This window comes from Lysobacter sp. yr284, from assembly GCF_900107375.1.
In the GTDB taxonomy this organism is placed as follows: Bacteria; Pseudomonadota; Gammaproteobacteria; order Xanthomonadales; family Xanthomonadaceae; genus Lysobacter.
Map to the genome: position 1 here is coordinate 164,180 of NZ_FNPT01000007.1, position 41,764 is coordinate 205,943.

Annotated in this window: 30 protein-coding genes and 1 pseudogene; 18 read left to right on the plus strand and 13 right to left on the minus strand. The window is 71.9% G+C overall.

The genetic code is table 11. The features are described 5' to 3' along the window. Nucleotides 1–153: 153 nt before the first annotated feature. From mnmG to BLV01_RS26295, 3 genes are all read right to left on the minus strand, one after another. A complete protein-coding gene (mnmG, locus tag BLV01_RS13760; RefSeq protein WP_091800437.1) occupies nucleotides 154–2,043 on the minus strand; it encodes a tRNA uridine-5-carboxymethylaminomethyl(34) synthesis enzyme MnmG in 1,890 nt (629 codons plus the stop codon). Nucleotides 2,044–2,765: 722 nt separating this feature from the next. Continuing rightward, the gene (locus tag BLV01_RS13765; RefSeq protein WP_254782643.1) at nucleotides 2,766–3,305 is read right to left on the minus strand and encodes a hypothetical protein; all 540 of its coding nucleotides are present in this window, start codon (nucleotides 3,303–3,305) and stop codon (nucleotides 2,766–2,768) included. An 82-nt stretch (nucleotides 3,306–3,387) separates the two neighbouring features. Further along, the gene (locus BLV01_RS26295; RefSeq protein ID WP_175485940.1) at nucleotides 3,388–3,543 is read right to left on the minus strand and encodes a hypothetical protein; all 156 of its coding nucleotides are present in this window, start codon (nucleotides 3,541–3,543) and stop codon (nucleotides 3,388–3,390) included. A 471-nt stretch (nucleotides 3,544–4,014) separates the two neighbouring features. Here BLV01_RS26295 and BLV01_RS13770 point away from each other — a divergent pair, with 471 nt between their 5' ends. From BLV01_RS13770 to BLV01_RS13805, 9 genes are all read left to right on the plus strand, one after another. Beyond that, on the plus strand, nucleotides 4,015–4,650 hold the full coding sequence (locus BLV01_RS13770; RefSeq protein WP_254782644.1) for an ABC transporter ATP-binding protein: 636 nt from the start codon (nucleotides 4,015–4,017) through the stop codon (nucleotides 4,648–4,650). Continuing rightward, nucleotides 4,634–5,632 (plus strand): HlyD family secretion protein, encoded by a 999-nt coding sequence (locus BLV01_RS13775; RefSeq protein WP_175485942.1) that lies wholly within the window; start codon nucleotides 4,634–4,636, stop codon nucleotides 5,630–5,632. Before BLV01_RS13770 ends, BLV01_RS13775 begins: the two co-directional genes overlap by 17 nt. Next, on the plus strand, nucleotides 5,629–6,615 hold the full coding sequence (locus BLV01_RS13780) for an HlyD family secretion protein (protein WP_091800447.1): 987 nt from the start codon (nucleotides 5,629–5,631) through the stop codon (nucleotides 6,613–6,615). The genes BLV01_RS13775 and BLV01_RS13780 overlap by 4 nt, the downstream gene beginning before the upstream one ends. After that, nucleotides 6,612–7,919 carry an efflux RND transporter periplasmic adaptor subunit gene (locus BLV01_RS26845; RefSeq protein ID WP_254782645.1) on the plus strand — a complete coding sequence of 436 codons (1,308 nt, stop codon included), beginning with the start codon at nucleotides 6,612–6,614 and terminating at the stop codon, nucleotides 7,917–7,919. Before BLV01_RS13780 ends, BLV01_RS26845 begins: the two co-directional genes overlap by 4 nt. Next, nucleotides 7,916–9,172 (plus strand): ABC transporter permease, encoded by a 1,257-nt coding sequence (locus BLV01_RS26850; protein WP_254782646.1) that lies wholly within the window; start codon nucleotides 7,916–7,918, stop codon nucleotides 9,170–9,172. Before BLV01_RS26845 ends, BLV01_RS26850 begins: the two co-directional genes overlap by 4 nt. Nucleotides 9,173–9,336: 164 nt before the next feature. Then, nucleotides 9,337–10,329 carry a pyridoxal-phosphate dependent enzyme gene (locus BLV01_RS13790; RefSeq protein ID WP_091800450.1) on the plus strand — a complete coding sequence of 331 codons (993 nt, stop codon included), beginning with the start codon at nucleotides 9,337–9,339 and terminating at the stop codon, nucleotides 10,327–10,329. 220 nt (nucleotides 10,330–10,549) lie between these two features. After that, the gene (locus BLV01_RS13795; protein ID WP_091800453.1) at nucleotides 10,550–11,368 is read left to right on the plus strand and encodes a V4R domain-containing protein; all 819 of its coding nucleotides are present in this window, start codon (nucleotides 10,550–10,552) and stop codon (nucleotides 11,366–11,368) included. A gap of 155 nt (nucleotides 11,369–11,523) precedes the next feature. Further along, nucleotides 11,524–12,267 carry an MHYT domain-containing protein gene (locus BLV01_RS13800; RefSeq protein WP_091800456.1) on the plus strand — a complete coding sequence of 248 codons (744 nt, stop codon included), beginning with the start codon at nucleotides 11,524–11,526 and terminating at the stop codon, nucleotides 12,265–12,267. A gap of 213 nt (nucleotides 12,268–12,480) precedes the next feature. Next, nucleotides 12,481–12,906, plus strand: coding sequence for a ketosteroid isomerase-related protein (locus BLV01_RS13805; RefSeq protein WP_091800459.1), 426 nt, complete (start codon nucleotides 12,481–12,483; stop codon nucleotides 12,904–12,906). A 681-nt stretch (nucleotides 12,907–13,587) separates the two neighbouring features. Here BLV01_RS13805 and BLV01_RS13810 read toward each other — a convergent pair. From BLV01_RS13810 to BLV01_RS13830, 5 genes are all read right to left on the minus strand, one after another. Further along, nucleotides 13,588–15,039: an efflux transporter outer membrane subunit gene (locus tag BLV01_RS13810; RefSeq protein WP_091800462.1), complete on the minus strand. Its 1,452-nt coding sequence runs from the start codon at nucleotides 15,037–15,039 to the stop codon at nucleotides 13,588–13,590. Further along, nucleotides 15,032–18,205 carry an efflux RND transporter permease subunit gene (locus BLV01_RS13815; RefSeq protein WP_091800465.1) on the minus strand — a complete coding sequence of 1,058 codons (3,174 nt, stop codon included), beginning with the start codon at nucleotides 18,203–18,205 and terminating at the stop codon, nucleotides 15,032–15,034. The genes BLV01_RS13810 and BLV01_RS13815 overlap by 8 nt, the downstream gene beginning before the upstream one ends. A 226-nt stretch (nucleotides 18,206–18,431) precedes the next feature. Next, nucleotides 18,432–19,652 (minus strand): efflux RND transporter periplasmic adaptor subunit, encoded by a 1,221-nt coding sequence (locus BLV01_RS13820; RefSeq protein ID WP_091800468.1) that lies wholly within the window; start codon nucleotides 19,650–19,652, stop codon nucleotides 18,432–18,434. Then, entirely contained in the window at nucleotides 19,649–20,623 is a 975-nt protein-coding gene (locus BLV01_RS13825; protein WP_091800471.1) for an SDR family NAD(P)-dependent oxidoreductase, read from the minus strand. The genes BLV01_RS13820 and BLV01_RS13825 overlap by 4 nt, the downstream gene beginning before the upstream one ends. Beyond that, nucleotides 20,620–20,901, minus strand: a complete 282-nt coding sequence (locus tag BLV01_RS13830) for a DUF2798 domain-containing protein (RefSeq protein ID WP_091800474.1) — start codon at nucleotides 20,899–20,901, stop codon at nucleotides 20,620–20,622. Before BLV01_RS13830 ends, BLV01_RS13825 begins: the two co-directional genes overlap by 4 nt. 500 nt (nucleotides 20,902–21,401) lie before the next feature. On the opposite strand from BLV01_RS13830, the pseudogene BLV01_RS13835 reads away from it, so the two are divergent. Then, nucleotides 21,402–22,310, plus strand: a pseudogene (locus tag BLV01_RS13835) (LysR substrate-binding domain-containing protein); the annotation flags it as partial. A gap of 524 nt (nucleotides 22,311–22,834) precedes the next feature. Here BLV01_RS13835 and recD read toward each other — a convergent pair. Genes recD through recC form a run of 3 tightly spaced genes read right to left on the minus strand, consistent with a single transcriptional unit; the run spans nucleotide 22,835 to nucleotide 31,679 of the window. After that, nucleotides 22,835–24,712, minus strand: a complete 1,878-nt coding sequence (recD, locus tag BLV01_RS13840; protein WP_091800480.1) for an exodeoxyribonuclease V subunit alpha — start codon at nucleotides 24,710–24,712, stop codon at nucleotides 22,835–22,837. After that, nucleotides 24,709–28,314, minus strand: a complete 3,606-nt coding sequence (gene recB, locus BLV01_RS13845; RefSeq protein WP_091800483.1) for an exodeoxyribonuclease V subunit beta — start codon at nucleotides 28,312–28,314, stop codon at nucleotides 24,709–24,711. The genes recD and recB overlap by 4 nt, the downstream gene beginning before the upstream one ends. Then, nucleotides 28,311–31,679: an exodeoxyribonuclease V subunit gamma gene (gene recC, locus BLV01_RS13850; RefSeq protein WP_091800486.1), complete on the minus strand. Its 3,369-nt coding sequence runs from the start codon at nucleotides 31,677–31,679 to the stop codon at nucleotides 28,311–28,313. The genes recB and recC overlap by 4 nt, the downstream gene beginning before the upstream one ends. A 441-nt stretch (nucleotides 31,680–32,120) precedes the next feature. On the opposite strand from recC, the gene BLV01_RS13855 reads away from it, so the two are divergent. The 6 genes from BLV01_RS13855 to BLV01_RS13880 all read left to right on the plus strand — a co-directional run bounded on the left by BLV01_RS13855 (nucleotide 32,121) and on the right by BLV01_RS13880 (nucleotide 36,714). Continuing rightward, a complete protein-coding gene (locus tag BLV01_RS13855; protein WP_091800490.1) occupies nucleotides 32,121–32,912 on the plus strand; it encodes an ABC transporter ATP-binding protein in 792 nt (263 codons plus the stop codon). Then, the gene (locus BLV01_RS13860; protein WP_091800493.1) at nucleotides 32,912–33,661 is read left to right on the plus strand and encodes an MlaE family lipid ABC transporter permease subunit; all 750 of its coding nucleotides are present in this window, start codon (nucleotides 32,912–32,914) and stop codon (nucleotides 33,659–33,661) included. The genes BLV01_RS13855 and BLV01_RS13860 overlap by 1 nt, the downstream gene beginning before the upstream one ends. Nucleotides 33,662–33,877: 216 nt before the next feature. Continuing rightward, on the plus strand, nucleotides 33,878–34,450 hold the full coding sequence (gene mlaD / locus BLV01_RS13865) for an outer membrane lipid asymmetry maintenance protein MlaD (RefSeq protein ID WP_091800495.1): 573 nt from the start codon (nucleotides 33,878–33,880) through the stop codon (nucleotides 34,448–34,450). Beyond that, entirely contained in the window at nucleotides 34,447–35,109 is a 663-nt protein-coding gene (locus BLV01_RS13870; protein ID WP_091800498.1) for an MlaC/ttg2D family ABC transporter substrate-binding protein, read from the plus strand. Before mlaD ends, BLV01_RS13870 begins: the two co-directional genes overlap by 4 nt. Continuing rightward, nucleotides 35,106–35,393 (plus strand): STAS domain-containing protein, encoded by a 288-nt coding sequence (locus BLV01_RS13875; protein ID WP_091800501.1) that lies wholly within the window; start codon nucleotides 35,106–35,108, stop codon nucleotides 35,391–35,393. Before BLV01_RS13870 ends, BLV01_RS13875 begins: the two co-directional genes overlap by 4 nt. Before the next feature lie 109 nt (nucleotides 35,394–35,502). Continuing rightward, a complete protein-coding gene (locus BLV01_RS13880) occupies nucleotides 35,503–36,714 on the plus strand; it encodes an MlaA family lipoprotein (protein WP_091800504.1) in 1,212 nt (403 codons plus the stop codon). 205 nt (nucleotides 36,715–36,919) lie between these two features. On the opposite strand, the gene rmuC is transcribed toward BLV01_RS13880, so the two are convergent. Further along, on the minus strand, nucleotides 36,920–38,479 hold the full coding sequence (gene rmuC / locus BLV01_RS13885; protein ID WP_091800507.1) for a DNA recombination protein RmuC: 1,560 nt from the start codon (nucleotides 38,477–38,479) through the stop codon (nucleotides 36,920–36,922). A gap of 312 nt (nucleotides 38,480–38,791) precedes the next feature. Here rmuC and BLV01_RS13890 point away from each other — a divergent pair, with 312 nt between their 5' ends. After that, on the plus strand, nucleotides 38,792–39,115 hold the full coding sequence (locus BLV01_RS13890) for a hypothetical protein (RefSeq protein WP_091800510.1): 324 nt from the start codon (nucleotides 38,792–38,794) through the stop codon (nucleotides 39,113–39,115). A gap of 45 nt (nucleotides 39,116–39,160) precedes the next feature. Here BLV01_RS13890 and BLV01_RS13895 read toward each other — a convergent pair whose 3' ends face one another. Beyond that, entirely contained in the window at nucleotides 39,161–40,330 is a 1,170-nt protein-coding gene (locus BLV01_RS13895; protein WP_091800513.1) for a class I SAM-dependent rRNA methyltransferase, read from the minus strand. Nucleotides 40,331–40,456: 126 nt separating this feature from the next. Here BLV01_RS13895 and BLV01_RS13900 point away from each other — a divergent pair, with 126 nt between their 5' ends. Then, complete coding sequence (locus tag BLV01_RS13900; protein WP_091800517.1) at nucleotides 40,457–41,245, plus strand: rhomboid family intramembrane serine protease; 789 nt, start codon at nucleotides 40,457–40,459, stop codon at nucleotides 41,243–41,245. Nucleotides 41,246–41,764: the final 519 nt, after the last annotated feature.

Sequence of the window (41,764 nt, forward strand, 5' to 3'; positions counted from 1 at the left end):
GTAGGAGCGGCGCAAGCCGCGACCGCGGCAACCCAACTACGACGAAACCCTCGGCGCAGCTGCATTGCCGCAGTCGCGACTCGCGTCGCTCCTACACTCGCAATCGCCGCATCGATGCGTCCGGCGAGAACGCCGGCCGCCGCCCTGCCCCGCTTACGCCACCCGCGAACGCCGCGCGCGGGTCAGGTGCACCAGCAACAGCGAGATCGCCGCCGGCGTCATCCCGGGAATGCGCTGCGCCTGCCCCACCGTCTGCGGCCGCACCCGTTCGAGCTTCTGTTGCGCCTCGGCCGACAGGCCGCGCACCGCGGCGTAGTCGAAGCCTTCAGGAATCGGCGTGTGCTCGTTGCGCTGATGGCGCTCGATCTCGTCGCGCTGGCGATCCAGGTAACCGGCGTACTTCACTCCGATCTCGACCTGCTCGGCCACCTCCGGCTCGCTCACGCCCGGCCCCAGCGACGCCACCCGCATCAACCGGGCGTAGTCCAGTTCCGGCCGCTTGAGCAGGTCGCGCGCGCTGCTCTCGCGGCTGACCTCGATGCCCAGGGTCTGCGCGATCTCGCGCCCCAGCGCGTTGTTCGGCGCCGCCCACACCGCGGCCAGCCGCGCGGTCTCGCGCTCCACCGCCTCGCGCTTGCGCGCGAACGCCTCCCAGCGCGCCGCGTCGACCAGACCCAGCTCGCGTCCGACCGGGGTCAGGCGCAGGTCGGCGTTGTCCTCGCGCAGCTGCAGCCGGTACTCGGCGCGCGAGGTGAACATGCGGTACGGCTCGCTGGTGCCGTGGGTGATCAGGTCGTCGACCAGCACGCCGATGTAGGCCTCATCGCGGCGCGGGCTCCAGCCGTCCGCGCCGCGCACGAAGCGCGCGGCGTTGACGCCGGCCAGCAGGCCCTGCGCGGCGGCTTCCTCGTAGCCGGTGGTGCCGTTGATCTGGCCGGCGAAGAACAGCCCGGCCACGGCCTTGGTTTCCAGCGTGGTCTTGAGCCCGCGCGGATCGAAGAAGTCGTACTCGATCGCGTAGCCGGGCCGGGTGATGTGGGCCTGCTCGAAGCCGCGGATCGAACGCACCAGCTCCAGCTGCACGTCGAACGGCAGCGAGGTCGAGATGCCGTTGGGATAGATCTCGGCCACCTCCAGCCCCTCGGGCTCGACGAAGATCTGGTGGCTGGTCTTCTCGGCGAAGCGCACCACTTTGTCCTCGATCGAGGGGCAGTAGCGCGGGCCGATGCCCTCGATCTGGCCGGTGTACAGCGGCGAGCGGTCGAGCGCGCCGCGGATGATCTCGTGGGTGCGCTCGCTGGTGTGGGTGATCCAGCACGAGACCTGACGCGGATGGTCGGCCGGCGTGCCCAGGAACGACATGACCGGACGCGGGTCGTCGCCCGGCTGCTCCTCCATGACCGAGTAGTCCAGGCTGCGCCCGTCGATGCGCGGCGGCGTGCCGGTCTTGAGCCGGTCGACCACGAACGGCCCCTCGCGCAGGCGCGCGGCCAGCGCGGTCGCCGGCGGATCGCCGGCGCGGCCGGCGGCGTAGGTGGTCTGGCCGACATGGACCTTGCCGGCGAGGAAGGTGCCGGCGGTCAGCACCACCGCCGGCGCGCCGAAGCGCAGGCCGGTCTGGGTCAGCACGCCGGCGACGCGGCCGGCGTCGAACTCGATGTCGTCGACCGCGGCCTGGAACAGGGTCAGGCCCGGCTGCGCCTCGACCGCGCGACGGATGAAGGCGCGATACAGCGAACGGTCGGCCTGGCAACGCGTCGCGCGCACCGCCGGACCCTTGCTGGCGTTGAGCCGGCGCCACTGGATGCCGGCGGCGTCGGCGGCGCGCGCCATGACCCCGCCGAGCGCGTCGATCTCCTTGACCAGGTGCCCCTTGCCGATGCCGCCGATCGCCGGGTTGCAGCTCATCGCTCCGACCGTCTCCACCGAGTGGGTCAGCAGCAGCGTGCGCGCGCCTGCGCGCGCGGCCGCGAGCGCAGCCTCGGTCCCGGCGTGGCCGCCGCCGACCACGATGACGTCGTATTGATAGAAGGAGTTGGACACGGGCGTGGGGTTCGGGATGCGAAGAGCCGGGCCGCCGGCGAGGGCGAGGGCGAGGGCGAGGGCGCCATTTTCGCACGCTCGGGCCGGGCGGGCTTTCGGTTCGGCGTCGCTAGCGCGGCGACGAATCCCGGGTCCCGGATCCCACTACGAACTTGGCACAGTTCATGCTTGAGATATCCATGCACCTTGCGGGGCAGGCGCTAGACGCCGGCTGGAATTGGAACAGGGGCTGGCCAAGCGCTCGCGGGGGAAGCCGGGGGCCGAATGTCGGGGGACATTCGGCCCCTTTTTATTGCCTGTCGTTCAGGCCCGGCTTGCCTGGGCCGGCCCATGCGGGGCCATGCGGGGCCATCGCCCCGGCCGCATCGCCCCTGCGGGGCCTTCGATGCAACCCATTGATCCAAAAAGAAAAGCGCGCGTAGATACGCGCGCTTTCCGGTCGCGCCCGCGATGCGGGGCGGAATGGGCGCCGACGCCTGACGGGGACGGAACAGGGGGGATCCGTGATTCCTCGCCAGGCGCCGACATAGAAACCTGTCCTTACCGAAAACGTCCAAATACGACGTAAGCGGTCAGTAGCGGTAGATTGCTGTCACTTCGTCAGGAACGCAAGTGCGCGCGGTTCCAGTTCCAAGCAAACAGGGGCCCGAAGGCCCCTGTTGGTGTCATGAACGGTCGTAATCGGCCGATAGTCGGTGTCCGCCCTGTTCAGCGGAGCCGGATCAGCGCTCCACGTCGCGCCAGGCGCGGCCGCCGTCGCGGCGTACCGACGGCGTGGACGGCGCGCGCGGGGCCATCTGCGGCCGAGCCATCTGCGGGCGGACCTGCGGCGTGGCGCCCGGATTGTTGTTGCGCGGGCCCCAGGCGCCGCCGCCGACCGGGCGGGTGTCGCGCCACGGCAGGCCGCCGTCGCCGCGGTTGGGCGGGTTGTTGCTCGTCGGCGGGTTCGGCCGGTTGGGCCGGTGCGGGCGGTTGGGGTAGTAGTGGCGCGGATAGCCGTAGTAGTACGGATTGCCGTAATAGCCGTAGTACGGGCTGCCGTAGTAGCCGCCGTTGCGGAAACGGTAGGACTCGCCGTACGGGTAATAGCCGTAGCCCGGCCCGTAATAGCCGCCGCCGTAGCCGCCGTAGTAGTTGTAGTCCACGCTCGGCCGGCCGTAGTAATACGTGCCCGGACCGCCGCCGCCGCGGACGGCGTAGTCGGAGACGCAGCCGGCCAGCAGGCCGGCTGCAAGAAGCGGAATCATCAGTTTGCGGATCATGGCAGACCCCCCGGTTAGGGTTTCAGATTCTGCCTGAAGCATTGAACTCGGGCTTAACTCGCCCGACCCGCAAATGTCAGGTTCAGGCCGCCACGGCCGGCGCCGCGGGCTGGTCCAGCTCGACATGGGGCGCCGGCTGCGGGTGGTCGGCGGTGGGATTCATGACCGGCGGGGGATAGCAGCCGGTGAGCAAGGTCAGGACCAGGCTTGCAGCCAGGCAGAGCGAGAGTTTGCGCATGGAACATCCCCTGTAGTGGGCGCCGACGCGGGGCGTCGCGGGTCGTGGTGGTCCGGATGCGCGGGCGCGTCCGGGGTGGCGAGGAGCCAACATGGCCTATCGACCCGCGAATGACCAGCCGGCGCGACCCATCGGCGCTCGCCGCCCGGCACGCGTCCGATGCGCCATCGCCCATTGCGCGACCGGCACTCCTGCGGGTCTTCCTTAAACTATCGGCGAAGAACGGCGCGATTGCGGTACGGGTTCACAAATCGTTGCCTGCTGCGACAGCCGGACATGCACCGCGCCTGACTTTGGGGGATTGCGCCGGACCGCACCGTCGCGGGAACCTTCCCGGATGCGTCCGGTCGCACCAGTACCGGCCGCGACCGTCCGTGCTGCGGCCGCGACGGCGTCTCTCTACTTCCCGGCCGGTACTCGATGATCGAATTGGATGCGGTCCATCGTCGTTACGAAATGAATGGACAAGCGGTGAATGCGTTGGCCGGGGTGGACCTGAAGATCGGCGCGGGCGAGTTCGTCGCCGTCACCGGCGCGTCCGGCTCGGGCAAGTCGAGCCTGCTCAACATCCTGGGCTGCCTGGACCGGCCCACCCGCGGCCGCTACCTGATCGAAGGGCGCGACGTCGCCGAGTTCGACGACGAGGACGCCAGCGACATCCGCAATCGCCGCATCGGCTTCGTGTTCCAGAGCTTCCACCTGCTGCCGCGGCTGACCTTGCTGGAAAACGTGCTGCTGCCGCTGCGCTTCCACCGCCAGCCGCCGGCCGACGCGCCGCAGCGCGCGCACGAACTGCTGGCGCGGGTCGGCCTGGGCGAGCGCAGCGGGCACCGGCCCAGCGAGCTGTCCGGCGGCCAGCAGCAACGCGCCGCGATCGCCCGCGCGCTGTTGCTGCAGCCGGCGCTGCTGCTGGCCGACGAACCCACCGGCAACCTGGATTCCAAGAGCGCGGCCGACGTGCTCGACCTGATCGGCGAAGTCCACGCCGGCGGCCAGACCGTGGTGCTGGTGACCCACGACCGCGACCTGGCCGCGCGCGCGCCGCGCGAAGTGCGCCTGCACGACGGCAAGGTCGAACATGACAGCGCCCATGTCCGCGCGGCCTGAGCGCATGGCGACGCATGCGATCGCGATCGCCGCGGCCTGGGCGCTGCTGGCGCCGGCCGCCGGCGCGGTGGTGCTGACCGGCGAGGTGCGCTCGGCCGGCGCGCAGCAGATCTACACGCCGCAGGCCAACACCGCGCCGGTGTCGATCCGCTACTTCGTGCCCGAGGGCCAGGCGGTGAAGGCCGGCGAGGTGGTGCTGCGCATCGATCCGGGCCAGGCCGGCACCCAGATTCCCGAGCTCGACGCCAAGATCGAACAGGCGCGGGCCAAGTCGGCCAAGGAACTGGCCGAACTCGAAGTCAAGGCGGTCGATGCCGAAGTCGCGCTCGCCGACGCCGATGCCGCGCTGGCCACGGCCAAGGTCGAGGCGGCGATCCCGCGCGGGCTGATCTCGCAGCTGGACTACGACCGCCACCAGGGCGACCTGGACAAGACCGTGCGCGAACAGCGGCTCAAGCGCGAACAGCTCGACGCCGCGCGCGCCGCGGTCGCGCGCCGGCGCCAGGACGGCGAGCTGGAAACGCGCAAGCTCGGCGTGCAGCGCGATTACTACGCCGCGCTGCTGCGCCAGTCGGAAGTGCGCGCCGAGCGCGACGGCATCGTCCTGCACGGGTTCAACAACAACTGGATCGGCGGGCGCATCGACGAAGGCAGCTCGACCATGCCCGGCAGCAAGGCCGGCGAGGTGGTCGGCAGCGGCGGCGCGATGCAGGTGCGGGCGTGGGCGCTGGAGCCCGACCGTCCCGGCTTGCGCGTCGGCCAGGACGTGCGGCTGAGCTTCGATGCGTTGCCGCGGCGCGAGCTGCGCGGACGCGTCGCCGCGATCGCCGGCGCGCCGGACCGCAAGTCGGAGTGGGGCGAGGGCCGCTACTTCGCCATCGACATCGACCTGCCGGCCGGCCACGGCCTGGCGCTGCTGCCCGGCATGAGCGTGCGGGTGACCGCGCCGGCCGCCGCCGCGGGCGCGGGAGCGGGGCGATGAGCCGGCTCGTGCGCCTGGCCGCCGCGCTCGCCCTGGCCACGGCCTGCGCCGCCGCCGTCGCCGCGCCGCTGCGCGTGGACGGCGAGGTCTACGCGCGCCGGTCCTCGCCGCTGATGCCGCCGAACGTGGAACGGATGTGGCAGTTCGCGATCACCCAGCTCGCGCCCGACGGCGCGCCGGTCAAGCGCGGCCAGACCGTGATCAGCTTCGACAGCAGCGACGTGATCAAGCAGCTCACCGAGAAGCGCAGCCAGCTCAAGGAAAAGCAGAGCGAACTGGAGAAGCTCGACCTGGAACTGGCCGAGCGCGAACGCACCGAGCGCTTGGCCACGGCCGAGGCGCTGGCGGCGCTGGAGAAGGCCAAGCGCAAGACCGAGCAGCCGGCCGAACTGATCGCCGGCATCGAGTACCGCAAGCTGGTGGTCGCGCGCCAGCAGGCCGAACGCAAGATGGAACTGGCGCGCAAGCGCGAGGTGCTGTCGGCCGAACAGCGCCGCCAGGAACGGCGTCTGCTGGCGGCCGAGCGCGATCAGTTGCAGGCCGACGTGGACCGCCTGCAGCGTTCGCAGAAAGCGCTCGACGTGGTCGCCCCGCGCGACGGGCTGATGATGCACCGGAGCAATTTCGAGGGCGAAAAATTCGACGTCGGCTCGCAGGTCTGGGTCGGCCAGACCGTGGCCGAGATTCCCGACATGGCCACGCTCGCGGTGCGCGCGGAACTGGCCGAGCGCGAGCTGTCGCAGGTGCGGGTCGGCGCGCCGGTGCGGATCGTGGTCGAGGGCGGCGCCGGACGCGCGTTGCGCGGCAAGGTCGCCTCGGTCGGGCGCGCGGTGCGCAGCAAGTCGCAAGTGCAGCCAGTGCCGGTGCTGGACCTGGACGTGCAGCTCGACGACGCGCATGCGCCGTTGCGGCCGGGGCAGGCGGTGCGGGTGGAGATTTCGGCCGCCGCCACGCCGCCGGCGAGCGCGGGAGCGGGCCGATGAGCCGGCATACGAAGATCGCGGCCGCGACACTGGCCGCCTGCGTGTTGGCGCTTGGCGCGTGCTCGGACCAGATCGCCCCGGCGGCCACCGAAACCGTCGCCGCCGCGCCGCTGCGCCTGAGCGTGCGCGGCGAAGGCGAGCTGAAGTCGGCCAAGGCCACCCCGCTCAACGTGCCCGGCCGCAACTGGGCCGCGCGCCAGGTCGAGTGGATGCTGGCCGAAGGCAGCGCGGTCAAGAAGGGCGACCTGATCGCGCGCTTCTCCGCCGACCAGGGCAAGCAGGAGCTGGCGCAGACCCTGATCGACCTGCAGCGCAACCAGCTCGCGCGCGCGGCCAAGCAGGGCGACCTGGACACCGCGCAGAGCAAGGTCGGCGTCGACCTGGCCCAGGTCGCGGTGCAGCTGGCCATCGCCGAGCGCTACGCCAGCGCGGACCTGAGCACGATGGCGCGCAACGAGGTGCTCGACGCGGTCCAGGACCGCAGCTTCCTCAGCGAGAAGCAGGACATCCTGCAGTGGCAGCGCAGCCAGTCCGGCGTGCGCGGCAACGCCGAGCTGGCGGTGCTCGACGCCCAGCGCGCCACCTACGACATCGCCGCCAAGGCCCGCCAGTCCGACCTGGACGCGCTGGAACTGCGCGCGCCCAACGACGGCGTGCTGATGCTGGCGAGCAACTGGCAGGGCGACAAGCCTGCGCTCGGCGCGACCCTGCGCGCCGGCTTCGACTACGGCAGCCTGCCCGATGCCTCGGCGATGGAACTGGAATTGAACCTGCCGCAGATCGAGACCCAGGGCATCCAGGTCGGCAACGCGGTGGAGATGTTCCCGGTCGGCCGGCCCGAACAGAAGATCCTCAGCAAGCTGTCGTGGGTCGCCAGCGCGGCCAAGGTGCGCAACCAGCAGAGTCCGGTGAAGTACTTGAGCATGAAGGCGCCGATCCCGGCCGAGGCGATCGCGCGCTACAAGCTGGTGCCGGGCCAGCAGCTGGAGGCGAGGGTGCTGTTGCTGGATGCGCCGAAGGTGATCAGCGTGGCCAACGTCGCCATCGACAGCGACGAAGGCCGCGACTATGTGCGGGTGAGCGACGGCGGCCAGTTCCGCCGCCGCGAGGTCAAGCTCGGCGTGCGCGGGCCGGCGCGTTCGCAGGTGCTCTCGGGCCTGCGCGAGGGCGAGCAGGTGCTGCTGGCCGAGGCCGGCGCGATCGACGCGCCCACCGCCAAGGCCGAGGACGCGGCCAAGCAAGCCGCGGCCGAACAGGAAAAAACCCAGGACAAGCCGCAAGCGGCCAAGGCGGTGCGCCCGTGAGCCGCGCGCTGGCGTGGCTGCCGTCGATCTGGCGCGAAGCGGTCGAGGAACTGTGGCGGCGCCGGCTGCGCACCCTGCTGACCTTGCTCGGCCTGATCTTCGGCGTCGGCGCGATCGTGGCGATGCAGGCGGTGGGCGAGGGCAGCCGGCGCGAGGCGCTGCGCCTGGTCGAGAGCCTGGGCCTGAACAACCTGATCGTCGAGGCCAAGGTGCAGCAGGACGAGAACAGCCTGCGCGAGATCCGCGCGCGCAGCCTCGGCCTGAGCCTGGCCGACGCCGACGCGGCGCTGGCGGTGGTTCCCGGCGCGCAGCGCTACGCCGCCGAGAAACCCATCCGCACCCACTCGGTGTTCAGCGACGACGGCCGCAGCGACGCCCAGGCCAGCGGCGTCAGCCCGGACTATTTCGAACTCTCCTCGCTGCGCGTGGCCAAGGGCCGCGCGCTGACCGCGCAGGACGACCGCGCGCTGGCGGCGGTGGCGGTGCTCGGCCACCAGGCCGCCGCCGACCTGTTTCCCGGCGGCGCCGATCCGCTCGGCCGCTATCTCAAGGTCAACCACGTGTGGCTGCAGGTGGTCGGCGTGCTCGCCGACCGCGACCTCAGCAAGGACCAGTTCGAGGGCGTGCAGCTGGGCCTGGAGAGCAACCGCGTGTACGTGCCGCTGGCCAGCGCGCGGGCGCGGTTCAAGTTCAATCCGCAGGAGGACGAGGTCGACCGCTTCCTGCTGCGCCTGGGCGACCCCTCGCAGCTGGCGCAGGGCGCGCGGGTGCTGTCGACCGTGCTCGGCCAGCGCCACGCCGGCAGCGCCGACTTCCGCCTGGTGGTGCCGCAGCAGTTGTTCCAGCAGCACCAGAAGACCCAGCGCATCTTCCGCGTGGTGATGGGCGCGATCGCCGGCGTGAGCCTGCTGGTCGGCGGCATCGGCATCATGAACATCATGCTCGCCAACGTGCTGGAGCGGCGCCGCGAGATCGGCCTGCTGCGCGCGCTCGGCGCGCGCCGGCGCGACGTGGTCGCGCAGTTCCTGCGCGAGGCCACGGTGATCTGCGTCACCGGCGCGGCGCTGGGGCTGCTGTTCGGGGTGTTGCTGGCCTATTTGATCGCCGCCTTCGCCGGCTGGCAGGTGGCGTGGGCGCCGATCCCGGTGCTGCTGTCGGCGACGTTCTGCGCGGCGGTCGGGCTGGCGTTCGGGGTGTACCCGGCGCGGCAGGCGGCGCGGCTGGATCCGATCGCGGCGTTGCGGCACGACTGAGCGGGCAAGACCCGGCGCAGCGGAACAAGGAACGGGGCCGGCACCGCGCCGGCTCGGGGGCCGGGCGCCGCGATGCCGCGTCCGCGCACGGCGGCAGCCGGCGTCCGTCGCGCGACCGCCGCGGCCCAATCCCGCTTTCGCGACCCCTACGCTACGCTTGCGCCATGAACGCCCAAACCTCCCCGACTCCCGACGCCGCTCCCGGCTACACCGACGTCCTCGCCGCCGCCGCGCGCATCGCGCCGCATGCGCACGCCACCCCGGTGCTGACCTCGCGCGCGATCGACGAACTGGCCGGCTGCCGGCTCTACTTCAAGTGCGAGAACCTGCAGCGCGGCGGCGCGTTCAAGTTCCGCGGCGCGTGCAATGCGGTGTTCTCGCTCAGCGACGAGGACGCCGCGCGCGGCATCGTCACCCAGAGCTCGGGCAACCACGGCGGCGCGCTGGCGCTGGCCGCGCGCCTGCGCGGCGCCCACGCCACCGTGGTCGCGCCGCACGACACGCCCAAGGTCAAGCTCGCCGCGATCCGCGCCTACGGCGCCGACATCGTGTTCTGCGAACCCGGCCAGGCCTCGCGCGACGAGGTCACCGCGCAGGTGCTGGCGCGCACCGGCGGGGTGCTGGTGCACCCGTTCAACGACCCGCGGGTGATCGCCGGCCAGGGCACCGCGACGCTGGAGCTGATGGCCGCCGCGCCGGGACTGGACGCGGTGATCGCACCGGTCAGCGGCGGCGGCCTGCTCTCGGGCACCGCCATCGCCGCGCAGGGCGCCGACCCGGCCATCGCCGTCTACGGCGCCGAACCGCTCGGCGCGCGCGACGCCCACGACTCGCTGGCGCAAGGCCGCCGCATCACCGGCCGCGTCGCCGACACCGTCTGCGACGGCCTGCGCGCGGAGCTGGGCACGCTCACCTTCCCTATCCTTCGCTCACGCGTGCGCGAGGTGCTGCTGGTCGACGATGCGCAGGCGATCGCGGCGATGCGGCTGATCTGGGAACGCATGAAGCTGGTGGTCGAACCGTCCGCCGCGGTGCCGCTGGCGGCGGTGCTGGCCAATCGCGACGCATTCGCGAATGCGAACGTGGGCCTGATCGTCTCCGGCGGCAACGTGGACCTCGATCTGGCCGCGCAATGGTTCGCCGCGAAGCCGTCGTGACCGGTTGCGGATTCGGTTCGCGTTTGTTATGCGGCATGCGTTGAGGCGAGGCGCACGGGCCGCATAAAACGCGTAAAAACCAGGCTTTTCTGTGATCACTGTTTACGTTTTTTGTTAACGCAACTGGCACGCTGCGCCATCGCGCGCCAGTCCCTGTCATGCCGCGCGGACCGCTCCGAACAGGGCGATTCAGACCAGCGCACAGGCCGGGGAGTTCTGCATGGTGGATGTCGAGTTTCGCGTGGTCTCCGAGCGCCGCGACGGCCTGTTGCTGGCCCTGGGACAAGTGGTCATCGCCAACGGCTTCACCTTGCTGCGCCAACGCATGCTCAACAGCGACGAGGGCGTGGTGCTGGTGATGGTGGTGCGCGGACCGCCCGACCAATTGCTGGTGCTGGAAGAGAAGCTCGGCACCCATCACCTGGTGCAGAGCTTCGAGGCCTCGCCTTACGAGGGCGGCGGCGCGCCGCCGCCGCAACCGGCCGTGCGCGCCAACGGCGCCGGCAACGGCAACGGCCACCCCGCGCCCGCCGCGCCTGCGCCGGTCGCGTCGGCGCCGCCGCTCGCGCCGACGCCGGCCGCGGCCAGCGCCGCGCCGATCGACGTGCAGCGGGTGGAAACGCTGCTGCCGCAGCTGGCCCGCAACTATCCCAACATCCTGCTGCAGCTGGTCGCGCTGGAGCGCGAGCTGCCGCCGGCCCAGCGCGAGGCGACCTTGCGCTACATCGGCCAGCGCGTCGGCGCCTGGGTCTACAAGCGCGACTTCGCCCTGGGGGGACAGCTGCCGCTGGCCGACTCGGTGCGCCGCATCGCGTTGCCGGCGATGCGCCAGCTGGTCCAGGCCGAACTCCAGGACGACGTCCTGCGCGTGCGCAACAGCCCGTTCTGCCATCGCGGCGAGCACGGCGAGTGCTGCCATTTCCTGCGCGGCATGCTCGGCGGCCTGCTCGAAGGCCAGCACGGCGGCCAGATGCGGGTGGTCGAGAGCCAGTGCCGCAACACCGGCGCGGAGACCTGCCGGTTCGAATTCGAAGCCTGACCGGATAGACCGGTCGACCGCCGCGGCCGGGACGCCGCGGCGCCACACGCCGACGCACGCGCCGGCGTGGGATGCCGCTTTGGCGCGGGACGGCGCCCGGGCGGCCGATTGCTGTTCCTATCCAGCCGTACAACCCATCCACCAGGGGGTTCGCCATGCCGCTCGACCATGCGATTCAATGCGTCCACGACCCGTTGCTCGTCATCCTTTCCTATGTGGTGTCGGTACTGGGATCGTTCACCGCCCTGCAGTTGGCGATCGCCATCCCGGGCGCGACCGGCGCGGCGCGCTGGCGCGCGATCACCGCGGCCGGCATCGCCATGGGCGGCGGCGCGATCTGGGCGATGCACTTCATCGCCATGCTCGCCTGCCGCATGAACGTGGAAGTGAACTACGACCTGTCCGTGACCCTGGGCTCGGCGGTGATCGCGGTGGTCTCGTGCATGGCCGGCCTGGCCATCGCCGGCACCGGCATCTTCAACTGGGGCAAGCTGATCGTCGGCGGCGTGCTGATGGGCCTGGGCGTGACCGGCATGCACTACGCCGGCATGGCCGCGATGCTGATGCCGGCCGACACCGTCTACAACAACTCGCTGCTGGTGGCCTCGGCCGCGATCGCCATCGTCGCCTCGATCGTGGCGCTGTGGCTGGCCTTCAACCTGCGCGGCTGGGGCCAGATGCTCGGCAGCGCGCTGGTGATGGGCGTGGCGGTGTGCGGCATGCACTACACCGGCATGCTCGCGGCGACCTTCATCCCCGACAAGAGCGCGGCCGCCGCCGGCGGCGTCAGCGGCGGCTACCTGGGCATCGGCATCTTCGTGGTCACCACCGCCCTGCTCGCCGCGGTGCTGACCATCAGCCTGCTGCGCCAGCGCCAGCGCGCGATGGTGCGGATCTGAGCGCGAACGCCTGAAACCAGCGCGGCCCGGCATTCCCACCGCCGGGCCGCGGGCTTATGTGGGCGTGCGGTTGTGGGAGGGCCTTCAGGCCCGATGCTTTTCGCTCCGCCGCGACGAAGCGACCTGAAACGAAAGCACCGGGCCTGAAGGCCCTCCCACAACCGCCGCGCCTGCGCGATCATGCGCCTGCCCCGCAACGCAGGACGATCGACGATGACCGAAGCCCCCCGCCACCACGACCGCGCCACCGAGCTGGTGCTCTCCTACTACGCCGCCTTCAACCGCGCCGACTGGGACGCGATGCTGGCCACGCTCGGCGACGACGTCGTCCACGACCTCAACCAGGGCGCGCGCGAAACCGGACGCGAGGCGTTCGCCGCGTTCGTGCAGCGCATGGCGCGGCATTACCGCGAGCAGCTGCGCGACATCGTGGTGATGGCCTCGGCCGACGGCACCCGCGCGGCGGCGGAATACGTGGTCCACGGCGAATACCTCGCCACCGATCCGGGCCTGCCGGAAGCGCGCGGGCAGAAGTACGCGCTGCCGGGCGGGGCGTTCTTCGAGATCCGCGACGGGCGGATCCAACGGGTGACCAACTACTACAACCTCGACCACTGGGTGGCGCAGGTCGGCGGCTGAAGCCGCGCGCGGGCGCGTGCCAACAAGCGCCCGCGACGGCTGCGAAGCGGGCAACGCCGACCGGCCGATCCGCTGGGCCGGCGAGCCGTAGCGGCGCGGATGCCTCAAGACGGCGCTATCGGCGCCGGCGGATTCACGCCGCGATGCCGGCTAAAAAGCCGACGAGACGGCCGCAGCGGCGGTGCGGCGCGGGCGCGCTACCAGGTCGCGCCCGCGCGCTGCGCGACGGGCGGAACCCAAGGGCCGCGCCGCGCATGCCGCCGCGACCGGCCCGTCGGACCGAGGAAAGCGGCGCCGCGGCCGCACGGCCGCGGATGTGCCTTCGAACCGACCGCCCGGGACGCGCCGCGCGCGCCCCACCGCGAGGATCGCGCGATGCGTCCCGGGCCAGTCGATTCTCGGACCGGCGCGGCCGTTGCGGCCGCGCCGTCTGCATTCAAAAGGACCGACGAGCGGCCTGCGGCGGTGAGAGGGGAGGGGCCGCGCCGCAGGCCGGGATCGTCGGTCGTAAAACGATGGAGCGCAGGGAGGTACGGAACTGGGGAATGGAGGGCCGTCGAAGGCGCTCGCCGCAGCGGTCGCGGCTCGCGCCTCGCGCTGCGCGGAGCCGGGACCAACTCCCGAGCGACCGCCCGACCCGCCATTCCCTGTTGCCTTCGTTCCGCGTTCCCTGTTGCCGGCTCAGTTGCGCGCCACGCCCTCGCGCACCGGTTCGCGCGCGGGCCAGCCGCCGGCCATCGCCTTGTACAAGGCGATCGCGCCGGTGACCGAGCGGGTGCGGCCGTCGGCGAAGGCGTCCTGCGCCTGCAGCTGGGTGCGTTCGGCGTCGAGCACTTCGAACAGGTCGGCGGCGCCGGCCTCGTAGCGCACGCGCGCGAGCTTGGCGGCCTTGAGGCTGTCCTGCGCGGCGCGCTCCAGGTGCTGGTCCTCGACCCGCGCGCGGGCGTACCGGACCAGCGCGTTCTCGGTGTCTTCCAGCGCCAGCAGCACGCTTTGCTGGTAGCGCGCCAGTTCGCCTTCGGCGCTGGCGTCGGCAGCCTTGATGCGCGAACGCACGCGGCCGATGTCGAGGAACGACCAGTCGATGCCGAGCGCGACCAGGCGGGTCTCGCTGGCGCGTTCGAACAGCGCGCTGGTGTCGATGGCCTGCGAACCGATCAGGCCCGACAGGGTGAAGCGCGGGAACAGGTCGGCGGTGGCCACGCCGATGCGCGCGGTGGCCGCGTGCAGGCGGTGCTCGGCGGCGGCGACGTCGGGACGGCGGCGCAGCAGTTCGCCCGGCGTGCCGGCGTCGAGCCGCGCCGGCAACGCCGGCAGCGGCACGGCCTGGTCGAGCTCGGCGACCAGCGAATCGGGCGTCTGCCCGGTCAGCACCGCGAGCCGGTGCTGGGTCACCGCGACCTGCGCTTCCAGGTTCGGCACCCGCGCCAGGGTCGCTTCGAGCTGGGCGCGCGCGCGCGCCGTATCGAACTCGGTGCCGCGGCCGGCGTCGAAGCGCGCCTGCACCAGGCGCAGGGTTTCCTGCTGGTTGTCGGCGTTCTCGCGCGCGACCCGCAGACGTTCCTGCAGGCCGCGCAGCTCGACGTAGCTGCGCGCGACTTCGCCGACGATGGCGACCTGCATCGCCTGCAGGTCGGCCGCGCTGGCCCAGGTGTCGGCGCGCTGCGACTCGACGTTGCGGCGCACCCGGCCGAACACGTCCAGCTCCCAGCTCACGTTGGCCTGGGCGCTGTAGCTCTCGTTGTCGCGGCCGCGGTTGTCGGTGCCCGGCATCTGGTCGCTGCTCGAACGCGTGTCGCTGCCGCTGGCGCTGCCGGTGATGGTCGGGAAGCGGTCGAACTTGGCCCCGCGCAGCAATGCGTTGGCGCGGTCGTAGTTGGCCAGGGCGATGCGCAGGTCGTGGTTGGCGCTGAGCGACTCCTCGACCAGGTGGGTCAACAGCGGATCGTTGAAGTTGCGCCAGAACTCGGCGGCCGGGTCCGGCGCGGCGGTGCCGTCGGTGGCCGCTTGCGCGTCGCCGCGGGCGAACTTCTCCGGCGTGGCCAGGGTCGGCCGGACATAGTCCGGACCGACCGCGCAGGCGGCGAGCGCGAGCGTCAGCAACGCGACCGCGGGGAGCTTGAGATTACGCATGGACCGTCTCCGAAACATTGTGGTGGTCGCCGTGCGAGACCAGCTTGTTGCCGACCATCTTGCGCAGCGCCACGTAGAACACCGGGGTCAGGAACAGGCCGAACAGGGTCACGCCGAGCATGCCGGCGAACACGGTGATGCCGGTGACCGAGCGGACCTCGGCGCCGGCGCCGTGCGACAGCACCAGCGGCACGGTGCCGGCGATGAAGGCGATCGAGGTCATCACGATCGGACGCAGGCGCAGGCGGCACGATTCCAGCGCGGCTTCGACGATGCCCTTGCCCTGCAGTTCCAGTTCGCGGGCGAACTCGACGATCAAGATCGCGTTCTTGCACGCCAGGCCCATCAGCACCACCAGGCCGACCTGCACGAACACGTTGTTGTCGCCGCCGGTCAGCTTGACGCCGAGCAGGGCCGAGAGCATGCACATCGGCACGATCAGGATCACCGCCAGCGGCAGGGTCCAGCTTTCGTACAGCGCGGCCAGCACCAGGAACGCCAGCAGGATCGCGAGCGGGAACACGATCATCGCCGCGTTGCCCTGGCTGGCCTGCTGGTAGCTCAGGTCGGTCCACTCGATCTCCATGCCGTTGGGCAGGACCTTCGACGCCACGTCCTTGACCACGTCCATCGCCTGCGCCGAGGACATCACGCGCGGGTCGACGTCGCCGGCGATGTCCGCGGCCGGGTAGCCGTTGTAGCGCAGCACCGGGTCGGGGCCGAAGGTCTGCTTGATGGTGACCATCGAGCCGATCGGCACCATCTCGCCGCGATCGTTGCGGGTGCGCAGGTTGGCGATGTCCTCGACGCTGTCGCGGAAGTTGCCGTCGGCCTGGGCGATGACCTGCCAGGTGCGTCCGAACTGGTTGAAGTCGTTGACGTAGGCCGAGCCCAGGTAGGTCTGCAGGGTGTCGAACAGCTCGGTCAGCGGCACGCCCTGGGCCTTGGCCTTGACCCGATCCACTTCGGCATCGAGCTGCGGCACGTTGGCCTGGTAGGTGCTGTTGGCGTAGCCCATGCCCGGGGTCTGCATGATCGTGCCCTGGAACGCGCTGACCGCGTTCTGCAGCGCGCCGTAGCCCAGGTTGTTGCGGTCCTGGATGAACATCTGGTAGCCCGCGCCGTTGCCCAGGCCGAGGATCGGCGGCGGCATCAGCGCGAAGGTGAAGCCTTCCTGGAAGCCGGCGATCTTCTGGTTCAGCTCGGCGGTGATCTCCACCGCGCTGCGGCTGCGCTCGCTGAAGGGCTTGAGCGGCAGGAACGCCACGCCGGTGTTGGGCGTGTTGGTGAACTGCACCGCGTTGAGGCCCGGGAAGGCGATCGAGTGCTGCACGCCCTCGGTCTTCATCGCCACGTCCGTCACCTTGCTCAGCAGGGCGTCGGTGCGGGCGATGGAGGAACCCTCGGGCAGCTTGACCGCGGCGATCAGGTACAGCTTGTCCTGCAGCGGGATGAAGCCGGCCGGCACGATCTTGAACATGAAGCCGGTGGCGACCAGCAGCACCGCGTAGACCACGAACACCGCGCCGCGCTTGCCCAGGGTGCGCGAGACCGCGCTCTGGTACTTCTCCGAGCTGGAGGCGAAGAAGCGGTTGAACGGACGGAACAGCCAGCCGAACAGGCGGTCGATCAGGCGGGTCGGCGCATCCTTGGGCGCGCCGTGCGGCTTGAGCAGGCGCGCGGCCAGGGCCGGCGACAGGGTCAGCGAGTTGATCGCCGAGATCACCGTGGAGATGGCGATGGTCACCGCGAACTGCTTGTAGAACTGGCCGGTCACGCCCGACAGGAACGCCATCGGCACGAACACCGCGCACAGCACCAGCGCGATCGCCACGATCGGGCCGGACACTTCCTTCATCGCCTGGTGCGCCGCGTCGAGCGGGCTCAGGCCTTCCTCGATGTTGCGCTCGACGTTCTCGACCACCACGATCGCGTCGTCGACCACGATGCCGATCGCCAGCACCAATCCGAACAGGCTCAGGGTGTTGATCGAGAAGCCCAGCAGGTACAGCGCGGAGAACGTGCCCACCACCGACACCGGCACCGCGATCAGCGGAATGATCGAAGCGCGCCAGGTCTGCAGGAACAAGATCACCACCAGCACCACCAGCAGCACCGCTTCGAGCAGGGTGGAGACCACCGCCTTGATCGAGTCGCGCACGAAGATGGTGGTGTCGTACACCGCCTCGTACTTGATGCCTTCCGGGAACGACTTGGAAAGCTGGTTCATCGTGCCGATGACCTGCTCCTGGATCTGCAGCGCGTTCGCGCCCGGCGCCTGGAAGATGCCGATGCCGACCGCGTTCTTGCCGTCGAGCTGCGAGCGCAGGCTGTAGTCGCCGGCGCCCAGCTCCAGGCGGGCGACGTCGGACAGCCGCACCACTTCGCCGTCGTTGCCGCGCTTGAGCACGATGTCGCCGAACTCCTTCTCGCTGCGCAGGCGGCCCTGGGCGTTGATCAGGGTCAGGAAGTCGCTGCTGTTGGGCATCGGCTCGGCGCCGAGCTGGCCGGCGGAGACCTGCACGTTCTGCTCGCGCATGGCGCGGACCACGTCGCCGGCGGTGAGGCCGCGCGAGGCGATCTTGTCCGGGTCGAGCCAGGCGCGCATGGCGTAGTCGCCGCCGCCGAAGATCTGCGCGTCGCCGACGCCCGACAGGCGCGCCAGGCTGTCCTTGACGTGCAGGCGGGCGTAGTTGCGCAGGTACAGGGTGTCGTACTTGCCGTTGGGCGAGGTCAGGTGCACCACCATCAGGAACACCGGCGACTGCTTCTGCGTCGTCACGCCCTGGCGGCGCACGTCCTCGGGCAGGCGCGCCAGCGCCTGGCTGACCCGGTTCTGCACGCGCACGGCGGCGTCGTCGGCGTTGGTGCCGGGGCGGAAGGTCACGGTGGTGACCAGCACGCCGTCGGAACCGGCGACCGACTTGATGTACATCATGTCTTCGACGCCGTTGATCGCTTCTTCGAGCGGCGTGGCGACGGTTTCGGCGATGACCTTGGGGTTGGCGCCCGGATACACCGTGCGCACGACCACCGAGGGCGGCACCACTTCGGGATATTCGCTGATCGGCAGGATCGGTATCGAGATCAGGCCGGCGGCGAAGATCACGATCGACAGCACCGCGGCGAAGATCGGCCGGTCGATGAAAAACTTGGAAAAGTCCATGACGGATTCCTTGGTGCGGCGATGAGCCGCATGGGTCCCCGGCCGGCCCCGTTGCGGCGGGGCCGGCCTTTGATTGCTTGTGAACCGGCTGGAGGTTGGTCATTCCCGCGAAAGCGGGAATCCGGAGACCTCGAGCGTTCTCGCCCGAAAGGCCCTGGATCCCCGCCTTCGCGGGGATGACGACAGGTAGATCCGGCCGGTTCGCGGGGTGGCGGTTAAGTCCGGATCACAAGGCCCCGGCCGCCGCGCCCGGCGCCGCGGGCGCCGGTGCCGGCGCGCCCATGGCGATCGGCTTGGGCTGCACCGGCATGCCCGGGAAGAACACCTTCTGCACGCCGTGGACGATCACCTTGTCGGTCGGCGCCAGCCCGGATTCGACCACGCGCAGCCCGTCGATCATGCGGCCGAGCTTGACGTCCTTGCGCACCGCCGCGTTCTTCGGGCCGAGCACGTAGACGTACTTGCGGTCCTGGTCGGTGAGCACGGCCTTGTCGTCGACCAGCATCGCCTTGAAGTCGCCGCTGCCTTCCAGCTGCACGCGCGCGAACAGGCCCGGAGTCAGCACGCGCTCGTCGTTGGGGACCACGGCGCGGGCGCGGATGGTGCCGGTGTTGGCGTCGAGCTGGTTGTCGGTGAAGTCGACGGTGCCGGCGTGCGGGTAGCCGTTCTCGCCGGCCAGGCCGATGCGCACCGGGTTCTTGTCGCCGGCGCGCTCGCCCTTGCGGGCCAGCTCGTTGTAGCGCAGGTAGGTCTGCTCGTCGGCCTCGAAGTACACGTACATCGGGTTCTGCGAGACCACCGTGGTCAGCAGGGTCTGGTCGGCCGAGGCGAGGTTGCCGACGGTGATCAGGGCGCGGCCGGCGCGGCCGTTGATCGGCGAGCGCACCTCGGTGAAGGTCAGGTCGAGCTGGGCCGAGGCGACCGCGGCTTCGGCCGCGCGAACCGCGGCGTCGCCGCCGGTGCTGGCGGCGCGGCGGGTCTCGAACTCCTCGCGCGAGATCGCCTTGGCCTCGACCAGGGTCTGGGCGCGCTTGTCCTGGGTCTGGGCCAGGCGCGCTTCGGCGCGCGCGCGTTCCAGTTCGGCCTGGGCGCGGGCGAGCTCGGCGCGGTAGCGGCGCTGGTCGATCACGAACAGCAGGTCGCCTTTCTTGACGTCCTGGCCTTCCTTGTAGGCGACGCGGTCGACGTAGCCGCTGACCCGCGCGCGCAGTTCGACCGATTCGGGCGCGCTGACCCGGCCGGTGAACTCGTCCCACTGCCGGACCTGCTTGCTCAGGACCTGGGCGACGCTGACTTCCGGCGGCGGCGGCGCGCCGCCTTCGTGCGGAGCGGCCTGGCTGCCGCAGCCGGCGGCGGCCAGGGCGATGAGGAGGCTCGCGGTCAACGCGAGCACGGAGAGTCCGACGCCGGGCTTGCCGGAGCGGACGGAAAAGTGACGGGTGCTCATCGTGGGGTGGGTTCCTGTTTGGGATTCGGTGCGGTCAGCGACTTCAGCAGGGCGCGCGCGTCGAGCAGACAGCGTTGGGTCTTGTCGTCGGACGTGCAGTCCGGTTCTTGCGCGGTTGCGATCGCGGCTGCGGGAAGCGGGACCGTCTTGGGTACGGTGTGCGTGCTGGTAGGGGGCGGACTGGTAGCGGGCGGAGCGGAGCTGGCGGGCGTGGCGTGTTCGCGGCTGGCGGGCGCAGAGGGGAGGCGGATGCGCGGCGGCAACAACGCCGGTCCCGGCGCGCGCACCGCGTAGGGCACGATCGGACGCGGCGGTTCCTCGCCCGCGTCGTGGTCGATCAGCGCCAGCGCGCGCTGGCCGACCGACAGCGCACTGGGCCATTCGGGGCAGGAATGGCGTTGGTTGAACTCGGTGCACACCGGCGTGTCCACGGCCAGCAGTTGCACGCGCACGGCCTGCTGGCGCGCTTCGTCGTGCAGCACGCGCGCGAGCATGCGCAGCGCGGCCGCGCCGATCGAGCGGTGGCCGTAGCCGGCCCACGGATGCTCGCTGCCGGGACCGCCGATCAGCACGTAGGTGCCGCCGCGGTCGCGTTCGGCCAGCAACGGCAGCAGGTGGCGGGCAGCGGCGAGGTGGGGGAGGAGATCCTCGTCGAGCTTGCGCCGCAGGAACTGCGCCGGACTGTCGAGCAGGCGGCCGCGCTCGGCGCTGCCGCACACCGCCGCGACCACGCCGGCGAACGGGCGGCCGAGCTTGCGCAGGGCGCGCGCGAGCTTGGCGCCGGCGGCGTCGTTGGCGACCGAACCGGCCAGCACGGTCAGGTCGGCTTGGGGGTAGCCGGCCTTGAGCGCCTTGAGTTCGCTGGACCTGCGCGCCACCGCGATGACCGGGCGGCCGCTGTCGATCGCGGCCTGCACGACCCCGCGGCCGACGCCGCCGGTGGCACCGAGTACAACCAAAGGGGCTTTCATTGTCCCACTCCTGGGACTTTCTCTCCCACAACCGGGATGATCCCGTGATGCTTGTCATCCCGGGTGTAGTGCGCGAGCACGGCGCCGACCGCCGGCATCAGCAGCATCGCGGCGGGCAGGGCGATGGTGAAGGCCAGCACCCAGGCCAGCATCCACGCTTCTTCGGCGCCCTGGGCAAGGCCCTGGCGAAACACGACCACGGCCAGCCCGATCAGGGCGGACATGGCCACCAGCATCAGTGGCAGGAATGCGTACCTGGCTTGGCGTGGGGTCAACATGGCGGGGGGACCTCGTGACGATGTGCGGCACAGGTTAGAGACGCGAACGGGTCTTGATTAGCCCGGGATTCAGGGAATAATTGTCCCGGCAACGGTCCAATCCGGACCCGAGGCCTCTTGAAGGCCGGATGGCCCGCCCCCAACCCGATAGCGCGGGAGGGGGTCCGCCAGGCCGTGCATCGCACGACGGCGCCACTTTCGTGGTTCGCCGGCGACGGCGGCAGTGGAGGCGATCAATCCCTGCCGGTGACAGCCGTCATCACGTACACCGCGCCGGCAGGAGCCGGCGGGCGCCAAGCCGCAAGGGACTGGCCGGCTGCACGCCGGCAGACCGCGATCCGCCCGCGTCGCCGCGACGCAGCGCGATCCGGCCGCGCACCGCTGTCCGCTGCACGTACACACATCCACACACCTTCCGCCTCGCGTTCGAACACAATCGCCTACCGGCTTCGGGTATGCGCCGCTGTGTTCCGGCCCTCGAACCAGGAGTCCATACCCCCATGGCTCACGATCTCAACGACACGCTGATCTTCGTCAAAGTGGTCGAAAGCGGCAGCTTCATCGCCGCCGCGCAGGCGTTGCGCCTGCCCAAGACCACGGTCAGCCGCAAGGTGCAGGAACTGGAAACGCGCCTGGGCGCGCAGCTCCTGCACCGCACCACGCGCAAGCTCGGCCTGACCGAGGCCGGCAACGTCTATTACGAACACTGCCAGCGCATCGCCCGCGAACTGGCCGAGGCCGAGAGCGCGGTCGGCCAGCTGCAGGGCGGCCCGCGCGGCTGGCTGCGCATCACCGCGCCGTATTCGGTCGGCATCACCTGGATCGCGCCGCTGCTGGGCGAGTTCCACGCCCGCCACCCCGAGGTGCGGGTGGAGATGAACCTCAGCAACGAGACCGTCGACATGATCGACCAGGGCATCGACGTCGCCCTGCGCCTGGGCAGCCTGCCCGACTCGAACCTGATCGCGCGCAAGCTGGCGGTGTTCCGCACCCAGATCTACGCCAGCCCCAACTACCTCGCCCGCCACGGCGAACCGCTGCACCCCGACGACCTGCGCCACCACCGCACCCTGGCCATGCCCAAGTCGCGGCGCAGCAACAACGAATACGTGTGGCCGCTCAGCGACGGCGAGCGCACCGTCGACTACGTGGTCGACCCGGTCATGGTCGCCAACGATCCCGGCCCGCTGCGCGGCGCGCTGCTGTGCGGCGAAGCGCTGATGCTGGCCGCCGACGTCACCGTCAAGGCCTTCGCCGAGCAGGGCTACGTGCAGCGCGTGCTGGCCGGCTGGACCGGCCCGGAATACGAATTCAACGCCGTGTTCCCGCGCGGCCAGGTGCAGTCGCCGAAGGTCCGCGCCTTCGTCGACTTCCTGGTCGAACGGCTGAACTTCGACGCCGACTACATGCAGGTGCTGTGCCCCGACGCCAAGCGCTTCCGCAAGGCCTCCGAGGAAGCCGAAGCGGCGATGGCGCACGGCCTGGCCAAGGAAGCCGGCGACACCCGCACGATCGCGGTGCCGGTGGTGGAAGCGATCGAGGCCATCGCCGAAGCGGTCGACGGCGGCAAGCGCCCGGGCAAGGCGCGCGGCGCGGCCAAGCCCGACGCCGCGCCGGCGCGGCGCGACGATACGCCCAGCGACGAAGACGCCGCGCTGGCCTGATCGCGACGGCGCGCGGCGCCGGACCGTTTCGTTGTGTGGATCCCCTGTCGTCTCGCGGTCGAGGCGGCAGGGTTTTTTTGGCCCCAACGAATCCCCCGGCCGCTCCTTGTAGGAGCTGCGCAAGCGGCGACCGCGACAGCGCACCCACGACGAAACCCCGGCAAACTCGCGCGCCGGCAAGCCCGATGCGCATCAAGCGTATGTCGCAAGCGCGGTGTCGCGGTCGCCGCTTGCGCAGCTCCTACGCAAAGCGGCCGCGGGTTTAGCGCTCAGCCCAACCGCCACGCCAAGCCCGACACCCGCGCCGCGTGCCGCGCCAGCGCCGAGCGCAGTACGGCCTCGCTCGCCGCCACGTGCAGTTCGCTGCGCGCGCGGGTCATGCCGGTGTAGACCAGTTCGCGCGACAGATGCCGCGCGTCCTGCCGCGGCAGCTGCAGCCACACGCGCTCGAATTCCGAACCCTGCGACTTGTGCACGGTCATCGCGAACGCGCCGCTGTGCGCGGGCAATGCGGACGGGTGAAAGGCGCGCACGCCCTGGCTGCCGCCGGCGAACCAGGCGACGGTGCCGGCGCCGGGCTCGTCGCGGCCGTCGGCGCGCAAGCACACGCCGATATCGCCGTTGAACAGGCCGTGGCGGTAGCTGTTCTCGGTGATCAGCAGCAGGCGGCCATGGAAGTACGCGGAACGATGCGCGCCGGCCAGGGCCTCTTCGATCCGCGCGTTGAGCGGGGCCGCGCCCTGGCCGCCGTCGCGCAGCGCGGTCAGCAGGCGCAGGCGCGCGGCCAGGGCCAGCGCCTGTTCGGGGTCGGCGGCGTCGCCGATCGCGCGCCAGGCGGGCAGCAGGCGGTCGCGGCCGCCGCCGGCGAGCGGGTCGTGCACGTCTTCGTGGAAATGCACGCCGGCCAGTTCGCCGCTGCGCAGCAACGCCAGCGCGGTGTCGGCGTCGCCGTCGCGCACGGCGTCGGCCAACGGCGCCAGCCGCAAACTGTCGGCCTGGCGATAGCCGCGGCGCAGGTGCACGCGGTTGGCGCTGAGCGCGGTCGGCGCCGGCAGCACCGGCACCGCGTCGCCGAGCAGCGGCCGCAACGCCTGCGCCTGCGCGGCGGGCAGGCCGTCGTCGTCGCCGGCGGCATCGACGATCGCGGCGAGCACGTCGCCGGCTTCCACCGAAGGCAGCTGGTCGCGGTCGCCGAGCAGGATCAGGCGCGCGCCGTCGGGTACGGCCTCGATCAGCTTGCACATCAGCGGCAGGTCGACCATCGAGGCTTCGTCGACCACGACGATGTCGAACGGCAGCGGATTGCGCGCGTCGTGGCGGAAACGCGGACGGTCGGGCACCACGCCGAGCAGGCGGTGCAGGGTGCCGGCCTGTTGCGGCAACGCGTCCAGCAGGCCGGCGTCGAAGCCGTCGCGCCGGTCGTCGTCGGCGCTGCCGTCGCGCGCGGCGAACGCGGGCAGTTCGCGCAGGCGCGCGGCCGCTGCGTGCAGGCTCTGCGCCATGCGCTCGGCGGCGCGGCCGGTCGGCGCGGCCAGCGCGATCCGCGGCGGCGCCACGCCGTCCAGATGCGCCTGCGCGATCAGCAGCACCAGCAGGCGGGCGATGGTGGTGGTCTTGCCGGTGCCGGGCCCGCCGGTGGCGAGCAGCAGCGATTGCAGCAACGCCAGCGCGGCGGCGCGGGCCTGGCGGTCGTCGTCGCGCGCTTGCGGGAACAACTGCGCGAACAGCGGCGCCAGCGCGGCCAGGTCGGCCGGCGGCGGCGCGAACGCCTGCAGCCGGCGCAGGCCGGCGGCGAGGCGGCGTTCGTATTCGCGGTAACGGCGCAGGTACAGCAGGCCGTGCTCCAGCACCAGCGGCGCGGCAGGGTCGGCGGCGGCATCGGCGGCCGGCGCGGCGACCCAGCGCGACTGCGCCAGCGCCTCCAGCCACGCCTGCGGTTGCGGCCATTCGACCGCCGCCTCGCTCAGCGACTGCGGCTGGCGCGGATCGAACGCGGCGTGGCCGCGCGCGATCGCCTGCGAGGCCAGCGCGGCGCCGGCCAGCACCAGGTCGGGGGTGTCGCGGTCGAGCCGGCGCAGCGCCTGCGCCAGCGCGTGGTCCACCGTGCGCAGCGCGCCGTCGCGGAACAGGGCGTCGAGCAGGCTCATCGCGCGCCTCCGGCGAACAGCGCGTCCATCGCCTCGATCAGCGCGCGCGGCGGCTTGCCCGCATGCACGCCGGCGTTCGCATCGGCGAGGTCGAGGCCGCGGCAGAACAGATAGCGCACGCCGCCGAAGTCGCGCCCGTAGTCGTAGGCCTCGCCGAGGCGGAAGCGCAGCCAGCGGTGCAGGGCGACGGTGTAGATCAGCGATTGCAGGTCGTACTCGCTTTCGGCCATGGCGCGCTCGACCTGCGCGGCGTCGAAGCCGGGCAGGCGGTTGGTCTTGTAGTCGAGCACGTAGTAGCGGCCGTCGTGCGCGTACACCAGGTCGATCTTGCCGGTCATCAGGCCTTCCAGGCGCCGGCGCGAACCGAAGCCGCGGCGCTCGCGCACCTGGCCGTGCGCGTGCAGCGCCGCCAGCAGCGCCTCCACCGGCGCGGCGTCCAGGGCGAAGTGGAATTCCATTTCGCTGCGACGCGCCGCCAGCGGCACGTCGCACAGGCGCGCGCCTTCGGGCAGCGGCGCGACCAGGGTGCGGCCGACCAGCGAGGCCAGCAGCGCCAGGCCGTCGCCGATGTCGGCTTCGGTGTAGCCCTCGCTGCGCATGGCCGAAGCCAGCACCGCGTCCTGGCCCGGCGGCGGCGCGTCGCCGTCGCGCCAGTCGCGCCAGGCGGCGAAGTCCACGCGTTCGAGCGCGTTGTGCACGACGTTGCCGAAGCGGCTGCCGCCGAATCGCGCGTCGCCGGGCAACGGCGCGGCCGCGACCGCGTCGGGCCCGGCCTGCGGCTCGTCCTCGGCGCCGCGCTCGTCCTGCGCGGCCGGGTCGAAGCCGCTGTCTTCGTTGGTCAGCTGGGTGAAGCTGTACACCCACCAGTCGCGCGCGGCGCGCGTGCGCGCCTCGCGCGCCGGCGGCACCGCGCCGGCCGCGGACGGCGGCAACGGCCGCGGCGGCGTTTCGATCGCGGCGGCATCGACCCGCACGCCGGGCTCGCGCGCCAGCGCCGCGGGGTCGGCCAGCATCGGCTGCAGCGGCGACAGCGCGGCGTGGTACAGCGGCCCGGTCGCGATCCACAGCGCATGGCGGGCGCGGGTCAGGCCGACGTAGAGCAGGCGCGCGTCCTCGGCGCGCGCTTCCAGCGCGGCGCGCTCGCTGGCGTCCTGCCACTGCGGCGCGTCCGGGTCGAATACTTCGCTTTGCAGCTGCATCACCCGGCCGTGCTCGGGATCGGGGTATTCGCACCAGCGCCCGCTGCGCGGTTCGCGGCCCAGCGCCACGAACGGCAGGAACACCAGGCCGAACTCCAGGCCCTTGCTCTTGTGCAGGGTCAGGATCTGGACCCGGTGCGCGTCCGATTCCAGCCGCAGCTGCTGCTTCTCGTCGCTGTCGTCGGCCTCGGCGATGCGCAGACGCAGCCAGTCGCGCAGGCCGTGCAGGCCGAGCGCGCGGCGGTCGGCTTCCTGCAGGGTCTCGGCCAGTTGCAGCAAGTTGGTCAGCCTGCGCTCGCCGTCGCCCAGCGCCAGCAGCCGCGGCGCCTGCTGCGCGCACAGGTCGGCGAGCAGCGCCAGCGGGCCGTGCCGCTGCCAGCGTTCGCGCCACTGCAGCGCCTGCGCCTGCCAGCGCGCCTGTTCGGCCTCGTCGGCGGCGACGTGAGCGACCGCGCCGCCGTCCAGGCCCAGCAGCGGCGTCGCCAGCGCCGCGCGCAGGCGGCCGCTGTCGCCGGGATGCAGCAACGCGTCGAACAGGGTCAGAGTTTCCATCGCCTGCTCGGTCGCGAACAGGCTGCGGCGTCCGGCGGCGACCGCGGGGATGCCGGCGGCACCGAGCGCGCGCTGGATCTGCGCGGCCTCTTCGTGGCTGCGCACCAGCACCGCGATGTCGGCCGGGCGCAACGGCCGGCCCTGGATCGTGGCACGGCCCTCGCGCGCATCGGCGAGCCAGCGATGGATCGCGGCGACGCACGCGCGCGCGGCCAGTTCACGCGATTCCGGCGAACTCCATACCGGCGTCTTGCGGCCGTCGTCCGGCGGCGGCAACGCGCGCAGCACCAGCGCCGGCGCGGTGGCGCCGTCGCGCTGCAGGTCGGCGTCGGCGACCGCGCCGCCGGCCTCGACCTCGCGGAAGCGGATGCGCGGATCGATGAAAGCCGCCTCGCCGGCCTGCGCGTACAGCGCGGCGATCGCGCGCAGCAGCGACGGCCGCGAGCGGAAGTTGTGGTCCAGCGGCGGCGCCGCCTCGGCTTGTGCGGCGGCGGCCAGGTAGGTGTGCACGTCGCCGCCGCGGAAGCCGTAGATGGCCTGCTTGGGGTCGCCGATCAGGAACAGCCCGGTGCCGTCGAGCGAGGCGCCGTCGGCCGCGGCTTCGCCGAACACCCGGCGGAAGATCGCCCACTGGCGCGGATCGGTGTCCTGGAACTCGTCGACCAGCGCCACCGCGTACTGCTCGCGCAGGCGCCGCGCCAGCGCCTGGCCGTGCGGCCCTTCCAGCGCGGTGGCGACGTCGGCGATGAGATCGTCGAAGCTCTGCACCCGGCGCACGCGCTTGAGCTCGGCCAGGCGTTGCGCCGCCGCCGCGCGGATGCGGTGCGCCAATGCGAGCCGCTGTCCCGCCAGCCACTGCTCGCGCTGCTGGGCGGCGTCGAGGTAGCGCGCGACCGCGTCGAACAGCGGCGAAGCCGGCACCTGCGCCTGCTTGCCTTTGTTGGCTTTCGACGCCAGCGCGGACGGCGCGAGCTTGGCCGCGCGTTCGTCCAGCGGCTGCGTCCAGTCGCCGTTGGCGCACCAGGCCTGCAACTGCGCGCGCAGTTCGCCGGGCAGAGGGGCGCGGTAGCTGTTGCCGTTGAGCGCCTTGTCGGCGATGGCCGCGGCCAGCGCGGCGAAGGCTTCGTCGGCGTGCGCCGCGAACGCGTCGCGCAACGCGGCGCCGGCGCGGTCGAGTTCGGCCAGCGGGTCCTGGCTCGAAGCCGGCGCGGCCGGCAACAGCACCGGCGTGCGCAGCAACGCGCCCAGGTCGGCGGCCAGCGACGGCGGCCCGCCCGGCCATTGCAGCGCCAGCAGTTCGGCTTCGCCGGCGTCGTTGCCGAACGCGCGCCACAGGTCCACCGCGATCTCGTCGAGCAACTCGCGCTCGCTGCCGATCAGCTCCGGCGCGGCGAACGGCTGGCCGGTTTCCAGCGCGTGCTCGGCCAGCACGCGCGCGCAGAAGCCGTGGATGGTGACCACCGCGGCCAGGTCGATCTCGCGCGCGGCGCGCTGCAGCCGCGCGCGCAGCGCCGCCTCGCCTTCGATCTCACCCTGCGCGCGCACCAGCGCGCGGGTCAGCGTGCGCTCGGCATCGTCGTCGGCCTCGGCCAGCGACGGGTCGTCCGCGGCGATGCGCGCGGCCAGCAGCAGGCGCCGGCGCAGGCGTTCGCGCAGTTCCTGGGTGGCCGCGTCGGTGAAGGTCACCGCCAGGATCCGGTTCACGCCGAGGCCGCGCTCGATCACCAGCCGCGCCACCAGCGTGGCCAGGGTGTAGGTCTTGCCGGTGCCGGCGCTGGCCTCGATCAGGCGCAGGCCGTCCAGCGGCAGGTCCAGGAAGGGATCGCGGGCGGCGGATTCGGGCGCGCTCATGCCGCGTCCTCGTCGCGGCCGAACACCACCGCATCAAACACGCGCTTGGCGATCGCGCGGAATTCCTCGCCCAGTTCGGCATCGGCGAACGGGTCGCGCCCGCGCAGCGCCAGGCGCACGCCGGGCTGGCCGCCTTCGCCCCAGTGGCGCGGGCCGCCGTGCCATTGCGCCTCGGCCTTGCCCCAGCCGTCCTTGTCCTGCAGCGCCGCTTCGTACCACAGCCAACCCGCGCGCGGCAGGAACGGCAGCGGCAGGCGCAGGCCGTAGTCGCGCAGGCGCAGCAGCGCGGCCAGCGCGGCGCGCGCCTGTCGCGGCGGCAGCGCGGGGCGCAGGTGCGGGCCGGGGCCGTCGTTGGCCTGGGCGAACTGCGCCAGCGGGCGACCGTCCTCGAGCGCCGACAGCACCAGCCAGTCCAGGCCGTGGGCGATCTGCGCGGGGCCGTGCAAGGTATCGAAGCGCAGCCGCGCCAGACCGCTGGGGTACAGCTCGTCGAGCTTGCCGAGCAGGCGCGTGCCGTCCACTTCGAGCTCGAACGGCCGCGTCTGCGCCGCGCCCTCGCGCCAGCGCGCGAACGCGTCGGCGTACGGCCGCACCTGGCCAAGCAACGCATCGAGCTGGCGCCGCCCCAGCGGCCCCGACGGCAGCAAGGCGCGCGCGCGCAGCGCGGCCTGCAGGCGCTCGCGATCGACCGCGCCGCCGCCGGCGATCAGCTCGTCGAACACCGCGCGCTGCAGTTGCTGGCGCAGCAGGCCGCGGCCCGGCAGCACCAGCGGCTCGACGTCCTGCGCGGTCTCGATCTCCTCGGGCAGGCGCAGGCCCAGACGCTGGCGCAGGAACGCGCCCGGCGGATCGCGCAGGAAGCTGCGCAGGTCCTGGTAGTTCAGGCGCCGCTCGCCGCCGTCGTCCGGCAGCGGCGGTAGCGGGTCCTGCAGCCACGGCCCCAGCTCGCCGCGGCGCGCGGCGCCGGCGTCCACCGCCGGCCGCCACTCGCTGCGGTAGCTGAAACGGCGCGGCTCGGCCGCCTCGCCCGCGTCGCCGCCGAACGCGGCCGGCGCGAACGGCTGCAGCGGTTGGCGCACCACGAACTGCGCGCGCGCGGCGGCCGGATCTTCGTGGTAGCGGGCGATCGCGTCGAGCAGTTCCGACACCAGCGGCGAGGGTTCGCGCTGGCTGCCGTCGCGCGGGTCGGCGCCCAGGTAGCTCAGGTAGAACGCGTCGGACGCCGCGCCGAACAGCTGCAGGAACAAGAAGCGGTCGTCGTCGCGCAGCGAGCGGTCGCCGTGGCGGCGCGCGCCGGTGCCCAGCTCCGCGGCGAGGCGGTTGAGGCCACCGGCCGGGTCGCGGCGCGGGTAGTCGCCGTCGTTCATGCCGAGCAGGCAGATCGCGCGGAACGGGATCAGCCGCATCGGCACCATCCGGCCGAAGCTGACCCCGCCGGTGAGCAGCGGCGCGCGCGTGTCGGCCTCGGCCAGCGCGGCGCGGAAATGCGCGCGCACCACTTCCGGCGCGACGCTGGCGTCGAAACCGGCCGCCGCGGCGTCGCCGGCGAAGGCTTCCACCAGCGAGCGCAGGCGTTCGAGCGTGCGCTGGTCGGCGCTGTCGCGCGGGCGTTCGGGCAGCAGCGCGCGCAGCAGGCCGAGCAGGCGCTCGGACCATTGGGTCGGGGTCAGTTCGGCGGCGAGGCCGCGTTCGAACCGCGCCAGCACCCGCAGCAGCCGGATCAGCGCGTCGAGCGCGTCGAGCGCGGCGCCTTCGAGTTCGGCGTAGGGCGCGACGCCGGCGACCAGGGTGCTCTCGTCCTCGTCGTCGCCGGCGCCCGCGGCGTGGCCGATCAGCAGGCGGTCGAGCGCGAACGCCCAGGTGTAGGCGTCGTCGCCGGGCGCGTCGTGGCGGCCGCGGTGGGCGGCGTCGATGCCCCAGCGCGCGCCGGCTTCGCCGAGCCACACCCGCAGCCGTTCCAGGCCGTCGCCGTCGAGGCCGGCCTGTTCGGCGATCGCCGGGGTCGCCAGCAGGTCGAGGATTTCGCTCAGTCCGAAGCGCGACACCGGCAGCGCCAGCAGGCGCAGGAACACCTCGGCCAGCGGCTCGGCGGCGAGCGGGCTGACGTCGGCCAGCGCATACGGGATGAAGCCCGGGCGCCCGGCCAGGCCGCCGAACACCGCGGCGATGTGCGGCGCGTAGGGATCGATGTCGGGCGCCAGCACGGCGATGTCGCGCGGCTGCAGCGGCGGGTCGAAGCGGCGGCCTTGCTCGGACTGCGGATCGAGCAGGCCCTGCAGTTGGTCGTGCAGCACCTGCACTTCGCGCAGGCGGGTGTGGCAGGCGTGGATCTGCACGCTGGCGTCGAGGCGGTCGAGCTGCGCGCGCCACGGCTGCGTCGGCAGCGCGCGCCGGTGCAGCAGGTCGCGCTGCAGGCGCTGCAGCAGGCTGTCGCGCGCCGGATCGTCGTAGCGGCTGTCTTCCGGGTCGGCGTAGGCGGCGATCTCGCCGGAGGGGTGCACCACTTCGTAGCCGCCCAGCACCGCCATGAAATCGCGCCCGGCCGCGCCCCAGGCCTGCAGCAGCGGGTTGTCGTCTTCGCCGAACGCGGCGGCGTCGCCCTGGCGCAGGCGCTCGGCCAGGGTGCCCAGGTCGCCCCAGTACTTGCGCGTGGGCGTGGGCAGGTAGAAGTGCAGGGCGCCGGCCCGGGCCTGGGTGGCGATCACCCGCAGCACGTCGGGCGAGATGTTGAGCGTGGCGAACGCGAACAGCCGCGGTGGCAGCCCGCGCGGGGCCTCGTCGCGCTCGCCGTCGCCGCCGAAGCGGTACAGGTATTCGTCGATCCGGCGCGCGCGGTAGCGGCGGCCGCCGGCGACCTTGCGCCACAGCGCGGCCTGCGGGTCGCCGCGCTCGTGGCCGGCGTCCCAGGCCAGCAGCCAGTCGCGGCGCCAGGCCTGGTATTTCTCGAACAGGCCGGCCAGTTCGCCGGCCAGCGACCAGGCCTTGAGCGGGTCGTCGCCGTCCAGGTAGCCGCGCAGCGGCGCCAGCGCCGGCTCGCGCAACTGCATCGGCTGGGCCAGGTGCGCATACAGCCGCCAGCGCAGCGCCGCGGCGTCGAGGTCGTCTTCGCCGCCGGCCACGTTGGCGTCCAGCGCGCGCTGGACGAACTCGCCCGGGGTCAGGAATTCCAGGTTCGCGGCGATGCCGTGCGCCTGCGCCAGGGTCGCCTGCAGCCAGCGGCGCATCGCCACCTGCGGGATCAGGATCGTGTCCGGCGCCAGCAGCGGCTGCCCGGGCGCCGGCGTGCGCAGCTCCTGCGCGAGCAGGCCGGCGAGCACATCCAGCGCATTGGAATGGTAGAGACGGAAATCGGGACGCGCCGGCATAGGGCGCCATCTTGCCGCACCGCGACGCGGCGCGCGCGCAACGCATCGGGCGTTTGCGCCTGCCGGCGCGTGCGCGCTCGCCCCGTTTCGCCGCGTCGGCGCCCGCCTCGCAGCCGGCTCGCGGGCGGCGCGTGCACGGCGGCAAGGCCGGGCCTTAAAAGGCTTTTAATCGCAGCGCGCTTCAATGCCGGCGGCGCGCGCGGCGGCGGCGGCCGGGGGCTTGCGGCGTCGATCGCGCATTGATCGCGCGCCGATCCGGCAGCGAACCGGCGCCGGTCAAATAACCGGCGCGGCGACGGCGGCGCCCATCGCGGGCTAAGCTGCGACAATGTCCTACGCTCCACCCCCGTTCAGGCGGCCTGGGCCAAGCTGCGCCGTTTTCCAGGCGCCGGCCTTCCGCCTTCTACGGACGCCCGCTTCCACCGGATAGCTGCCGATCGCATGACGACGCCCTCTACGCCCATCGTTCGCCTGACCGACCTGCGCCTGGATCGCGGCGGCCGCAGCGTGCTGCGCGGAATCAACCTCAGCGTGCCGCGCGGCAGCATCGTCGCCGTGCTCGGCCCGTCCGGCAGCGGCAAGTCGACCCTGCTGTCGGCGCTGACCGGCGAACTGGCGCCGGCCTCGGGCACGGTCGAAGTGTTCGGCCAGCCGGTGCCGCAGAACCAGCGCGAGCTGCTGGAACTGCGCAAGGGCATCGGCGTGCTGCTGCAGGGCAACGGCCTGCTGACCGACCTGACCGCGGCCGAGAACGTGGCCCTGCCGCTGCGCGCGCACACCAAGCTGCCCAACCCGGTGATCCGCCGGCTGGTGCTGATGAAGCTGCACGCGGTCGGCCTGCGCGCGGCCGCCGACGCCTACCCACGCGAACTCTCCGGCGGCATGGCCCGGCGCGTGGCGCTGGCGCGCGCGCTGGCGCTGGACCCGCCGCTGATGATCTACGACGAACCGCTGACCGGCCTGGACCCGATCGCCTCGGGCGTGGTCATGAGCCTGGTGCGCCGGCTCAACGACACCCTCGGCCTGACCAGCATCGTGGTGACCCACCACGTCCACGAAACCCTGCCGGTGGCCGACCACGCCATCGTCATCGCCAACGGCGGCATCGTCTTCTCCGGCACCCCGGCCGAGCTGGAACACAGCGACGACCCCTTGGTGCGCCAGTTCCTGCGCGGCGAGCCCGACGGCCCGATCGGCTTCGACGCCGCACCGCGCAACTCGGAGGCCGCGTAATGGCGTTGTTCGATATCGTCCGCTCGGTCGGCCGCGCCGGCCTGTTCTCGCTGTCGGTGTTCCGCGCGTCCAGGCCGACCGCCGACTTTTTCCGCGAGCTGGTGCGCGAGATCTACAAGATCGGCGCGCGTTCGCTGCCGATCATCGCCGTTGGCGGCGCGTTCGTGGGCTTGTCGGTGACCTTGCTGGGCTACCGCGCGCTCGACACCTACGGCGCGGCCAACCAGGTCAGCGCGATGCTCGGCCTGGGCCTGTACCGCGAGCTCGGCCCGGTGCTGACCGCGCTGCTGTTCATCGGCCGCGCCGGCAGCTCGATCGCCGCCGAACTGGGCCTGATGCGCGCGACCGACCAGATCACCGCGCTCGGCCTGATGGCGATCGACCCGGTCGGCAAGGCGGTGGCGCCGCGGTTCTGGGCGGCGGTGCTGTGCGTGCCGCTGCTGACCGGCTTCTTCTGCAGCCTGGCGATCAGCGCGAGCTATTTCGAATCGGTGCACGTGATCGGCCTGGAGCCCGGCATCTTCTGGCAGGTGCTCAAGGACAGCGTGGATTTCTTCGACGACTTCCTCATGGCGTTCGTGAAGTCGGCCGTGTTCGGCGGCACCGCGGCGCTGGTGGCGGCCTACGTGGGCTACCACGCCGAGCCGACCATCGAGGGCACCTCGGTGGCGACGACGCAGGCGGTGGTCAACGCCTCGCTGCTGGTGCTGATGTTCAACTTCGTGATGTCGGCGTTCTTGTTCAAGTAACGATTTCCCCTTCTCCCGCTGGCGGGAGAAGGTGCCCCGAAGGGGCGGATGAGGGCACGCAAGGTGATCGGGGCTGCGCGCTGCGCGCGCCCTCGCCCCAACCCCTCTCCCGCCCGTGGGAGAGGGGCTTTCCGATTTTCGCTGTAGTCCGATAACAGACAAACCGTTTCCCCAGCCGCGTTGAACCGCGCGGGCTTTATCCCCAAGGTGGTGCCCATGTCCGTCCGCAGTCCCCGCATCGAATTCGCCGTCGGCGCGTTCCTGCTGCTCGCCCTGGCCTCGCTGCTGGTGTTGGCGATCGCCTCCACCAACGGCAAGTTCGGCTTCGGCCGCGACAGTTACGAGGTCACCGCCGAATTCACCAGCATCGGCGCGCTGCGTCCGAACGCGCCGGTGAAGATCGGCGGCGTCAACGTCGGCCAGGTCGCCGACATCTCGCTGAACCCGAAGAGCTACGCTTCGGTGGTCACCCTGTCCATCGACAAGCGCTACAACAAGCTCTCGGCCGACACCTCGGCCGGCATCTTCACCAGCGGATTGCTCGGCGAGAGCTACATCGGCCTGGCCCCGGGCGGCGACCCGGACAACCTCAAGCCCGGCGACCAGATCTACCTGACCCAGCCGGCGATCGACCTGATCCAGCTGGTCGGCAAGTACATGTTCAGCGGCGGTGGCGCACAAGGCGGTGGCAACAGCAATGGCGCCGAACCCGCCAAGCCCGCCGACGCCGGCACCCCCGATTACCTCAAGGGCGAGCAACCCGCCCCCTCCAGCGAGAGCAAGCCATGAAGCGCATCCTGACCGCCTCCGTCCTCGCCTGCGCCCTGCTCGCAGGCGTCCCGTCCCTGGCCCTGGCCCAGGCCGCCGCTGCGCCGGGCGCTGCGCCGGCCGCCGGTTCGCCCAGCGCGATGGTGCTGGGCAACACCACCCGCATCCTGTCGACCCTGGAATCGCGCCGCGCCGAGTTCAGCAAGAACCGCGGCGCGCTGAGCCAGTTCGTCACCACCGAGTTCAACCAGCTGTTCGACCGCGACTACGCCGCGCGCCTGGTGCTGGGCACCCACGGCCGCGGCGCGGCCGACGCCGACGTGGCGCTGTTCTCCGACGCGCTGACCAGCAGCCTGATGCAGCGCTACGGTTCGGCCCTGCTCGACTTCAACACCCGCCTGCAGGTGCGGATCAAGTCCGAGACCCCGCTGCGCGGCGGCGCCATCGTCAAGGTGTCGAGCGAGTTCCTGCGCCAGGGCGGCGAGCCGGTGCCGGTGGACTACCTGCTGCGCAAGACCGGCAACCAGTGGAAGGTGTTCGACGTGATGGTCGAAGGCGTCAGCTTCGTGCAGACCTTCCGCAACCAGTTCGATACGCCGCTGAGCCAGAAGTCGATCGCCCAGGTCGCCGCCGACATCAAGGCCGGCAGGCTGCAGGCGCAGGCGAGCGGCAACAAGTGAGCGCCAACGCGGCCAGCGTGCGGCGCGACGGCGAGACGCTGGCGTTCGCCGGCGTCCTCGACCGCGCCGCGGCGGCCGCGTTGTGGCCGCAGGCGCGGCCGCTGGCGGCCGGCGCGCGACGCTTCGACCTGACCGGCGTGGCGTCGGTCGACAGCGCCGGCCTGGCGCTGCTGGCCGAACTGGCCGCGCAGGCGCCGGGCGTGGCCGTGGTCGGCGACCCGGCCGGGCTGGCCGAGCTGCGCGCCGCCTACCGCCTCGACGATTCGCTCGGTTTCGGCCGCTGAGGGCCGCACCGCCGCAACGCCCTCGCACATCCCCATCGTTGCGGTCGCCGACGCCCACGGACGTGGCCTGGCCGCCCCCACCGCTGTCCCGGAAGACTAGACTGCAACCATGCGCCCCCACGCACTCCCCCTCGCGCTGGCCTTGGCCCTGGCCGCGCACACCGTCCCGGCTGCGGCGCAGGACGCCGCCCCGGTCCTGCCGGGCGATCCGTCCGCACTGATCGTCGACACCGCGGCGCTGGCCGCGGCCGCCCAGGCCGAGCCGGCCGCCACGCCGCAGGCCCCGACGGCCGATCCCGGCGCAGCGGTGCTGACCGACCCGGCCCGCGCCCTGGCTGAGGCCAACGCCGCCGCCGACCCGACCCAGGCCGACGCCTTGGCCGGCGCGGTCGCCGCCGATGCCGACGCACCGCCACCGCTGTCGCTGGACTACGCCGTCGCCCAGGTCGACCCAACCGCCGGCGCGACGACGCCGGCCGAGCCGGCCGCCGCGGCCGACGACCCGCGCACCCAGGCCGAGCGCGACTTCGACGCGCTCTACGGCAACCCGCAAGGCGAGTACAACCCGGTCGCCGATCCCACCCTGCCGGCGCCGGCCAACGTGCCCGGCGGCTACGACCCGTGGGAGAAGTACAACCGCAAGATGCACCGCTTCAACAACGCGGTCGACCGCGGCGTGGCCAAGCCGCTGGCGCGCGCCTACACCAAGGTGGTGCCGCGGCCGGTGCGGCTGGGCGTCAGCAATTTCTTCAACAACCTCGGCCAGCCGGTATCGATGGTCAACGCGCTGCTGCAGGGCAAGCCCAAGCAGGCGGCGCAGTCGCTGGGCCGGTTCGCGCTCAACACCACGCTGGGCATCGGCGGCCTGTTCGACCCGGCCACCGCGGCCAAGCTGCCCAACCGCAGCGAGGACTTCGGCCAGACCCTGGGCGTGTGGGGCTGGAAGCGCTCGCGTTACTTCGAATTGCCGTTCTTCGGCCCGCGCACCGTGCGCGACGCCTTCGGCGCGGTCGGCGACGCCCCGCTGAGCCCGCTGCGCCGGATCGAGCGCGACCGCATCCGCATCGGCCTGCAGGGCCTGCAGCTGGTCGACATCCGCGCCCAGCTGCTGCCGCTGGACAACCTGCGCGAAGGCGCCGAGGACGAATACGCGCTGGTGCGCGACTCGTGGATGCAGCGCCGCGACTACCAGATCTTCGGCGACCGCCTGGAGAAGAACGGCGAGACCGCGCTGCCGGATTACCTGCAGGACGACAGCAACCCGAGCGTGCCGGCGAACGCGATGCCGGTGATGCCGACCGACGGCGCCGGCGTGCGCTGAGGCGGCGGGTTCGCGCAGCAGCGACAACGGTTAGACGAACGGCCCGGATGCGAATCCGGGCCGTTTTGTTTTGCGCGGCGGCGGCGTTGCGGTTGCTCCCTGCAGGAGCGACGCAAGTCGCGACCGCGATACTGCGCTTGCGACGCAAGCTTGCGGCCCCGCGGTCGCGACTTGCGTCGCTCCTACAGGTAGATACGCGACAGCGTCAGGTCGGGTCGGGTTCGGGTAAACCGGCCGCGCCTTCGATCGGTTGCGGGCCGTCGGGCGGGGCGGCCGCCTCGTCTTCGCGGTCGTCGCTGAGTTCCACCAGCTTCGCCGGCAACGCCTTGTTCGGCTTGACCCCGAGGTCGCGCAGCATCTCGGCCTGGCGGATCACGCTGCCCTTGTTGCGGCTGAGCTTGTCGCGCGCGGCGTCGAAGCTGTCGCGCGCCTGGCTCAGGCGCTCGCCGACTTTCTCCAGGTCGTTGGCGAACGAGGCCAGGCGGTCGTAGAGCTGGGCGCCGCGCTTGGCGATCTCCTGCGCGTTGCGGCTCTGTGCTTCCTGCCGCCACAGGTGCTTGATCGTGCGCAGCACGAACAGCAGCGTCGACGGGCTCACCATCAGCACGTTGCGGTCCCAGCCTTCCATGAACAAGCCGCGGTCGTTGGCCACCGCAAGCATGAACGCCGGTTCCACCGGCACGAACATCAGCACGAAGTCGAGCGAGCGCAGGCCGTAGAGCTCCTGGTAGCGCTTCTCCGACAGGCCGCGCATGTGCTGGCGCATCGATTCGATGTGGCGCTTGAGCGCGCGCGCGCGGGTGTCCTCGTCCTCGGCGCTGACGAACTGTTCGTAGGCGACCAGCGACATCTTGGCGTCGACGATCATGTGCCGGTCTTCGGGCAGGTGCAGGGTCACGTCCGGGCGGCGCTCGCCGTCCTCGGTGCCGTGGCTTTCCTGCACGTCGTATTCCTCGCCCTTGCGCAGGCCGGCCGATTCCAGCACCCGTTCCAGCACCAGCTCGCCCCAGGCGCCCTGGGCCTTGTTCGAGCCCTTGAGCGCGGTGGTGAGGTTCTTGGCGTCCTCGCTGAGCGACTGGTTCAGCGCCATCAGCTGGCGCACCTGCTCGCCCAGCGCGGTGCGGTCGCGGGTCTCGTTGTCGTAAACGGTCTCGACCCGCGCCTGGAACTCGGCCAGCTTCTGCTGCAAAGGGTCCAGCAGCTGGCCCAGGTGGCTGCGGTTCTGCTCGGTGAAGCGGCGGCTCTTCTCTTCCAGGATCTCGTTGGCGAGGTTGCGGAACTGCGCGCTGAGCTCGTCGCGCACTTCGCGCAGCTGGGCGATCTTCTCCTGCGCCTGGTTGCGCTCGGCCTCCAGTTGCGTGCCCAGGCGGCCGAGTTCGACCGTGCGCCGGTTGAGGTCGCCGGCCAGCGCGTCGCGTTCGCGTTCGAGCTGTTCGAACTCCAGGCGCAGGCGCTGCAGGGCCTGCTGTTCCTTGTCGAGTTCGGCGCCGCTGCGGCCGATCGCCTCGCGCAGCAGACCGCTGTCGCGCACCAGCTGGCTGCGCTGGGCGTCGAGGTCGTCGAGCCGCGCCTGCAGTTCGGGAATGCGCGCGCAGCGCTCGACCAGCTGGGCGCGCTCGGCGTTGGCGGCGTTGAGCCGGTCGCCCAGCTCGGCGCTCGCGGCCGCCTGCGCGCGCGCGGCGCCGGCGCGGGCCAGCAGCCAGGCCAGCGCGGCCCCGAACAGGGCGGCGACGAGGATGGCGGCGGCGGCGAGGGTCGGGGACATCGGGACTCGGGGCGGGGACGGGCGGGAAAGGGGGAGCGGGCCGTCCGTGCCCGGGCCAGCGCGCGGCGGCGGTGGCGGCAGGCACCAGCGGGGCGCCTAGTCTAAGGGCCAGTCTAAACGGGTGAGTCTCAGGCCCTGAGACCGGGGCCGGGGTCGCGCAGCGTCGCATCGACTGCGAATTCGGTCACAAATAATCAGCACGATCCGCATTCGATACTCCATACGGAACGGCATTGCCGCCCGCGCCTGTGCCAATCTTGGCCGCAGCCGCCGGGTCGCCGCAGGCCCGTTCCGCACAAGGAAGGCCCGCTCATGGACCCGCGAGACCCCCGACTGTACGCCGACCCGCGCGGCGTCTGGCGCGACGACGGCGCCGGCCGCGTGCACGGCATCCGCTGGCGCGACATCGACGGCATCGACGGCTACGCGATCGACGCCGCCGACCGCCGCCTGATCTACCTCGAACTGGGCACCGCCAGCGGCGAACGCCTGGAACTGCGCACCGACTGGCCCGGCTACCAGGACGTGACCCGCGCGCTCAGCGCGCGCCTGCCGGGCCTGGACGTGGACGCGCTGCAGCGGCTGGAGCAGGCGCGGCCGGAAGACCCGCCGGCGGTCCTGTGGTGGCGCGATTGAAACCGCACGGTCGCCGCGGCGCGGGCGCACCCGCCGCGGCGCGCCTCAGTCCAGCACGCGGCAGAACACCGCCTTGAGGTAGCGCGACTCCGGCACCTGCGCCAGCCACGGGTGGTCGGCGCCGGCGCCGGCCACGCGCAGCACCTGCACGGTGCGGCCGGCGTAGAACGCGGCGCGGCGCAGCATGTCGAGGAACTGGTCCTCGCTGACCAGGCCGGTGCACGAGAACGTCGCGAACAGGCCGCCGGGCTTGACCACGCCGAGCGCCAGCTTGTTCATGTCCAGGTACTTCTTCAGCGCCGGGATGACCTGCTCGCGGTCGCGGGTCATCTTGGCCGGGTCGAGGATGACCACATCGAAGCGCTCGCCGGCGTTGCCCATGTCGCGCAGGTACGGAAAGATGTCGGCCTGGACGAACTTGACGTGGGCGCCGTTGAGCTTGGCGTTGCCCTTGGCGATGCCGATCACGTCGGCGTCGATGTCCACGCCGATCACTTCCTCGGCGCCGCGCACCTTGGCGTAGACGCCGAAACCGCCGGTGTTGCAGCACAGGTCGAGCACGCGCTTGCCGGCGACCTGCTGCGACAGCCATTCGCGGTTCTCGCGCTGGTCGGCGAAGAAACCGGTCTTGTGCGCGCCGGCCGGGTCGGCGCGGAACTTGATGCCGTATTCGGTGATGGTCGCCGGCGGCACCGCCTCGGTGCCGCGGAAGTCGAAGCTTTCCTGCTTCTGCACGTGTTCGTCGGCGAAGGCGTAGAAGCGGCAGCCCGGGAACTGCGCGCGCAGCGCGTCGTAGATCCACTCGCGGTGGCGGAACGCGCCGGCGCTGAAGTACTCGACCACCAGCAGGTCGCCGTAGCGGTCCACGACCAGGCCGCTGATGCCGTCGCCCTCGCTGTGGACCACGCGCCAGGCGTCGCTGACCTCGTCGAGCCGGAGCACGTCGCGGCGCAGCGACACCGCCGCGGCGATCTTGCGCGCGAACCAGTCCGCATCGACCGCCACGTCCGGATCGTTTTCGAGCATGCGCAGGGCGATGCGCGAGTGGCCGTTGTAGAAGCCGCGGCCGATCCACTCGCCGTCCACGCCGACCACCTCGACGATGCTGCCGGGCTTGGGGCGCTGGGCGGGCTTGTCGACCAGGCGCTGGAAGATCCAGGGGTGGGTGGATTTCCAGGCGTTCTTGAGGCGTACGGTGGGGAGTTCGGTAGTCATCGCGCCATTCTACCGGGCGCGGCACCCCGGGCCGGAATGCGAACGCCGGCCCAATCCCGCCGGCGGGACAATGAAGCCCACCGCGGCCGGCTTGTTTTGCCCGCCGCCGGTGCCAATCTGGTTCCCATGCACCTGCCCACCGACGCCCCGATCCCCGACACCCCGGCGCAGCGCAAGACCGACCGCGCGCGGCTGACCCGGGCCCTCAACGCCAGCCTGGCCTTCGTGCTGGCGCTGGCGGCGGTGTTCGCCGCCCAGGGCAGCTTCGACATCCGCCCGTTCACGATCGAGCCGTGGACCGTCGAGGGCCTGCTGGGCGTCCTCACCGCGCCGCTGCTGCACGGCTCGATCGAGCACCTGGCCGCGAACGCGACCTCGCTGCTGCTGTTGGGCACCCTGGCCGGCGCGGTCTATCCCAAAGCGACGCTGCGCGCGCTGCCGGTGGTGTGGCTGGGCTCGGGCCTGGGCGCGTGGTTCCTGGGCGAGCCCGGCAGCCATCACCTGGGCGCCAGCGGCCTGACCCACGGCCTGATGTTCCTGGTCATGACCCTGGGCCTGCTGCGCCGCGACCGGCCCTCGATCGCCGCGGCGATGATCGCCTTCCTGCTCTACGGCGGCATGTTGCTGACGGTGCTGCCGCGCGAAGCCGGCGTGTCCTGGCAGGCCCACCTGGGCGGCGCCGTGGCCGGCGTGGCCTCCGCCTTCGCCTTCCGCCGGCGCGACCCGCTGCCGCCGCGCAAGCGCTACAGCTGGGAAGACGAGGAAGACGCCGAGCTGGTGCCGCTCAACGACGAACTGGAACCGCCGAGCCCGCGCAACGTGCCGGTGCTGTGGAACCGGCCGGAGCCGCGCGATGTGCACAGCGGCGTGGTGCTGCAATTCCCGCCGCGCGAGCCGCCGCCCGGGGCGCAATGACCCCCGCCGCGATCGGCGGCGCTCGACCCGGCAGCAGCCGGCTGCGGTAGGCGCGGCGTGTGCCGCGACCGCGGCGACGCAGCTACGCGGCTCATCCCACCGTCATTCCGGCGAAAGCCGGAATCGCTTTTGCCGTTGCCGTTGCTGTTCGCCCGGACGCCACTCCACGCGTAGAACATGCCCGCAGCCCCGGAGGGCGCGCGCATGGATGCGCGCGCGCGCCATGGGGCAGGATGCCCCTTATGGCGCGGCCCCGCGAACGGTGCTGGACCTAGTGGCTCTTGATTCGAAACAGGGAAAAGCACTTTCTTTGGTTACTTTCTTTGTTGCTTTGGACAAAGAAAGTGACCCGGCCGCTTGCGGACGGAAGCTTTGGATCTTTGCTTGTCATCGCACGCACGAACACACAAAAGCCGAACCCACCGCGGCACGCCCCCTGTAGGAGCGGCGCGAGCCGCGACCGCGCCATCGCAGATGCGATGAAAGTTTCGTCGTAGTTGCATTGTCGCGGTCGCGGCT

Excerpts from the sequence above, each read along its gene's own strand:
- BLV01_RS13765 (WP_254782643.1), bottom strand. The coding sequence starts at position 3,305 with ATGATCCGCAAACTGATGATTCCGCTTCTTGCAGCCGGCCTGCTGGCC.
- BLV01_RS26295 (WP_175485940.1), bottom strand. The coding sequence starts at position 3,543 with ATGCGCAAACTCTCGCTCTGCCTGGCTGCAAGCCTGGTCCTGACCTTG.
- BLV01_RS13775 (WP_175485942.1), top strand. The coding sequence starts at position 4,634 with ATGTCCGCGCGGCCTGAGCGCATGGCGACGCATGCGATCGCGATCGCC.
- BLV01_RS13780 (WP_091800447.1), top strand. The coding sequence starts at position 5,629 with ATGAGCCGGCTCGTGCGCCTGGCCGCCGCGCTCGCCCTGGCCACGGCC.
- BLV01_RS26845 (WP_254782645.1), top strand. The coding sequence starts at position 6,612 with ATGAGCCGGCATACGAAGATCGCGGCCGCGACACTGGCCGCCTGCGTG.
- BLV01_RS13790 (WP_091800450.1), top strand. The coding sequence starts at position 9,337 with ATGAACGCCCAAACCTCCCCGACTCCCGACGCCGCTCCCGGCTACACC.
- BLV01_RS13795 (WP_091800453.1), top strand. The coding sequence starts at position 10,550 with ATGGTGGATGTCGAGTTTCGCGTGGTCTCCGAGCGCCGCGACGGCCTG.
- BLV01_RS13800 (WP_091800456.1), top strand. The coding sequence starts at position 11,524 with ATGCCGCTCGACCATGCGATTCAATGCGTCCACGACCCGTTGCTCGTC.
- BLV01_RS13805 (WP_091800459.1), top strand. The coding sequence starts at position 12,481 with ATGACCGAAGCCCCCCGCCACCACGACCGCGCCACCGAGCTGGTGCTC.
- BLV01_RS13810 (WP_091800462.1), bottom strand. The coding sequence starts at position 15,039 with ATGCGTAATCTCAAGCTCCCCGCGGTCGCGTTGCTGACGCTCGCGCTC.
- BLV01_RS13815 (WP_091800465.1), bottom strand. The coding sequence starts at position 18,205 with ATGGACTTTTCCAAGTTTTTCATCGACCGGCCGATCTTCGCCGCGGTG.
- BLV01_RS13820 (WP_091800468.1), bottom strand. The coding sequence starts at position 19,652 with ATGAGCACCCGTCACTTTTCCGTCCGCTCCGGCAAGCCCGGCGTCGGA.
- BLV01_RS13825 (WP_091800471.1), bottom strand. The coding sequence starts at position 20,623 with ATGAAAGCCCCTTTGGTTGTACTCGGTGCCACCGGCGGCGTCGGCCGC.
- BLV01_RS13830 (WP_091800474.1), bottom strand. The coding sequence starts at position 20,901 with ATGTTGACCCCACGCCAAGCCAGGTACGCATTCCTGCCACTGATGCTG.
- recD (WP_091800480.1), bottom strand. The coding sequence starts at position 24,712 with ATGAGCCTGCTCGACGCCCTGTTCCGCGACGGCGCGCTGCGCACGGTG.
- recB (WP_091800483.1), bottom strand. The coding sequence starts at position 28,314 with ATGAGCGCGCCCGAATCCGCCGCCCGCGATCCCTTCCTGGACCTGCCG.
- recC (WP_091800486.1), bottom strand. The coding sequence starts at position 31,679 with ATGCCGGCGCGTCCCGATTTCCGTCTCTACCATTCCAATGCGCTGGAT.
- BLV01_RS13855 (WP_091800490.1), top strand. The coding sequence starts at position 32,121 with ATGACGACGCCCTCTACGCCCATCGTTCGCCTGACCGACCTGCGCCTG.
- BLV01_RS13860 (WP_091800493.1), top strand. The coding sequence starts at position 32,912 with ATGGCGTTGTTCGATATCGTCCGCTCGGTCGGCCGCGCCGGCCTGTTC.
- mlaD (WP_091800495.1), top strand. The coding sequence starts at position 33,878 with ATGTCCGTCCGCAGTCCCCGCATCGAATTCGCCGTCGGCGCGTTCCTG.
- BLV01_RS13870 (WP_091800498.1), top strand. The coding sequence starts at position 34,447 with ATGAAGCGCATCCTGACCGCCTCCGTCCTCGCCTGCGCCCTGCTCGCA.
- BLV01_RS13880 (WP_091800504.1), top strand. The coding sequence starts at position 35,503 with ATGCGCCCCCACGCACTCCCCCTCGCGCTGGCCTTGGCCCTGGCCGCG.
- rmuC (WP_091800507.1), bottom strand. The coding sequence starts at position 38,479 with ATGTCCCCGACCCTCGCCGCCGCCGCCATCCTCGTCGCCGCCCTGTTC.
- BLV01_RS13890 (WP_091800510.1), top strand. The coding sequence starts at position 38,792 with ATGGACCCGCGAGACCCCCGACTGTACGCCGACCCGCGCGGCGTCTGG.
- BLV01_RS13895 (WP_091800513.1), bottom strand. The coding sequence starts at position 40,330 with ATGACTACCGAACTCCCCACCGTACGCCTCAAGAACGCCTGGAAATCC.
- BLV01_RS13900 (WP_091800517.1), top strand. The coding sequence starts at position 40,457 with ATGCACCTGCCCACCGACGCCCCGATCCCCGACACCCCGGCGCAGCGC.